Annotated in this window: 58 protein-coding genes (2 of these 58 running past the window's edge); 16 read left to right on the forward strand and 42 right to left on the reverse strand. The window is 63.4% G+C overall.

What is annotated here, in order from left to right:
* The 4 genes in view from nagA to ACVIIW_RS23020 are tightly spaced (each overlapping or abutting the next) and all read right to left on the reverse strand, a layout consistent with a single transcriptional unit that may run on beyond the window.
* Nucleotides 1-358: the beginning of an N-acetylglucosamine-6-phosphate deacetylase gene (gene nagA / locus ACVIIW_RS23005; RefSeq protein ID WP_456702816.1), read on the reverse strand. 782 nt of this gene lie to the left of the window's left edge; 358 of the gene's 1140 nt are visible here — the first part of the coding sequence; it begins with the start codon at nt 356-358; the stop codon falls past the left edge of the window.
* Nucleotides 358-1383, reverse strand: coding sequence for an SIS domain-containing protein (locus ACVIIW_RS23010; RefSeq protein ID WP_456702817.1), 1026 nt, complete (start codon nt 1381-1383; stop codon nt 358-360). The genes nagA and ACVIIW_RS23010 overlap by 1 nt, the downstream gene beginning before the upstream one ends.
* Nucleotides 1380-2135 carry a GntR family transcriptional regulator gene (locus ACVIIW_RS23015; protein WP_456702818.1) on the reverse strand — a complete coding sequence of 252 codons (756 nt, stop codon included), beginning with the start codon at nt 2133-2135 and terminating at the stop codon, nt 1380-1382. The genes ACVIIW_RS23010 and ACVIIW_RS23015 overlap by 4 nt, the downstream gene beginning before the upstream one ends.
* Nucleotides 2126-3010: a BadF/BadG/BcrA/BcrD ATPase family protein gene (locus ACVIIW_RS23020; RefSeq protein WP_456702819.1), complete on the reverse strand. Its 885-nt coding sequence runs from the start codon at nt 3008-3010 to the stop codon at nt 2126-2128. Before ACVIIW_RS23020 ends, ACVIIW_RS23015 begins: the two co-directional genes overlap by 10 nt.
* Before the next feature lie 93 nt (nt 3011-3103).
* Between ACVIIW_RS23020 and ACVIIW_RS23025 the strand changes: the two genes are divergently transcribed.
* The 6 genes from ACVIIW_RS23025 to ACVIIW_RS23050 all read left to right on the forward strand — a co-directional run bounded on the left by ACVIIW_RS23025 (nt 3104) and on the right by ACVIIW_RS23050 (nt 8968).
* Nucleotides 3104-4030, forward strand: coding sequence for an N-acetylmuramic acid 6-phosphate etherase (locus ACVIIW_RS23025; protein ID WP_456702820.1), 927 nt, complete (start codon nt 3104-3106; stop codon nt 4028-4030).
* Nucleotides 4027-5289, forward strand: coding sequence for an extracellular solute-binding protein (locus ACVIIW_RS23030; RefSeq protein WP_456702821.1), 1263 nt, complete (start codon nt 4027-4029; stop codon nt 5287-5289). Before ACVIIW_RS23025 ends, ACVIIW_RS23030 begins: the two co-directional genes overlap by 4 nt.
* Nucleotides 5290-5431: 142 nt before the next feature.
* Nucleotides 5432-6382: a carbohydrate ABC transporter permease gene (locus ACVIIW_RS23035; RefSeq protein ID WP_456702822.1), complete on the forward strand. Its 951-nt coding sequence runs from the start codon at nt 5432-5434 to the stop codon at nt 6380-6382.
* Nucleotides 6383-6392: 10 nt separating this feature from the next.
* Nucleotides 6393-7226, forward strand: a complete 834-nt coding sequence (locus ACVIIW_RS23040) for a carbohydrate ABC transporter permease (protein WP_456702823.1) — start codon at nt 6393-6395, stop codon at nt 7224-7226.
* A 9-nt stretch (nt 7227-7235) separates the two neighbouring features.
* Nucleotides 7236-8327 carry an ABC transporter ATP-binding protein gene (locus ACVIIW_RS23045; protein ID WP_456702824.1) on the forward strand — a complete coding sequence of 364 codons (1092 nt, stop codon included), beginning with the start codon at nt 7236-7238 and terminating at the stop codon, nt 8325-8327.
* A 62-nt stretch (nt 8328-8389) separates the two neighbouring features.
* Entirely contained in the window at nt 8390-8968 is a 579-nt protein-coding gene (locus ACVIIW_RS23050; protein WP_456702825.1) for a histidine phosphatase family protein, read from the forward strand.
* Between the two features lie 74 nt (nt 8969-9042).
* Here the strand turns inward: ACVIIW_RS23050 and ACVIIW_RS23055 are convergent, their stop codons facing one another.
* The 16 genes from ACVIIW_RS23055 to ACVIIW_RS23130 form a co-directional block, all read right to left on the reverse strand.
* On the reverse strand, nt 9043-10326 hold the full coding sequence (locus tag ACVIIW_RS23055) for an NRAMP family divalent metal transporter (RefSeq protein WP_456702826.1): 1284 nt from the start codon (nt 10324-10326) through the stop codon (nt 9043-9045).
* A 24-nt stretch (nt 10327-10350) separates the two neighbouring features.
* Complete coding sequence (locus tag ACVIIW_RS23060; protein ID WP_456702827.1) at nt 10351-11418, reverse strand: UDP-glucuronic acid decarboxylase family protein; 1068 nt, start codon at nt 11416-11418, stop codon at nt 10351-10353.
* Between the two features lie 12 nt (nt 11419-11430).
* The gene (locus tag ACVIIW_RS23065) at nt 11431-12555 is read right to left on the reverse strand and encodes a CgeB family protein (protein WP_456702828.1); all 1125 of its coding nucleotides are present in this window, start codon (nt 12553-12555) and stop codon (nt 11431-11433) included.
* On the reverse strand, nt 12552-13640 hold the full coding sequence (locus ACVIIW_RS23070) for a CgeB family protein (RefSeq protein ID WP_456702829.1): 1089 nt from the start codon (nt 13638-13640) through the stop codon (nt 12552-12554). The genes ACVIIW_RS23065 and ACVIIW_RS23070 overlap by 4 nt, the downstream gene beginning before the upstream one ends.
* Entirely contained in the window at nt 13637-14767 is a 1131-nt protein-coding gene (locus ACVIIW_RS23075) for a CgeB family protein (RefSeq protein WP_456702830.1), read from the reverse strand. Before ACVIIW_RS23075 ends, ACVIIW_RS23070 begins: the two co-directional genes overlap by 4 nt.
* Nucleotides 14764-15876, reverse strand: coding sequence for a glycosyltransferase family 4 protein (locus ACVIIW_RS23080; protein ID WP_456702831.1), 1113 nt, complete (start codon nt 15874-15876; stop codon nt 14764-14766). Before ACVIIW_RS23080 ends, ACVIIW_RS23075 begins: the two co-directional genes overlap by 4 nt.
* A complete protein-coding gene (locus tag ACVIIW_RS23085) occupies nt 15873-17159 on the reverse strand; it encodes a TIGR04295 family B12-binding domain-containing radical SAM protein (RefSeq protein WP_456702832.1) in 1287 nt (428 codons plus the stop codon). The genes ACVIIW_RS23080 and ACVIIW_RS23085 overlap by 4 nt, the downstream gene beginning before the upstream one ends.
* Nucleotides 17156-18223, reverse strand: a complete 1068-nt coding sequence (locus ACVIIW_RS23090; RefSeq protein ID WP_456702833.1) for an NAD-dependent epimerase/dehydratase family protein — start codon at nt 18221-18223, stop codon at nt 17156-17158. The genes ACVIIW_RS23085 and ACVIIW_RS23090 overlap by 4 nt, the downstream gene beginning before the upstream one ends.
* The gene (locus ACVIIW_RS23095) at nt 18220-19332 is read right to left on the reverse strand and encodes an NAD-dependent epimerase/dehydratase family protein (RefSeq protein ID WP_456702834.1); all 1113 of its coding nucleotides are present in this window, start codon (nt 19330-19332) and stop codon (nt 18220-18222) included. Before ACVIIW_RS23095 ends, ACVIIW_RS23090 begins: the two co-directional genes overlap by 4 nt.
* A gap of 209 nt (nt 19333-19541) precedes the next feature.
* Nucleotides 19542-20747 (reverse strand): phosphopentomutase, encoded by a 1206-nt coding sequence (locus ACVIIW_RS23100; RefSeq protein ID WP_456702835.1) that lies wholly within the window; start codon nt 20745-20747, stop codon nt 19542-19544.
* On the reverse strand, nt 20735-21688 hold the full coding sequence (locus tag ACVIIW_RS23105; RefSeq protein ID WP_456702836.1) for a beta-xylosidase: 954 nt from the start codon (nt 21686-21688) through the stop codon (nt 20735-20737). Before ACVIIW_RS23105 ends, ACVIIW_RS23100 begins: the two co-directional genes overlap by 13 nt.
* A complete protein-coding gene (locus ACVIIW_RS23110) occupies nt 21685-22452 on the reverse strand; it encodes a TIGR04290 family methyltransferase (RefSeq protein WP_456702837.1) in 768 nt (255 codons plus the stop codon). Before ACVIIW_RS23110 ends, ACVIIW_RS23105 begins: the two co-directional genes overlap by 4 nt.
* Nucleotides 22449-23258, reverse strand: a complete 810-nt coding sequence (locus tag ACVIIW_RS23115; protein ID WP_456702838.1) for a sugar phosphate nucleotidyltransferase — start codon at nt 23256-23258, stop codon at nt 22449-22451. Before ACVIIW_RS23115 ends, ACVIIW_RS23110 begins: the two co-directional genes overlap by 4 nt.
* Nucleotides 23259-23260: 2 nt before the next feature.
* Complete coding sequence (locus tag ACVIIW_RS23120) at nt 23261-24364, reverse strand: CgeB family protein (protein ID WP_456702839.1); 1104 nt, start codon at nt 24362-24364, stop codon at nt 23261-23263.
* The gene (locus tag ACVIIW_RS23125; RefSeq protein ID WP_456702840.1) at nt 24361-24957 is read right to left on the reverse strand and encodes a histidine phosphatase family protein; all 597 of its coding nucleotides are present in this window, start codon (nt 24955-24957) and stop codon (nt 24361-24363) included. The genes ACVIIW_RS23120 and ACVIIW_RS23125 overlap by 4 nt, the downstream gene beginning before the upstream one ends.
* Complete coding sequence (locus tag ACVIIW_RS23130; RefSeq protein ID WP_456702841.1) at nt 24957-26057, reverse strand: inositol-3-phosphate synthase; 1101 nt, start codon at nt 26055-26057, stop codon at nt 24957-24959. Before ACVIIW_RS23130 ends, ACVIIW_RS23125 begins: the two co-directional genes overlap by 1 nt.
* A 331-nt stretch (nt 26058-26388) precedes the next feature.
* Between ACVIIW_RS23130 and ACVIIW_RS23135 the strand changes: the two genes are divergently transcribed.
* On the forward strand, nt 26389-26673 hold the full coding sequence (locus ACVIIW_RS23135; protein WP_456705237.1) for a hypothetical protein: 285 nt from the start codon (nt 26389-26391) through the stop codon (nt 26671-26673).
* A 36-nt stretch (nt 26674-26709) separates the two neighbouring features.
* Nucleotides 26710-27600 carry a hypothetical protein gene (locus ACVIIW_RS23140; protein WP_456702842.1) on the forward strand — a complete coding sequence of 297 codons (891 nt, stop codon included), beginning with the start codon at nt 26710-26712 and terminating at the stop codon, nt 27598-27600.
* A gap of 5 nt (nt 27601-27605) precedes the next feature.
* Here the strand turns inward: ACVIIW_RS23140 and ACVIIW_RS23145 are convergent, their stop codons facing one another.
* Both ACVIIW_RS23145 and ACVIIW_RS23150 read right to left on the reverse strand, forming a co-directional pair.
* Complete coding sequence (locus tag ACVIIW_RS23145; protein WP_456702843.1) at nt 27606-28598, reverse strand: Crp/Fnr family transcriptional regulator; 993 nt, start codon at nt 28596-28598, stop codon at nt 27606-27608.
* On the reverse strand, nt 28585-30186 hold the full coding sequence (locus tag ACVIIW_RS23150; protein ID WP_456702844.1) for an alpha-amylase family glycosyl hydrolase: 1602 nt from the start codon (nt 30184-30186) through the stop codon (nt 28585-28587). The genes ACVIIW_RS23145 and ACVIIW_RS23150 overlap by 14 nt, the downstream gene beginning before the upstream one ends.
* A 350-nt stretch (nt 30187-30536) precedes the next feature.
* On the opposite strand from ACVIIW_RS23150, the gene ACVIIW_RS23155 reads away from it, so the two are divergent.
* Nucleotides 30537-30743 (forward strand): hypothetical protein, encoded by a 207-nt coding sequence (locus ACVIIW_RS23155; RefSeq protein WP_456702845.1) that lies wholly within the window; start codon nt 30537-30539, stop codon nt 30741-30743.
* Nucleotides 30744-30851: 108 nt separating this feature from the next.
* Nucleotides 30852-31814 (forward strand): cation diffusion facilitator family transporter, encoded by a 963-nt coding sequence (locus ACVIIW_RS23160; RefSeq protein ID WP_456705238.1) that lies wholly within the window; start codon nt 30852-30854, stop codon nt 31812-31814.
* 18 nt (nt 31815-31832) lie between these two features.
* Here ACVIIW_RS23160 and ACVIIW_RS23165 read toward each other — a convergent pair whose 3' ends face one another.
* The 14 genes from ACVIIW_RS23165 to ACVIIW_RS23230 all read right to left on the reverse strand — a co-directional run bounded on the left by ACVIIW_RS23165 (nt 31833) and on the right by ACVIIW_RS23230 (nt 44325).
* Nucleotides 31833-34151, reverse strand: coding sequence for a glucose/quinate/shikimate family membrane-bound PQQ-dependent dehydrogenase (locus ACVIIW_RS23165; RefSeq protein WP_456705239.1), 2319 nt, complete (start codon nt 34149-34151; stop codon nt 31833-31835).
* 82 nt (nt 34152-34233) lie between these two features.
* Nucleotides 34234-34614 carry a c-type cytochrome gene (locus ACVIIW_RS23170; protein WP_456702846.1) on the reverse strand — a complete coding sequence of 127 codons (381 nt, stop codon included), beginning with the start codon at nt 34612-34614 and terminating at the stop codon, nt 34234-34236.
* 12 nt (nt 34615-34626) lie between these two features.
* On the reverse strand, nt 34627-35262 hold the full coding sequence (locus tag ACVIIW_RS23175) for a c-type cytochrome (protein WP_456702847.1): 636 nt from the start codon (nt 35260-35262) through the stop codon (nt 34627-34629).
* A complete protein-coding gene (locus tag ACVIIW_RS23180; RefSeq protein WP_456702848.1) occupies nt 35262-36101 on the reverse strand; it encodes a substrate-binding domain-containing protein in 840 nt (279 codons plus the stop codon). Before ACVIIW_RS23180 ends, ACVIIW_RS23175 begins: the two co-directional genes overlap by 1 nt.
* Entirely contained in the window at nt 36085-37932 is a 1848-nt protein-coding gene (locus ACVIIW_RS23185) for a methanol/ethanol family PQQ-dependent dehydrogenase (protein WP_456702849.1), read from the reverse strand. The genes ACVIIW_RS23180 and ACVIIW_RS23185 overlap by 17 nt, the downstream gene beginning before the upstream one ends.
* Before the next feature lie 111 nt (nt 37933-38043).
* On the reverse strand, nt 38044-38781 hold the full coding sequence (locus tag ACVIIW_RS23190; RefSeq protein ID WP_456705240.1) for a GlcG/HbpS family heme-binding protein: 738 nt from the start codon (nt 38779-38781) through the stop codon (nt 38044-38046).
* A gap of 137 nt (nt 38782-38918) precedes the next feature.
* The gene (locus ACVIIW_RS23195; protein ID WP_456702850.1) at nt 38919-39839 is read right to left on the reverse strand and encodes a cytochrome c oxidase assembly protein; all 921 of its coding nucleotides are present in this window, start codon (nt 39837-39839) and stop codon (nt 38919-38921) included.
* Nucleotides 39827-40180, reverse strand: a complete 354-nt coding sequence (locus ACVIIW_RS23200; protein ID WP_456702851.1) for a hypothetical protein — start codon at nt 40178-40180, stop codon at nt 39827-39829. The genes ACVIIW_RS23195 and ACVIIW_RS23200 overlap by 13 nt, the downstream gene beginning before the upstream one ends.
* A complete protein-coding gene (locus ACVIIW_RS23205) occupies nt 40177-40776 on the reverse strand; it encodes a cytochrome c oxidase subunit 3 (RefSeq protein WP_456702852.1) in 600 nt (199 codons plus the stop codon). Before ACVIIW_RS23205 ends, ACVIIW_RS23200 begins: the two co-directional genes overlap by 4 nt.
* The gene (gene ctaD, locus ACVIIW_RS23210; protein WP_456705241.1) at nt 40773-42680 is read right to left on the reverse strand and encodes a cytochrome c oxidase subunit I; all 1908 of its coding nucleotides are present in this window, start codon (nt 42678-42680) and stop codon (nt 40773-40775) included. The genes ACVIIW_RS23205 and ctaD overlap by 4 nt, the downstream gene beginning before the upstream one ends.
* Before the next feature lie 2 nt (nt 42681-42682).
* Nucleotides 42683-43681, reverse strand: a complete 999-nt coding sequence (gene coxB / locus ACVIIW_RS23215) for a cytochrome c oxidase subunit II (RefSeq protein ID WP_456702853.1) — start codon at nt 43679-43681, stop codon at nt 42683-42685.
* A 67-nt stretch (nt 43682-43748) separates the two neighbouring features.
* On the reverse strand, nt 43749-43946 hold the full coding sequence (locus tag ACVIIW_RS23220; RefSeq protein ID WP_456702854.1) for a hypothetical protein: 198 nt from the start codon (nt 43944-43946) through the stop codon (nt 43749-43751).
* A gap of 16 nt (nt 43947-43962) precedes the next feature.
* Nucleotides 43963-44085, reverse strand: a complete 123-nt coding sequence (locus ACVIIW_RS23225) for a hypothetical protein (protein ID WP_456702855.1) — start codon at nt 44083-44085, stop codon at nt 43963-43965.
* Nucleotides 44086-44115: 30 nt separating this feature from the next.
* On the reverse strand, nt 44116-44325 hold the full coding sequence (locus ACVIIW_RS23230) for a hypothetical protein (RefSeq protein WP_456702856.1): 210 nt from the start codon (nt 44323-44325) through the stop codon (nt 44116-44118).
* Between the two features lie 92 nt (nt 44326-44417).
* On the opposite strand from ACVIIW_RS23230, the gene ACVIIW_RS23235 reads away from it, so the two are divergent.
* From ACVIIW_RS23235 to ACVIIW_RS23245, 3 genes are all read left to right on the forward strand, one after another.
* The gene (locus ACVIIW_RS23235) at nt 44418-44891 is read left to right on the forward strand and encodes a metallophosphoesterase family protein (RefSeq protein WP_456702857.1); all 474 of its coding nucleotides are present in this window, start codon (nt 44418-44420) and stop codon (nt 44889-44891) included.
* A gap of 63 nt (nt 44892-44954) precedes the next feature.
* Nucleotides 44955-45812 (forward strand): SDR family oxidoreductase, encoded by an 858-nt coding sequence (locus ACVIIW_RS23240; protein ID WP_456702858.1) that lies wholly within the window; start codon nt 44955-44957, stop codon nt 45810-45812.
* A 224-nt stretch (nt 45813-46036) separates the two neighbouring features.
* The gene (locus tag ACVIIW_RS23245; protein WP_456702859.1) at nt 46037-46279 is read left to right on the forward strand and encodes a hypothetical protein; all 243 of its coding nucleotides are present in this window, start codon (nt 46037-46039) and stop codon (nt 46277-46279) included.
* 144 nt (nt 46280-46423) lie between these two features.
* Here the strand turns inward: ACVIIW_RS23245 and ACVIIW_RS23250 are convergent, their stop codons facing one another.
* Both ACVIIW_RS23250 and ACVIIW_RS23255 read right to left on the reverse strand, forming a co-directional pair.
* The gene (locus tag ACVIIW_RS23250) at nt 46424-47323 is read right to left on the reverse strand and encodes an MBL fold metallo-hydrolase (protein WP_456702860.1); all 900 of its coding nucleotides are present in this window, start codon (nt 47321-47323) and stop codon (nt 46424-46426) included.
* A 16-nt stretch (nt 47324-47339) separates the two neighbouring features.
* The gene (locus ACVIIW_RS23255; protein WP_456702861.1) at nt 47340-47894 is read right to left on the reverse strand and encodes a NuoB/complex I 20 kDa subunit family protein; all 555 of its coding nucleotides are present in this window, start codon (nt 47892-47894) and stop codon (nt 47340-47342) included.
* A 215-nt stretch (nt 47895-48109) separates the two neighbouring features.
* Here ACVIIW_RS23255 and ACVIIW_RS23260 point away from each other — a divergent pair, with 215 nt between their 5' ends.
* Entirely contained in the window at nt 48110-48607 is a 498-nt protein-coding gene (locus ACVIIW_RS23260; RefSeq protein WP_456702862.1) for a ferritin-like domain-containing protein, read from the forward strand.
* Nucleotides 48608-48714: 107 nt separating this feature from the next.
* Here ACVIIW_RS23260 and ACVIIW_RS23265 read toward each other — a convergent pair whose 3' ends face one another.
* Genes ACVIIW_RS23265 through ACVIIW_RS23275 form a run of 3 tightly spaced genes read right to left on the reverse strand, consistent with a single transcriptional unit; the run spans nt 48715 to nt 51569 of the window.
* Nucleotides 48715-49851: a DUF305 domain-containing protein gene (locus ACVIIW_RS23265; protein ID WP_456702863.1), complete on the reverse strand. Its 1137-nt coding sequence runs from the start codon at nt 49849-49851 to the stop codon at nt 48715-48717.
* Nucleotides 49838-50383: a hypothetical protein gene (locus tag ACVIIW_RS23270; protein WP_456702864.1), complete on the reverse strand. Its 546-nt coding sequence runs from the start codon at nt 50381-50383 to the stop codon at nt 49838-49840. Before ACVIIW_RS23270 ends, ACVIIW_RS23265 begins: the two co-directional genes overlap by 14 nt.
* A gap of 10 nt (nt 50384-50393) precedes the next feature.
* The gene (locus ACVIIW_RS23275) at nt 50394-51569 is read right to left on the reverse strand and encodes a zinc-dependent alcohol dehydrogenase (protein ID WP_456702865.1); all 1176 of its coding nucleotides are present in this window, start codon (nt 51567-51569) and stop codon (nt 50394-50396) included.
* Nucleotides 51570-51730: 161 nt separating this feature from the next.
* Between ACVIIW_RS23275 and ACVIIW_RS23280 the strand changes: the two genes are divergently transcribed.
* Entirely contained in the window at nt 51731-52516 is a 786-nt protein-coding gene (locus ACVIIW_RS23280; protein WP_456702866.1) for an SDR family NAD(P)-dependent oxidoreductase, read from the forward strand.
* A gap of 189 nt (nt 52517-52705) precedes the next feature.
* Here ACVIIW_RS23280 and ACVIIW_RS23285 read toward each other — a convergent pair whose 3' ends face one another.
* Nucleotides 52706-53653: a 2-hydroxyacid dehydrogenase gene (locus ACVIIW_RS23285; RefSeq protein WP_456702867.1), complete on the reverse strand. Its 948-nt coding sequence runs from the start codon at nt 53651-53653 to the stop codon at nt 52706-52708.
* Nucleotides 53654-53753: 100 nt separating this feature from the next.
* On the opposite strand from ACVIIW_RS23285, the gene ACVIIW_RS23290 reads away from it, so the two are divergent.
* Nucleotides 53754-54491, forward strand: the 5' portion of a protein-coding gene (locus tag ACVIIW_RS23290) for an SDR family oxidoreductase (RefSeq protein WP_456702868.1). Its footprint extends 18 nt past the window's final position; the window shows 738 of its 756 coding nt (coding positions 1-738); it begins with the start codon at nt 53754-53756; its stop codon lies off the right edge, out of view.

The following is a 54491-nucleotide window of genomic DNA, read 5'->3' on the forward strand; positions in this document are numbered from 1 at the left end:
TCGCCCGGGTCAGATGCCGTGCCTCGCGCGTTGCGGCAATCGCCGACGCCATCACTTGCGGCGCATCGGTGACCAGCGTCGGCAGCAGCCCGACGGTCCCGAATCTGCGATGTGCGGCGGCGATGCGGGCGATGCCTTCGGGCGTCGGATCCTCGTTGAACAGGACCCCGCCGCCACCATTGACCTGGACGTCGATATAGCCGGGCGCAAGCAGGCCGCCGCCGAGATCGCGCACGGCACCGTCAGGCCTCTCGGAGTAAGGGACGATTGCGGCGATGCGCTCGCCTTCGATGACAACGGCATGGTCATCGAGAAAGCGTTCGCCGTCGAAAATTCGCGCGCCGGACAGAACGATCATCAGACGGTCTCCGTCACCTTGCGCAGATTGCGCGGGCGGTCAGGATCGCGACCGAGGCGAAGCGCAAGCGCCTCGACAAGGCGGTAGAAGCGGTGGATCATGACGATCGGCTCCAGCAGGGTCGCCTCGACCTTTGCCGTGGCGAGGCGATGCGCCTCGTCACCGCCGCCCGCCTCGATTGCAATCACCGTGGCGCCGGCATCGGCGAGAGCCGTGAGCGTCGGCAGCATGCCTTCGCGCGCCGCGTCCGACGGCACGAAGGCGATGACGGGAAAGCCTGAGGCCACAAGTTCAGCCGGGCCATGCAGCACCTCGGCGGCGGAGTAGGCCTCGGCATGAATCGCGCAGGTTTCCTTGAGCTTCAGCGCCGCCTCCGCGGCGATCGCGAGCGTGGCGCCGCGGCCCAGCACGAAAGCGCTGCGCGCATTGGCGAGTTGTTCCAGCATCGCCGCGGGCGGCGGCGCCGCTTGTCCGCGCAGCACATCCGGCAGGCCGGTGAGAGCGTCTGTGAGCAGCCGATCCTCGCGCCAGGCCGCGACGAGGCTCGCGCCCGCGACGAGGCCCGCCACCATCGATTTGGTCGCGGCGACGGAACGTTCCGTGCCGGCGCACAATGGCAGCAGCACTTCGGCCCCTTGCGCCAGCGGTGAGGCCACGTCGTTGACCAGCGCGACGGCCAGCGCACCGCCACTTCGCGCGGCGCGCTGCATTTCGATGATGTCCGGGCTGCGTCCCGATTGCGAGATCGCGACGGAAACGCCGCCTTCGAGCCGCATGGGCGTGCGATAAAGCGTCGCGATCGAGGGGCCGATGGAGGCACAGGGCACCCCCGAAACGATCTCGACGAGGTATTTTAGATAGAGCGCGCAGCAGTCGGACGAGCCGCGGCCAATGGTCGTGACGACAGGCGGATCGAGGGCGCGCAGACGCGTCCCGAGCTCAGCGAGCCGCTCGGCATTCTGGCCCAGCTGGCGCGCGACCGCATCGCCTGCCTCGCCGATCTCCTGAAGCATGTGCGTCGTCATCGGTGCGCCTTTCGGGCCGGCGGCGACAGCGTGAGCTCGGAGACGAAGTCGTAGGCGTCGGCGCGGTACCAGGATTTCGTGAATTCGACGCAGGATCCATCGGCGAGATAGGCGATGCGCTGGATATAGAGCGCGGGGCTGTCCGGTGCGACCCCGAGCAATTCCGCATCCGCTCGATCAACGAGGGTCGCGCGCAAGCGCTGCAGGCCCCGCGCGGGCCTGAAGCCGCGCGCGGAGAGCGCCTCGTAAAGCGAGCCGCCGACGGAGTTCTGTTCGGGAAGAAAGCGTATCGGCACGGCGGCGCGTTCGATCGCCATCGGCGAACCGTCGGCCAGGCGCAGGCGCCCGAGCCGGAATACGCGTTCGTTCGGCCGCACGCCAAGCATCATGGCCTCTTCCGGCGTCGGCAGGAACACCCCGCGTTCGAGCTCGCGCGAACTCGCCTCCAATCCGCGCAGCCGCATGTCTTCCGTGAAGCTCGTCAGGCGCGACGAGGGCTGCTCGACGCGCGGGGTCGCGCGATGGATGAAAGTGCCGGCGCCATGGCGGTGAAACAGCACGCCCTCGGCGATCAGATCGGCAATCGCCTTGCGCAGCGTGGTTCGCGACACGTCGAGCAGATCGCACAATATGCGCTCGGCCGGAAGCAATTGCGTCTCCGCGAAGCGTCCCGTCTCGATCTCGCGCCGAAGCGCGTCGACCACGGCACGATAGAGTTTCTGGCCCGGCGCGGTTTCGACCGTCAGGGACATGCCGCGTCCTCCGGGAGCGTTCCGCCGGCGAGCAGGATCGCGCCGTCGACCGCGTCGCGCCGCGGCGGAGCGAGGCGCTTGGCCACATCAGGCGGCAAAAAGGGACGCAAGGGCTCGCCGAAGCCGCCGGCAAGCGCGATGCGCTCGGCGCCGAGGGCGCTCAGCGCGTTCGCGAGCGCTGCAATCGCGCTGGCTGCTTCGCCGACGATTTCACGCGCGCGCATATCCCCTGACCTGGCGACGTCCAGGATCTGGGGCGCGAAGGCGCCGTAGTCTCTGGGCCTCGCGTCCGCTGCCCAGCGGCTCATCCGCAATGGATCGTCACCGAAATGGCGCCCGAGCGCCTGCGCAAGCCCGCTCATCGGCTCGAGGCCATCGATCGCCCGCAGCGTCGCGCGCAGCGCCGACTCGCCGAGGCGCGCGGCAGATCCGTCGTCGCCGAGCCAGAAACCGCGGCCGCCGATGATGGCCGTTCGAGCTCCGACGCGCGCGATGCCCGCCGAGCCGGTGCCCGCGATGATCAGGCCGCCGTCACCGAGGCCATTGGCGCCGACGCAGGCTGCGACCGCATCATTGACCGCGACGATGCGCGCAAAACCGGGCAGGGCGGCGGAGACGCGCTCTGCTTCCTTGTCATCCGAAAGCCCGGCAAGGCTGAGCCCGACGGCGATCTCGTGCCTTGGCGCGCCGGCAGCAATTGCGGAGTCCATCGTTTCGCGGACGACGCGCATGGCCTCGTCGAAATCGAGATAGATGTTCGAAGCCGGCCCGAGGCCATGCCCGAGCTCGCGGCCCGACGAATCCCGCAGTCTCGCGCGGCAGCGCGTCCCGCCGCCGTCCACACCGAGAAAGAACTGGGCCGTCGCCGTCGCCAAGGAGCCTCCTAAAAAATTTCTTAACGCCTCTAGACAAGAGGTATGTCACGTGGCTAAAACAAATACAAGAGGTATCTACCATTGGTATTCACGATGTCGGTACTGCGGAGCTCGAAGGCGGACGGGGAGGGGCGCGGCGGTACGACCGGCGCCGAGGCGCTGTTCGCTGAGGCGATGCTCGCATCCTACCGTCGGGCGATCGCTTCCGTGACCGCTGCCACCGGCGACATCCGCGCCGCCGCGCTTCGCCTTGCTGCGATCTGGCGAGCAGGCGGGCGTCTGGTCTATGCGGGCGCAGGCTCCTCCGGTCTTGCGGCCGCCGAAGATGCCGCCGAGCTTCCCGGTACCTTCGGCCTCGAGCAGAGCCGTATCGCAATTGTTCTGCCCGGCGGCATCGCCGAGCCGTTCCGCATTGATGGCGCCGCGGAGGACGATGCCGCAGCCGGCGAGCGGGCTATGACCGCGCTCGGCGATCTCTCTCGGGATGCCGTGATTGTCGTATCGGCGAGCGGCTCGACGCCGTTCACCGTCGCAGCCGCCGCCGCGGCGCGTCGCCGCGGCGCTTTCGTGGTCGCGATCGCGCATCGCCTAGGTTCACCCTTGCTCGTCGGTGCCGACGTGTCGATTCTGCTCGAAAGCGGGGAGGAGGCGCTGCGCGGCTCGACCCGGCTTGCGGCCGGCGCAGCGCAAAAGGCCGCGCTCGGCATGCTCTCATCGCTGATGGGATTCGAGTTGGGACACATCCACCAGGGCCTCATGGTCAACCTGAAGGCCGACAATGCCAAATTGCGCGAACGGGCGCGGGGGATCGTCGCAACAATCGCCGGCGTCAGCGATGCCAAGGCGGAAGCGGCGCTGCGGCAGGCCGGCGGCGAGGTCAAGCCGGCAATCCTGATTGCCTGCGGTATCGTCAGCATGAGCGAAGCCGTCGGGCGGCTCGCTGTTGCGGAAGGTCGGATCGACGAAGCGTTGCGTCAATGGAATCACGGGCGAAAACCCGAACAAGGGAGCGTAGCATGAGACGGACATTCAAGGCTGCAATGGGAGCTGAGGTTGCCGCGTTGGCGTTGCTTGCGGGGCTTGCGTCGGCCCAGGCAGGCTCGTTGAAGATCGAGAGCTGGCGCAACGACGATGCCGACATCTGGAACTCGAAGATCATTCCCGCCTTCAATAAGCATTATCCCGACATCAAGATCGAGTTCGCGCCATCGGCGCCCAAGGAATACAACGCCGCCCTCAACGCGCGGCTCGATGGCGGCACCGCCGGCGACCTCATCACATGCCGTCCGTTCGACGCCTCGCTCGCGCTCTATCAGAAGCATCAGCTCGACGCGGTCGACGGCCTCAATGGCATGGACAATTTCTCCGATGTCGCGAAGGCCGCATGGCAAACCGATGACGGCAAAACCACCTTTTGCGTGCCGATCGCGTCCGTCATCGCGGGGTTCATCTACAACAAGGAAGCCTTCGCCAAGGTCGGCGTGTCCGAGCCGAAGACGCTCGAGGAATTCCACGCCGTGCTCGACAAGCTGAAGAAGGACGGGACCTATGTCCCGCTGGTGATGGGCACGGCGGACCAGTGGGAGGCCGCGACCATGGGATTCCAGAACATCGGTCCCGACTATTGGAAGGGCGAGACCGGTCGCGCCAACCTGATTGCGGGCAAGGAGAAGCTGACGGATCCGCAATACATCGCGGCCTTCAAGGAGATCGCAAGCTGGGCGCCCTATCTCGGGTCGGGCTTTCAGGCGCAGACCTATGCTGACAGTCAGAACCTGTTCTCGCTCGGCAAGGGCGCGATCTATGCGGCTGGCTCGTGGGACATCTCGACGTTCCGCGGACAGGCGAAGTTCGCCATGGGTGCATTCCCGCCGCCGCAGCCGGCCGGCACGACGGATTGCTACATTTCCGATCACACCGACATCGCGATGGGCGTCAACGCAGCGTCGAAGAACAAGGACGACGCCAAGAAGTTCCTGGAATGGCTGACCACGCCGGAATTCGCGACGATCTACGCCAATGCGCTTCCAGGCTTCTTCCCCCTCGCCAAGACTCCGGTGAAGGTCGACGACGACGTCGCGGCGACGATGGTCGGATGGCGTCAGACCTGCAAGTCGACGATCCGCAACTCGTATCAGATCCTGTCGCGCGGCACGCCGAATCTGGAAAACGAGCTTTGGAACGTTTCGGCGCAGGTCGTCAACGGCAAGCTGACGCCCGAGGCCGCCGGCAAGCAACTGCAGGATGGCCTCGACAAGTGGTACAAGCCCGCCAAGTGATACCAGTCCCTCTCTCCGCTTTGGCGGGGAGAGGGATTTTTCTCGTTTGGTTCGATAGTTGCTGCACCCGCCGCGAGCCCATGGCGCAAGCCTCAAGCGCGGAGAGGGACGATAGCGCACGGTAGGTTCAATCTTTTCCGTCATGCCCGAATCGGTCTCGAACATCACCGCTCAGATGCCTCGCGCCAAGCTCGCGGGCCTTCTGCTGTTCTTCCTCGGACCGGCGGTCGCGATCTACACCTTGTTCTCGATCTATCCGCTCGTCGCGACCATGGCGTTATCCACCTACACAAGCGATCCGTCCGGCGCCCGGTCTTTCGTCGGGCTTGCCAACTTCAAAACGCTGCTCGGTGACGCGCTGTGGTCGAAGCCGTTCTGGAATGCCCTCGGCAACAATCTGATATTCTTCGCCGTGCATATGTGTGTTCAGAATCCTGTTGGCATCGCACTCGCGGGATTGCTGAGTCTGCCCGGCCTGAGGCTCAGGGGTTTTTATCGCACCGTGATGTTTCTCCCCACGATGCTTTCGGTCGTCATCGTCGGCTTCTCCTGGAATCTGATCCTTTCCCCGCTCTGGGGCGTCGCGGCCGGCGCGTTGAAGGCCGTGGGGCTGGGCTCACTGTTCGCTCCCTGGCTGGGGCTCGAATCGAGCGCACTCGTCACCCTGTCCCTCATCTCTGTCTGGCAATTCGTCGGCATTCCGATGATGTTGATCTACGCCGCGCTGCTCAACGTCCCCGACGAGTTGATCGATGCGGCACGCGTCGACGGACTCGGACAGTTTCGCATCTTCTTCCACATCAAGCTTCCGCTCGTCCTGCCGACGATCAGCCTGGTCTCGGTCTTGACCTTTGTCGCCAACTTCAACGCTTTCGATCTGATCTACTCGGTCAAGGGCGCGCTCGCGGGGCCGAATTTCGCCACCGACATCCTGGGCACGTTTTTCTACCGCACCTTCTTCGGCAATCAGCTCCAGCTCGGCAATCCGACCATGGGCTCAGCGGTCGCGACCGTGATGTTTTTCATCATTCTCCTCGGCCTTTGCCTGTATCTCTTCTTCGTGCAGCGGCGCATTCGCCGTTACGCTTTCTGAGGTAGCTGGCATGACGACGGAGCAGCGTGCAAGAAGCCTCGGCGTCCACGTCGTCCTGATCGCCTATAGCCTCCTTGCGGTCGGTCCAATCCTGCTCGTGGTGATGAATTCGTTCAAGGTGCGCAACGCCATCTTCGGCAGCCCGCTCGCGCCGCCGGAGGCCGCGACCTTCAGCCTCATCGGCTATGAGAAGGTTTTCCGCTCCTCCCATATCCTGACCTACTATTCGAATTCGCTGATCGTGACCCTCGTCAGCATGGCGCTCGTGCTGCTGTTCGGCGCGATGGCAGCCTGGGCGCTGACCGAATACCGCTTTCGCGGTTCGACGGCGCTGGCACTGTTCCTGTCGATCGGCATCATGGTGCCGATCCGGCTTGGCTCCGTCGCGATCCTCAACATGATGCGGTCTGCCGGCCTCAACGACACGCTGACCGCCTTGATCCTCGTCTATGTCGCGCAAGGCCTGCCGATGTCGATCTTCATATTGAGCGAGTTCATTCAGCAAATTCCCAAGGACTTGCGCGACGCCGCGCGCTGCGACGGCGTGCCGGAAACCCGCATCTTCTTCGAGGTGGTCGCCCCTCTGCTGCGCCCGGCGATCGCGACGGTCGCGGTCTTCACCATCGTGCCGATCTGGAACGACCTTTGGTTTCCGTTGATCCTGACCTCGAGTGACTCCACGCATACGGTCACGCTGGGCGTGCAGCAGTTTCTGGGCCAGTACATCACCGACTGGAATTCGGTGCTCGCCGCACTGTCGATGGCGATCCTGCCGGTCGTCATCATCTACGTGATCCTCTCGCGCCAACTCATCGCAGGCCTCACCTCCGGCGCGGTCAAATAGGTTGTCAGAATGGCCAATCTGCGCATCGAGCACCTCCACAAGCGTTATGGCGCGGCCACGGTGCTTAACGACGTCAATTTGAAGATCGAGGATGGCGAGTTCGTCGTTCTCGTGGGGCCGTCAGGCTGCGGCAAGTCGACGCTTCTGCGGATGATTGCCGGGCTCGACGGTGCATCGGGCGGCGACATTCATATCGCCGACAAACTCGTCAACACGCTCGCACCTGCCGATCGCGGCATCGCGATGGTGTTCCAGTCCTATGCGCTCTATCCGCACATGAACGTGCGCAAGAACATGACGTTCGGGTTGAAATTCACCGGGGTGCCGCCTGCCGAACGCGAGCGGCGCGTCACGGAAGCGGCCCGCATGCTGCGGCTCGACGAGTTGCTCGGGCGCTATCCGCGTGATCTCTCCGGCGGCCAGCGTCAGCGCGTTGCCATTGGCCGCGCGATCGTGCGCGAGCCTGCCGTTTTCCTGTTTGATGAGCCGCTCTCGAATCTCGATGCGGCCCTGCGCGTCTCGACGCGCGTCGAGATCGCGAATCTCCATCGAATGCTGAAGTCAACCATCGTCTATGTCACGCACGACCAGGTCGAGGCGATGACTCTCGCCGATCGCATCGTCGTGATGAACAAGGGTTGCATCGAGCAGGTCGGCAGGCCGCTGGATCTCTATTATGCACCCGCCAACCTGTTCGTCGCGGGCTTCATCGGCTCGCCTGCGATGAATTTCTTCGAGGGTAAGGTTGCCAGCGTCGAAGGTGCATGCGCGCGTGTGGACGGAGGCGGCTTTCGCAGCTTCGACCTGCCGGCGACCTCATTGAAGATGGGCGATACGCTGACGGTCGGCGTTCGTCCGGAGCATCTTGGCAGGCGAGAGGACGGTTCCTTCACCGTGGAAGGCGTCGTCGAACTGGTCGAACGTCTCGGCGAATCCTCATTCGCCTATGTGCGTCGCGCCGACGACAGGCTGTTCGTTGCCGAAGTCCGCGGTCGCCAGACGCCGACGCCCGGTGAGCGAATCGTACTCGCTGCGGCGAACCGGGATGTGCACGTCTTCGATGCCTCGGGCCTGCGGATATCAAGTCCGACCAATGCTTAAGCGGCCGACCGGCGTTGGCGCGGGCTGATCGCAAGCGAGCTTCGCAGCGAGAGGGATCAATCGTGACGGATATCGTACGCTATCTCACCCATCCTCAGGTGAATATTGATCCGGCGATCCCCGTACCATCCTGGGGCTTGAGCGCGATCGGCAGACATCGCACCGAGGCGATCACAGCGACGCGTCAGCTCTCGCGTACGACGCGGATCATCGCCAGCGGCGAGCGGAAGGCCATCCAGACCGCGGAGATCATTGCGGCAAAGCTGAAGATCGATGTCGAGGTCCGGAAGGCGATGCACGAGAATGACCGATCGGCAACGGGCTTTCTGATGCAGGACGAGTTTCAAGCGGTCGCCAATCAGTTTTTTGCTCAGCCCCAGATCAGCGTTCGGGGCTGGGAGCGGGCTGTCGACGCCCAACTGCGCATCGTGCGCGAGGTCGAACGGGCCCTGGCTCGGAATGATCAGGGCGACGTGCTCTTTGTCGGGCACGGCGGGGTGGGCACTCTGCTCTATTGCCATTACATGGGTGTTGCGATTGATCGGTCCTGCGACCAGCCTGCCGACGGCGGTTATTTCTTTGCGTTCACCAGAGAGGGCCGTCGCGTGCAACACTCCTGGCGTCGTCTTGAAGACCTGTGATCCGCACCCGCTGCATGTCGGCCGGCTGACGCGGGGAGGGCCGCCTGCGCCTCGGGTGAATTGACCGGTTTCGATCAGGCCACCCAGCTGGCGACCAGGCCTATGGTCGCCGCGAATATTGCGGTGACGGTGATCCAGCCGAGCGCCTTCATGCCCGGGCTGTTGACCTCGTCCCCCATCAATCTGCGGTCGCTGGTCATCAGCAGAATCAGGAGCATCAGCGGCGGCGTCGAGAAGCCCTGCACGATGCCTGAATAGACCAGGGCCTTCATCGGATTGAAGCCGAGGAAATTGAGAAGCACCGCAGCTGCCGTAAAGCCGGCGATGGAGAGATAGAACCGGCCGGCGTCGGCCGGGCGCGCGTTGAGCGAGCTCTTCCAACCGAGCGTCTGGCAGAAATCATAGGCTGCGCCCGTGGTCATCACGGGAACGGCGAGGAAACCGACGGCAATGATCCCGATGCTGAACAGCGCGGCGGCGGCGTTGCCGGCCAGGGGCCGTAGCGCTTCGGCCGCTTCAGCCGTGGTGCTGATATCAGTCTGGCCGGCCTGATGCAGCGTCGCCCCTGTCGAAAGAATGATGAAGTACATGATGACATTTGAGAATGCCATTCCCATCAGAATGTCACGGCGCGACTGCGCGAGCTCGGAACCCATGCCGGCGCGACGCGCCCGTGCGTCGATGCGGCCGGCGGCAATCAGCTCCTCGACCTCGACATTGGACTGCCAAGTATAGAGATAGGCCGACAGTGTGGTGCCGATCACCGCGACGAGGATCGACAGAAACGCGTTGGAGAATTGGATGTGCGGAACGAGCGTGCCCCGCAGCACGGCCGGCGGATCGGGCGATGCGAGGACCGCCGATCCGACATATGCGAAGAGCGAGAGAGCCAACCAGCGGAAGATGTTGCGGATGAAGGTGTAAGATCCCCAAATCTGCAGCACCAGGATCGCGCCAGCAATCCCCAGAACCAGGGCGCCATGGGGGACCGCCACATACAGGTTGATCGCTGCAGCCATCGCACCGATATTCGCTCCGGCCTCGATCACGTTTCCGATCAGCACGCCGATCAGCGCGGGCCACATCAGCCATGGCGAGAAGTGCTCGCGAAGAACGGCAAACAATCCCTTGCCGGTGACGCGTCCGAGCTTGGCAGAGAGGAACACGACGGCGAACATCATCGGGAATGTCACCGGCGCCATCCAGAGCAAGGCGTAGCCGAACCGCGCGCCGGCGCTCGCATAGGTTCCGATCGCCGAGCAATCATCATCCGCAGCGCCGGTCACGAGGCCGAGGCCGAACGCGCGAGTGAGGCCTTTGGTTCTGCTGCCGGAAGCTGAGCCGTTAGTCGCGTCCATAACGGTCCTGCGATCGCCAGACGTTCATCGCGCCGGATCGGCAATCCTCAGCTGGCTGCGTGTCGCGCGTCCTGTGCGCCGTGGTGCAATGGCCGGTACCAAGGTCGGGGCATCCCCGGCTATCCGCAGCGCGAAATAGGCGATCGTTGCCTGAAGCCCGTCTTTCAGTTCGACGCGCGGGCGCCAGCCCAACGTCTGCGCCGCGGTGTCGATCATGGGCTTGCGCCGCTTGGGATCGTCCTTCGGCAACGCCTCAAAGCGGAGCGACGAGGCCGATTCCGTGTAGGTGAGCACCTCACGTGCGATCGCCTCGATGGTGACTTCGTGCGGATTGCCGAGATTGCAGGGGCCGGTCACCGAGGCGGGACTTTGCATCAGAAGCTGGAGCCCTCGCACGAGATCGTCGACGAAGCAGAAGCTCCGTGTCTGGGTACCTGCACCGTAGATGGTGATCGGCTCGCCGCGCAGAGCCTGCACGATGAAATTGGAGACGACGCGGCCGTCATTCTCCAGCATGCGCGGACCATAGGTGTTGAAGATGCGCGCGACCTTGATCTCGGTCCGATACATGCGATGGTAGTCGAACATCAGCGTCTCGGCGGCGCGCTTGCCCTCGTCATAGCAGGCGCGTGGACCAATCGGGTTGACGTTGCCGAGATAGGATTCCGGCTGTGGATGAATCTCCGGATCGCCGTAGACTTCACTGGTCGAGGCCTGAAGCACCCGCGCCCCCTTTCGCCGCGCGAGCTCGAGCATGTTGATCGTGCCGAGCACGCATGTCTTCATCGTCCCGACCGGGTCCGTCTGGTAATGCCGTGGCGAGGCAGGGCAGGCCAGACTGTAGATACTGTCGATATCGTCGTCGATCTCGACTTGGTCGCGCACGTCGTGCTCGACGAAGCGGAAGTTCGGGTGGTTGAGCAGTGGCCGGACATTGTCGATCGTGCCCGTGGACAGATTGTCGAGGCAGATCACCATGTTTCCGCGTTGCAGAAGTGCGTCGCAGAGGTGGGATCCGATGAAGCCGGCGCCGCCTGCGATCAGAACGACCGGAGGGCGTCGGGCTGCATGGATGCGGGTCTGGAGTGTCATGAAGCTGCTCCTTCAGAGTTCGGCGACCTGCGCGGGCTGGCTCGCGGGAAGCCGCGCCGACTTGCGGCGACGCCGCGCGCTCGCTTCACTGTAGTAAGCTTCCAATTGGCGGGCGCGGTGGTTGGAGGTGTGGTCGGCGAGGACGCGGCGCCGCGCATTCTCCGCGATGTCTCGGCGACGCTCCTCAGGCATGTCGCGCAGGATCTCGACGACGTCGCGCGGGGTCGACGCCAGCAGGATCTCCCGCGATGGCTCGAAGATTGTCTCGAGGCCCGGCCACCGGTCGGAAATCACGGGCGTGCCGCAGGCCGCCGCTTCGAACAGGCGAACGCTAGGCGAGAAGCCCAGTGCGCGCATGTCAGCGCGGGTCGCGTTGAGGGCGAACCGCTGCTCCGCGTAAAATGCTGGGTGCCGGTTTGGCGGGAGGTGCTCGATCCGCGTGACGTTGTCCGGCCAGGCGATATGGGCGGGATACTGCGCGCCTGCGACGGCGAACTGCTCCGAGGACAGTGTCCGCGCCGGGAGCAGCATCAATTGATCGAGCACCGGTTGCCGGTCCTCGCTATAGGTCCCGAGATAGCCGAGGGCCCATTTCGTCTGCGCATGCTGCGGTTTGTAGGTATCGGTGTCGGCGCTGCAATAAAGAACCCGGGCCAACGGGCTGCCATAGCGCTCCTCGATCATGTCAGGCACCGGGCCGCCGGCAAAGGACAAATAGAGGTCGAAACGCGGGATCATCGCTGCGGACAGATAGTCGAGACCCTGGTCGATCCTCGCCAGCGTCACCGGCGTGTCGATGTCGTAGAATGCGGTGATCCCCCGCGCCTGGCGCGTGATCCATTCGGAGATCGCGATCCCATCGGGCACATAGGACCCGATGATGACAAGGTCGGCGCTCCGAATGAGCTGGCCGAAGCGGCGAGGGACATCCTTCAGCGATTGATAGATCTCGACAGTCCACGAGTCCGGCTTGGTGAGATCGCGGTGCTCGCGATACCAGGCGACGTCGCGCTCGAGGAACGTCACGTGGTGGCCTCGCCGTGCGAGGGCTTCGATCAGGGCACGATAGGTCGTGGCATGACCATTGCCCCATGACGATGTGACCGAAAGACCGACGACGACGATGCTGAGATTCATTCTGCTGCCTCGATACGCGAGCTGCTTCCGACAAAGAGGTGGTTGAACTGGCGGGCGCGGTGCCGGTAGGTGTGCTGGGTCAAGATGCGTGCGCGGGCGCGGCTCGCGATCGCGGCGGCACGGTCTATGCTGAGGGCGCCGAGATGGCCGGCAACCTCGGCTCCGCTGGCAGCGACCAGCACTTCACGATCCGGCTCGAGGAAATGGTCGATACCGTCCCATTGGTCGGTGATCAGGCAGGCGCCCGCGCCGATCGCCTCAAACACCCGCGTCGGCGGCGAGAAGCCGTAGCGGGCCATGCTATCCCGGTTGACGTTGAGCGTCGCAAGCCCGGAGCCGAAGAACGCGTTGTGCGCGCCGGTGCCGACATGACCGACCTTGCGGATGTTGCCCGCCGTATTCTTGGTCTCCCAACCAGAGCCGCCAAGAACGAAGGACTTGTCCGGCAGCTCATGTGCGACGTCCAGAAAAAAGTGCTCCACACGCTGTTCCCGGTCTGGCAGGCGATTGGCCAGCAGACTGAGATCGCAGTTGAAGTCGGCTCTGGGCGGCGACGGAAAATGCGTTTGGGGGTCCAGGGCGTTGTAGATCGGAACGCAATCTCGCGCGCCCATGGCGCGGTAAGTCGAGACGACCCCATCGCCGCCGCCGTAGGTCAGGACCATATCGTAGGAGGGAATTGCGGCCCGCAGGTGGTGCTCGGGGTCGCTTGCCATAGCTTCGAGCGTGGCGGGCGCATCGACATCCCAATAGATCCGCATGGTTCGGGAGGGCAGGGTCGCGACCGCCGCCTCCAGCTCCCGATCGAAGACCCCGACGCCACTCGCCTTGATCAGCATGTCCGCGGAGCACGCCGCGGCATCGAGTGAGCTCCGCCAACCGTCCGCCGTCGCGGGGTAGACCACGACCCTGGCCCAATCGGGATCGGCGATGTCGCGATGGGCCTGCCGCTCGAAAGCGTCGGGCTCGAAGAAGGTGATGTCGTGGCCGAGCGCGGCGATCTGCTTGAGCATGCCGCGATAATAGGTGGCGGCACCGTTCCAATAGGACGAGACGAGGCTGGATCCGAAGAAGCAGATCTTCATGCGGAGGCTCCGATGTATCGCTGGTGCTGTGACGAGCCGTTCGAGGTGCGAATGGCCTCTACGATGCCCACCAGTTGTTGAGCACGATGACGACAGGTATGGCGCTCCCGGATCGTTCGCAGCCCGGTCTCAACCATGGCGGCTGACATATCGCTATCGTCGAGCACGGCGCGCAACGCGCAACTCATCTCCGCGCGATCGGCGGCCTTGAGATAAGCGCCGTCCGGAAACAGGCCTTCCGCGTCGGACCAGGGCGCCGAGACCAGGGGAATGCCGCAGGCGAGTGCTTCGAACACGCGGATGGTGGGAATGCCGGGAAGCGATCGCACATAAGGGCCGCGGGGAACGTGCACGGTTGCGCGGGCGCCGGCGAACGCGACCGGCGCCCAGTGCGCCGGCAGCCAGCCGCCATAGCGAATCCCTGCAGCCTCGATGGTCCGGAGCGCATCGTGCGAGTAGCGAACGCCGTAGACGCTCGCGCGCAGATTCAATTCGGCGACGGGCTCGACCAGAAATTCGTTGAGTTCGGCGCTGCGTTCGCCGTCGCCCCAATTACCGATCCAGACCAGATCCTCGGTCGGTTCGATTCTCGGCAGCGGATGATACAACGCGACGTCGGCGGCCTCGTGCCAGGTATAGGCCCGGTCAGCCCAGCCAAGCTTGGCATAGATCAGGCGAAGCACCTCTCCGAACGCCAGCACGCCGTCAAAGTCGTCAAGGTCGAACAGTGCAAGTTCGTCCGGCGCGGTGACAGCGCGATGATGAGTATCGTGGAACAGCAATGTGAATGAACCGCCGTGCGCGCGGTTGTACCCGATCTGCTTGATCACATCAGGCGCGTTCCATTCATGCACGACGACAAGATCGGCGCCATCCAGCGCTTCATCGAAATCGAGCGAGGCGTCATAGCGGCGAATGGAGATGCCAGGGAAGAGCTGGGCCGTGTCCTGGAGGGCCTGACTGCCGCTCTCGCGGATGGCATTCAACCGGCTCCAGCCATCGACGGGCTCGAACACGACGACCTCGTGGCCAAGCCCATGCAGCTCGCGGGCATAGCCGCGCAGGAAATGCGCGTTGCCGTTGTTCCAGCAAGAGGTGAATGCGTGGTAGAACAGGACGCATTTCATGCGCGCACCTCGATCTGGCCGGCTTGGGACGACGTGCGGTCGGAGGCGAGCAGCCCTTCGTACAGCTTCAGATAGGCGCTGGTCGTGCGCGCCAGCGAATAGGTCAGGGAATGTTCATAGGCGGCGCGTTGCAGGCGCGTCCTTTCGAGATCGTCGGCGCAGAGATCGGCGAGAGTTCGGTGCAGCGCCTGGCTATCGTCGGGATCGAAGAGCATCGCGGCTCCGCTCCACAGCTCCCGGAACGTCGAGATGTCCGACAGCACCAGCGCGCAGCCCGCGGCGGCCGCCTCCAGCACCGAAAGGCCGAATGGCTCGTAGAGGGCGGGGCTCACAAAGATCGCTGCGTGCTGGAGATGTCCGCGCAAGGCGTTATGCGGCAATTGCCCAAGCCAGGTGACGCCCGTCGCCGGATCCGCACCGGCGGGGCCCGCGACCTGAACCGGCCAATCCAGTCCCGGTGACGCCGCCGCCAGGACTCCGATATTCTTGGCACGATCCCAGAGCCGGCCGGCCGCGAAGATCAGCTCCCGTTTCCGACTTGGAAAGTTCCCGGCAGCAATGCCATTCCAGATCACCGCGCCGGGTGAGCGGGGGCGATAGATCTCGACGATGTCGTCATGGAAGGACTGGCTCGGGCAAATCCAGGCCTGCGTGCTGTTGAGTGCAGCAGCGACGCGTTCTGTATAACGCGTCCATCGCGGCTCGCCGAGCCAGCCCGTATCGCGACAGGCGCGTGCCCAGGAGTTGACGCAGGAATGCGCCACGAGAACCGTCGGAGCGCGCCACGCGAGGGTCGCCTCCCGGAAACTGTTGAGATGGACGATGTCAGGCTGGACTCGCGCTTCCAGCCTGGCGAGGACGCGCTCGGCGTTGGCGAAGTCGTGGCCTTCAGGGTCCTGCCATTCCAGGGTAAGGTCCGTATCCACGAGGCGCACGCCCGCGCCGCGCAGCATCTCACGTTGGTCGGCGCGTGCCGAAGGCCCGATTGTCACCAGAGTGACGTCGGCTCCCGACGCGACGAGGCGTGCGGCAAGACCGCACGAATAAGTCCACACGCCTCCGACCGTATCGACCGTCATCAGGATCCGGATGTGTGACGCGCGGCTCATGACGCTACCGGGTGCTCGAGGGCGTCGAGCGGCATCGGCCGATCGTTCTGCACGTCGCTGAACTGATCGAACATCCCGAGATAATGTCGGTGCGCGCGCTCCCACGCGAAATCGTCGGCCTCGCCCCAGAGCTTCCGGTAATCCGGTGAGCCGGGGTAGGGATAGAGCGGAACAGGATCGTTCGCCCAGATGCCGGCGTCCTGCATCTTGCTCCGCCAGCGCTGCACGACGGGATCGTCGTCCTCGGGCACCTCGATCAGATTGGCCTGCACGAAGGGAACGTGACGGCGGGCTTCGACCAGCCGATCGGCGAGCTGGTCGGTGGTCATCTTGCAGTTCTTGGCGAGCGCGGCGCGGCCCTCGACGGTGAGGCTTTCGATCCCGGCCTCGATCGAGACGCAGCCGGCACGTCCGAGCAGCGCGAGCATTTCCGGCTTCCAGAGGTCGATGCGGGTCTGCACCCCGAACTTGAGGCTGCGCGTGCTCAGCCCTTCCAGGAGTTCGGGGTTCGGAAGGAAGATCTCATCGATGAAGTAGACATATTCGACGCCTTGTCCGCGCAGACGATCGATCTCGTCGAGAATGATGGAGGCCGGCCGTTTGCGATATGCATTGCGGAAATTCTCCTTGGCGCAGAACGTGCAGTTGTAGGGGCATCCCCGCGACGCCTCGATTTCCGCGCCGGGCCCCGCCGGCTCGGCCTCGAAGCGGTGATGGTGGTGATGATGGCGCCGGATCATCTCGCTGGGCCAGTCCAAAGCCGGCTGATCCCTGAAGTCGACGGCCTGCGGGCCTCCGTTGACCCGGACCGAGCGGCGATCCGCGAAACACAGGCCGGGAAAGTCCCGCTCGCCTTCTGCGAGCCGCAGCAGGGACGTTTCGCATTCTCCCATCACGATGATGTCGACGCCGAGCTTCTTGAGTGCTGCCCGCGGCGTCGTCGAGCCGTGCGGACCGACTGCGACCAGCGTTGGCGCAAGATCCCGCACTGCCGCGGCAAGCTCCTGCGGCACGCGCAGTTCCGGCGGTGCGCAGCGCCAGAACAGATAGGTTGGGGCGGTCGTGATCACGATCAGTTCGGGGCCGAACGCGCGCAATTGGGCCTCGATGTCGCGGAAGGACAGGTCGAACATGTGCGCATCGAGCAGCAGCGTGCGGTGCCCGGCCGCCTTCAGATAATGCTCAGAGATCCCGAGCTCGAGCGGAAGGTGAGGGGACCGGCAGCCGAAATAGATGCTGCCGCTGAAATCCCAGTTCGGATTGATCAGGGCGACGCGCGTCATGCGAGGGCCTCGCGGGTGCCGTGAGTTGCTCCAAAGCGACCATCGAGCCAGGCGTGGAGCGAGCGAAGGCCGTCGGCGATGGTTACCTGCGGTGCCCATCCGAGCGCGGTCGACAGCGCTCGGGTATCCGTGACGTACCAGGGCTGATCGCCAGGACGCCAATCAGAGAAGCGGTAGGTGACCTCGCGGCCCGTGAATTGGGTGATGTGGTCGATCAATTCCCGGAGGCTCACCGCGTTGGCTGGCCCGCCGCCGAGATTGAACACGCGTCCACGCGAGAGCGCGATCCTGTCGAGAACGGCAAGCCAAGCGGAGGCTGCGTCGGACACATGCAAGGCGTCGCGAACTTGATAACCGTCGCCATAGATCGTCAAGGGCTGGCCTCGGATGGCGCTCAGCAGGAAATGAGCGATCCAGCCCTGGTCCTCGGTGCCGAATTGCCGCGGCCCGTAGATGCAGCTCATGCGCATCACCACGGTCTGGAGCCCGTAGACCCGCGCATAGTCATGGACGTACTGATCGGCGGTCCCCTTGGAGCAGCCATAGGGGCTGTAGAAATCGAGCGGCGCGTGCTCCGAAACACCGTCCGCCAGCAGGTCGCTGGTGGGACTATAACGGCGGCCCGCGAGCGCGATCTGGCTGTCCTCGACCAGGCGGCCATAGACCTTGTTGGTGGACGCGAACACGACCGGCGCGGTGCAATTGTGCAGCCGGACTGCTTCGAGCACATTCAGCGTGCCGCGCGCGTTGATCTCGAAATCGGCTGCCGGGTCGCTCACGCTGTCAGTGACCGCGACCTGGGCAGCCAGATGCAGCACGGCGCGCGCCTCGCGTACGGCGTCGATCACCGGGATGGGCTCTCGAATGTCGGCCACCGTAATGGTGATGAGGTCGCCGTGCCTGGACTTCAACCATTGTGCGTTCTCACGCACGCCGGCGCGGGCGAGATTGTCCAGCACCAGAACGCGCTCACCGCGCTCCGCCAGCCGGTCGGCCAGATTGCAGCCGATGAAGCCGCAGCCGCCGGTGATCAGAACGGGTCTGTTGTCTCGCTCGCTCATCATGCAACCAATCCTCGTTGCAGCAATTCCCGGGTGGCTCGCTCGGCCTGGTCATCCGCAATCTGGCCTGCGAGATATTCCGCGAGCTCCTCGAGGCCATCCTTGAAGGCCACGTGAGCCTCGAAGCCGAGCAGGTCCCGCGATTTGCCGATATCTGCGAAGCAGTGCCTGATGTCACCGGCGCGGTATTTCCGCGTGATTTCGGGCGCGATATCGTTGCGTCCCATGACCTCGGCGAGATCCTCGGCGACCGACAGAATGCTTCGGCTGTGGCCTGAGCCGATGTTGAAGACGTCTTGCGCATGCTCTGCTTCCAGCGCAATGCGGCAGGCGCGGGCGACGTCATGCACGTGAACGAAATCGCGCCGTTGCTCGCCGTCCTCGAACACCAGCGGCGGACGTCCGTTGAGGAGCCGCGCCGCGAAGATGGCGAGCACGCCGGTGTAGGGATTTGACAGTGCCTGACGCGGCCCGAACACGTTGAAGAAGCGCAACGCCAAGGTCGGGATGCCGTAAGCCTTGCCTGTGATCAGGCACATGCGCTCCTGTGCAAACTTGTTCAGCGCGTAGACCGAGCTGAGCGACGGCGGCTTGTTCTCGGGAGTGGCCACGGGGGCGAGCGGGCGATCCATGGTGTCTCGCAACTCCCATTCCCCTCGGCGCAGCTGTTCGATCGACCGTTCGTCGCAGGCGACGAGAGTTTGATCAGGCCTGCGGTAGAGGCCTTCGCCGTAGATGCTCATGGAGGAGGCAACGACCAGCCGTTCGACGGGGCGCTTCGACAGCGCCTGGAGCAGCACGGCGGTGCCGAGCTCATTCGTACGCACGTAGGGCTCGATGTCGTACATGCTTTGCCCGACGCCGACGGCGGAAGCGAGATGCAGGACCATGTCGGCTCTGCGCAGGGCATGCGCTACGGCAGCGCCGTCCGTGACGTCACCAACGACGAGTTCGGCTTCGTCGGCGAGATAGGATGGACGCTGACGGTTACCGCCGTGCACCTGCGGCGACAGATTGTCGAGAAGACGGACCTCGTAGCCGGCGGCAAGCAGCACATCCGCCGCATGTGAGCCGATGAACCCCGCGCCCCCCGTGATCAATACTCGCGTCATTCACCGCTCCGTACAACCGTAAGACCGATCCGTTCGGGATCGATCGATGATGTGAGGTGATGCGCACTTGCTGGGTGGGTCGGACGACCCGCGCGCCGGTCACGTTGGAGTCAGAAGCGATGCAAGGAATGTTCGTTCCTCGAAAATGTACAAACGAATATTTCTCTAACCTGGATCAATAACCCAGGTGAATCGGCCGCTCTCGCGGGCTAGAAATGCGCGCCGTGCACCGGTTCGGGCAGCCCCAAGTGCTTTGCTGAGGTCGCGCCGATATCGGCAAAGCCGGCGCGACGTCCGATCGGAGAAGATGATTGCGTCGTCCAGGCCAGGATCGGAACCTGCTCGCGGGTGTGATCGGTACCGCTCCAGGTCGGGTCGCAGCCATGATCGGCGGTGATGATCAGCAGATCATCGCTTCGCAGGCAGGGCAATAATTCGGGAAGGCGTCGGTCGAAGGCTTCAAGTGCCGCGGCATAGCCGGCCACGTCGCGGCGATGACCGTAGAGCGTGTCGAAGTCGATGAAATTGGCGAACAGAAACCCGCCATCCGCAAGGCTCGCGAACCCTTCGAGCGTACGATCGAACAGCGCCATGTTGCCATTGCCGCGCATGTTTCGGCCGGTCGCGCGATGGGCGAAGATATCGTCGATCTTGCCGATGGTCACGATGTCGCGGCCGGCACTTGCGGCGAGATCAAGAATGGTGGTTCCGGGCGGCGGCACGGAAAAATCGCGCCGATGCGCGGTCCGCGTGAAATCGCGCGCGCTCGTGCCGACGAATGGCCGGGCGATGACGCGGCCGATATTGAGGGGATCGATAAGACGCCTCGCGATCGCGCAGACATCGTAGAGACGCCCGAGCCCGAACGTATGCTCATGCGCGGCAATCTGAAACACGCTGTCGGCAGACGTGTAGCAGATTGGCATTCCCGTTCGCATGTGGGGCTCGCCGAGTCTGGCGATGATGTCGGTGCCGGAGGCGTGACAGTCTCCGAGGATGCCAGGCAATCCGGCTTGTTCGCAGAGAGCCCTGGTCAGATCTGTGGGAAAGCACGGGGTCGTTCGGGAGAAATAACCCCAGTCGAACGGGACAGGTACCCCGGCAATTTCCCAATGTCCCGAAGGCGTATCCTTGCCCTTTGATATTTCGCTGGCGCATCCGAATTGCCCTTGCTCGACTTGGCCACCCAATCCGGGTGGCACGCGTCCGCTGGCGAGCCGGCAGGCCTGGCCGAGGCCCAACGCGACGAGATTGGGAAGCCGGAGAGGGCCCTCCCGTGCAGCGCTGTCGCCGTCTCCGGCCGCGCAAGCGTCCGCGATGTGACCCACCGTGTCGGCGCCTTCGTCGCCGTAGCCGCCGGCATCCGGTGCGCCGCCGACGCCGACGGAGTCCATCACCAGGATCAGGGCACGCATGTAGGCTCTCTGATTGGAGGATCCGCCGTTACTGCGTCGGGCGAAAGACCGGTTCTCGTGCAGTAGCGGTCGACCATCGAGGCGCAGAAATCGGCGAATTCATTGGCATCCAGCGGCGGGCTGGTGTGATGCGGCTCGAGGCCCCGATGCTCCGGCGTGAAGCAGAAGGTCACAGTGACCTGAAATTCCGCCAAAGCCTCCATTTGGCGGTCGAACCAGCTGAGGGCATCGGGACGGAAGCTGTCGGCCCATGACAGGCCCGTCCTGAGGCGGGTCACACCGAGACGGCGCATCCAGCGGACGGCGTCGTCGAGGCGATGATCCTCAAAATGGAACCACTGGCACAGACCCATGGCAGGCGCATACGTGCCGAACCGTTCAGCGGCCGCCTTTGGTGTGCCGTCCTCGCGCAGCAGGCCCATGTGGAAATGCCGGTAATAGGATGAGCCTTCAGCTTCCTTGTGCCGCGTCGTTGCCTCCCAGGCGGAGGGAAGATCATAGAGGCTGTACCAGTGGACGCGGGGCGCGCGGCCGATCAGAAGTTCGGCGGTGCGCGACAGGCCCCAGGCCTGCACCTCCTCTGCGCCGAACGAGGAGACCCCAACCTCGGTCACCCAGACGGGGAGGGTGGTGACTGCCTTGATTTCCTCGATCTTGTCCGGCCATTCGCCGATCTGCCACAGGTTCCAGTCGAGCGGAAAGCCGTGCACGGCGACCGCATCGAAATGGCCGAGGACGCCGCGGGCCTGCATGTTGCGCATAAAGGAGGGATCGATCGGCGAGATGCCGCCGAGGACGATCGGCAATGCGGGGTGTGTGCTGCGGATCGCCTTTCCCGCGGCAATCGCCAGGTTTGCGAACATGGCCCAATCCGGATCGATCAGGAGGTCCCAATGCGACTTGTTGTTGGGTTCGTTCCAGATCTTGGCCGCTTCGATCATCGGCTTGTGCTCCGGGATGGATAGACAGGACCGTCGGCTTGCGGGCGCTCCGTTCGCTTGCAGAGGTAAACTTCGTCTTCCGGATGGGCGGTGATCGCAAAGCCGGCGCTGCGCAACATGGCCTCGACGCAGGCCCGGTTCGGCACCCACCAATTGGTGGGGTCATCGGCGTATTTGTGCTCGATGAAGTGCAGCCTGGGATAGCCGGTAGAATCGAACTGGTCGGTGGTCCAGAAATCGTAATTCCTGGCGATCGCGTCGACGCGACTGTCGCCGCGCTGCATCGACTGGAACAGCAGGAGGTCGTCGGCGACATGCTCGTGGATGAGATCCAGCGCCAGAAGTGGGTGGCGCAGGTGATAGAGCACGCCCATGAAGATCACGAGATCGAACTTTTCGCGGAGTTGTCCAACATCATAGGCCGACATCTTGCGAAATTCGATCCTGAGACCGTTCACTTCGGCGGCGAAGCGGGCCTGTGCCAGGTACTCCTCGTCGGTGTCGAGGCCAAGCACGCGCTCGGCCCCGCGCCGCTTCATCTCCATGGCGTAGAAGCCGGCGTTACAGCCGATATCGAGCACGGTCTTGCCTTCGAGGCGATCCGCAATGATTCCCGCGAAGCGTCGCCATTTCACGTTGGGATAGTCGCCAAGGAAGTGGGTGGGGGCAGTCGGCACACCATTGAGGTCGAGATTGTGAAACCACGGTCCGAGCGCGTCGATGCGCCTGCGGATCTCCTCACGCGTGAGCAGCGCTTCGGTCATGCAGTCGCTCCATTGTCCATTGCAAGGACCGGTCGAGCTCCGTCGGACGAGGTGCCGGGCTGCAATCTCGACCGGCCGTCGGCGCGGGTACTCTCCGCAAGAAGAGCCATCGCTGTGCGATAGCCGTCGATGGTCCCGACATCGACATAGGACTCGCCGGCCTTGACCCCGATGCCGAGGCCTCCCGCCTCGAGATAGGCATTGACCAGAGTGCCGAAGTACTCGTCTCGACGATCTCGCGCGTTCCATAGCGTGTGCAGTTCGCGGAAGCCGTAGGCCGACATCCTGAAGGCCCCCCAGATCCAGCGCGATGCCGGGTTCGGCTGCTTCACCTGGATCTCCTGCACGCTGTCGCCTTCGAGTATCACGGCGTCGAAGAATTCCGGGCGCTCGACGGGGAACAGCAGGAATGACAGCTTGGCATCGGGCAGGGCCTGCAACGCGGCCTTGGGAAACCATACCGTGTCGGGCAGACCGACGACGACGTCCTCGTCGTGGCCGACAACGGTGCCGGCCCTGAAGACGGCATCGCACAGGCCCGACGCGTCGGGCTGGACGACGTAGGCGAGTTGGGCGCTGCCATAATGATCGCCGAAATACTCCAGGATGTCGGATTTTCCCGGCGAGATCACAATGCAGATCTTGTCCGCGCCGCCGAGAATGAGCCGCTCCAGCAGATATTCGGAAACAGCACAGGGGCGCTCAGTACCGTCGTCACGCCGGCTGCCGACGGGCAGAAGCTCCTTGGAGAAGGCCAGCGGCTGGATCCGGCTGCCGCGGCCCGCGGCCGGTACGATGCCCCACATGGTCAGGCCTCCTCGGCTTGCTGGCGATGTGCGCCGCTGGAAGCCGCCTGCTCAAGCAGGGACACCAACTCGCGCGCACGTTTGTCGGATGTGTGCTGATCCATTGTCCGCTCATACGCGCATCTGGCGATGGACTGGAGATCGGCGCTGGACATCGCCAATGCTGTCAATGCGTCCTGGGTGTCGCGGGCGATCAGGATCTCTCTGCCGGGGGTGAAGAACTCCTGTATGCCCGGCCAATCGTCGCTGATGAGCGGAACGCCGCAGGCGGCCGCCTCAAACAGACGGCCGGAGGGGCACCAGCCCATCGCCGCCATGGCTTTGCGCGTGACGTTGAGGGTCAATCGCGACGATGCAAAGAACGGCGCATGCTCCGGCGGCGGCAGGTGCCGCACGAAGTAGATGTTGGGTGACCATGGAAAATCGTCAGGGTATTGCGCGCCGCCGATCAGGAAGCGCAGGTCCTGCCGCGCCCGTGCCGGTTCGACGAACAGCGCTTCGAGTCCGTGCTGGCGGTCCTCGGAATAGGTGCCGAGATAGGACAGATCCGCGCGATAATGCGGCTGGGGCGGCACGGGGCGATGAATATCGCTATCGACGTGGCCGTACAGGGGGCGGATGTCGCGGGCACCGAGCCTGTTGCGGAATTCATGAGCGAGACAGGGGCCGCCGGTGAAGCTGAGGACGAGCGCAAAATCCTGCAAGCCGCGCTGGCCGATATAGGGAACAGATTCTCCCGCCTTCATCCGCGCCAGAGTGATCGGGGTGTCCAGATCATAGAAGACGGGAACGGCTCGTCCTTCGGACATGATCAGATCGGTCGCCGCGATCGCGTCAGGACAATATGACGTCACGATCGCGACATCGGCATCCCTCACATCGCTTCGGGCAGGAAATCGGGTTTCCTCCCAGCTCGAAAACAGCTGCAGCTGTCCGTCCGGCAGCTCAGTGAAGTCCCGGGCGCCGGCGTAATAAGGCACATCGCGCTCATAGAAGACCACGGTGTGGCCAAGACGCGTCAGATGCTTGCAGAGCCCGCGCCAGAGCGTTGCGTGCCCGTTGCCCCAGGAAGAGGAAATGGTCAGACCAAAAATGACGATCTTCACGCCGCCACCCGCTGATTGATCCCGGTGATCCTGAACCCACGTCCGTCCGCGCTGAGTGTACTGATGCTGGATGGATCGATCTCGATCGAGAGAAAGTCGTTGAGATCCCGGCGTGCGTAATGCAGCACAGCCGCACGGATCGGTTCTGCATGACTGACAGCGACGACGGTGCCCGCAGAATGATCGTTGCGAAGCTGTTCCAGATGACTGACAATGCGAGACTGGAGCGATCGCATTGTCTCACCGCCCGGTGGGCGGGTGCTGGCGCGGCGGCTGTTCCAGCGAATCCATCGCGAATCCCGACCGAGTTCCTCGAAAGTCCGGCCGGTCCATTCGCCATAGTCGAGCTCGTCGAGAGCGGGGACGATCTCGATCGGCAATCGGAAATGTGCGGCCAGAATGCAGGCCGATTGCAAGCAGCGCCGCCGCGGGCTCGACTGGATCACGGCCGGCCGAGGGCTGATCGTGATTGCACAGCGTGCCATCTCATCGCAGCCGAGGTCGTCGAGCGCAACGCCGTTCATCCGGCCGCATAGTGTGCGGCCGAGCAAGGCGTGGTGCCCGTGGCGGACAAGGTGGATGATCCTGGTCATCAGGTGTACGCCTTGTCGTCGATGAAGGCGCGGGTTCGCCGTCCGGCCTCCTCGTCGGTGAACTGCTGCGGCGGCGATTTCATGAAATAGCTCGATGGACCGGTCAGGGCGCCGCCCTGGCCGCGGTCCATGGCGAGTTTTGCGCAACGGACCGCGTCGATCACGACGCCTGCCGAATTCGGTGAGTCCCACACCTCGAGCTTGACCTCCGCGCTCAAGGGAACGCCGCCGAACGTCGTGCCCTCCAGCCGGATGAAGGCGAGCTTGCGGTCGGTCAGCCAAGGGACGTGGTCGCTCGGTCCGACATGGATGTTATCGGGGTCGATCGGGACGTCGAATTGGCTGGTGACTGCCTGGGTCTTCGAGATTTTTTTCGACGACAGCCGCTCGCGTTCGAGCATGTTCTTGAAATCGGTGTTGCCGCCGACGTTGAGCTGATAGGTCCGGTCGAGCCGCACGCCGCGATCGCGGAACAGATTGGCGAGCACGCGGTGCAGGATGGTGGCGCCGACCTGGCTCTTGATATCGTCGCCGACGATCGGAAGACCTGCATCTTCGAACCTCTTTCGCCAGTCCGGATTGGATGCGATGAAGACGGGAATACAATTGACGTACCCGCAGCCGGCTTCGATGGCGCGGGCGGCGTACCACTCGCTAGCGCGTTGTGAGCCGACGGGTAGGTAGGACACCAGCACGTCGGTTCGCGACATCGCCAAAACCTCAGAAACGTCGGCCTCCGGGAGGTCGGCGACGGGAATGTCATCTTTGAGGTAATGTCCGATGCCGTCCATGATCGGGCCGCGCTGGACGATCACGCCGGTCTGCTCGACGTCGCTGAAGCGATGCGTGTTGTTTGGCCTGGCAAAGATGGCATCGGCGACATCGCGCCCGACCTTGTTGGCATTGACGTCGAAGGCCGATGCGATCTGGATATCGCTGATGTGATACCCGCCGAGATCGACATTCATCAGGCCCGGCACTGGCTCGTTGGATTTGGCGTTCCGGTAATATGTGAGCCCCTGAACGAAGGAGCTTGCGCAATTGCCGACGCCGACGATGCCGACGCGCACGCGGCGCCTGTCCTGAAGACGGGAATGCATGGACCAAACCTCCGGGAAGACGCACGGCATCAGTGTAAGTAGGTCGGCGAACGTGCCGGAAGGTATGTTCGTTCCTGCGCTGAAGCCGCCGCGCCCGGGCGCGGATCGATTCCGGGCAAAAAAATGCGGCTGCCTTAACCTGGGATAGAATCTGCGGTCGCATGGAGGGAACAAGATCATCCTCGATGAAGATGAAGAAGATGATGCAGCCACCCCTGGTGAGACAGTTCGTGCTGCGAAGAACAAATCAGCCCGGTCAGCGTTTCACCGCGAATGATCCTCTGCGATGACCGCAGCATTGCAGGGCGTGCAACAAGCGAGGTACCGCACGATGTCCAAAACCGAAAACAGCGATGCACGGCAGACCACGGATCACGCGGCGATCCGCAAGTGGGTGGACGAGCGCGGCGGAAAGCCGGCGACGGTCAAAGCGACAGAGCAGGACGGGCATGCCGGAATCCTGAGGATCGACTTCGATCCACCGGATGAAGGGCTCGATCGCATCGGCTGGAATGAGTTCTTCGAGAAGTTCGACGAGGCAGGCATTGCCTTCCTGCACCAGGACCGGACCAAGGACGGCAAGCTGAGCCGCTTCCACAAGTTCGTCCGGCGCTAGTTGGATCCCGAGGTGGCGAACGGGTGGGTGGACGCAATGCGCGCGGGCGACTTCGCGCGCGCCTGGGCCATCAGCGACCGCGATCTCACGGTGTCGCCGCATCCGCCCAAGCATGATGGTCCGCGTCATCTTCAGCGAGTCTGGCGTGGAGAGGCGATTGCCGGCAAGCATGTCCTCGTTCGCTGCTATCACGGGCTTGGCGATACGATCCAGTTCCTGCGTTTCATGCGGCTTCTTCGGAGTGTGGCGCGCAGGGTCACGGTCTGGTGTCAGGCCGAATTGTTGCGACTGGTGGAGCGCACGGCGGGGGTCGATCGCGCGCTTGTAATCCATGACGGGACACCAGACGTCGAGTTTGACGTCGATATCGAGATCATGGAGGTTCCGCATGCGCTCAAAGTCGGACGCGAGCAGATCGAGATGCGGGCGCCTTATTTGAGGCTGCCGCCGAGGACCACATCTGTTTCAATCGGCAACGAAGGTTTGGCCGTCGGCCTGGTTTGGGAGGTCGGTCAATGGGACAAGCGGCGGGCCATTCCCCCTGCATTGTTGCGAGGTCTCGCTGTCCCCGGCGTGGCGCTTCACGCGTTGCAGAAGGACGCTGGGACTGAAGATCTGATGCACATCGGCGCACGTGACATCAGTACGTCCGACATCGCGACGCTTGGTCATCTGCTCACTCAGCTCGACCTCGTCGTTTGCGTCGACACCATGGTTGCGCATCTTGCGGGTGCGCTCGGCTGCGAGGCCTGGGTGCTGCTACACGCTGATTGCGACTGGCGATGGCCTTCATCCGTATGCCACTCGCTCTGGTATCCGAGCTTGCGGCTGTTTCATCAGAGGACAGCCGGAGACTGGGGCGCCGTCATCGCGGAGACGAGCAATGCACTGCGCCGGCGCGTGAAGTTTCGGCAGAGCGCCCAATGACGTGATCAGGCCGGTACAACGTCGGCTCTGGCCGATTCCGATTGTGCTTGCTGCGGGGTTTGGTCGCGTCGCCGCAGACCGAGATAGGCGGGATCGAAGCCGGCCAGCCGGACCAGTCCGGGCCAGTCGGAGATCGTCAAGGTCTTGCCGTGCCAGTGCAGCAGGTTGCAGCGACGCAATTCCTGGATGGTGCGGTTGGCGTGGACCGGTGAGATGCTGCAGGCGGCGGCGAGGTCGGATTGGGTAAACGGCGAGGACAACCTGAAGTCCCGCGCGAGCCCGACGTTTTGCAGGCGGGCCGTGATCTCGCAGAGCAGGTGCGCCGCCCGCGTCAAGGCGTCACGACTGCCGAGGTTTATCGTCCAGTTGCGCTGTATGGCATGATCGCCGATCAGCATCAGCAGCAAGGCGCGGGACATTGCAGGCGAGCGCATCGACAGCTCGCGAAGGCAGCGATGCGGAACGAAAGCGACGACGGCTGGGCCGAGCGCAATGAGGTTGCCGTCGATACAGGGCCTGTAAAGCGTCCGGAGATCAGCAATGTCGCCGGGGACGGAGATTGAGGTGATCTGCCCTTCCGATCCATAGGCATCCTGCCACGACAGGTAGCCTTGGAGCAGCAGGCAGCATTGATTGCTGGCGTCGCCGTGACGCAAGATCGCCTGACGTGAACCGAAATGCGCAATCGTGCTCGGCATTTTGGTCAGCAGATCGAGGTCGTCCTCCGTCAATTCAGCGAGGCTTGCCAAATGATCGGCGAGCTTGGAGAAAGCAAATCCGGTCTGCATTTGTGGTCCGATCGTGCGCTGCCCGGTGTCACTCTGGCGGAGTGAAAAAAGGCAGGCAATAACCTTTGATAATCCACGGCGATACGAGGTTGTGCACCATCGCCGATGTCCGAAGTTGCCGCTGGCGCGGTTCCTGCGGGGAACGCCGGGCCGCGGTTTCGTAAAAAAACTTCCGGCACAGGGCACACGCGTCCGGTTATCGGGGCTCAAGTGCGATGATCACCCCTTCATTGCCGCGAAGAAGGATGGAGGCATCCGGCGCCGACCTCGACGTTCGGTCAAGATGGGTCGATAGCAGCAGATGACCGCGACCCTGCCAGTGCCACTTGCGTGGCTCGGCAGCGATGTTCAGGGCGACCAAAATCTCCTCGCCGTTTTGTGCACGCTTGAACGCAAAGACGCTGTTCTGGGATCGCAGCGGCTCGTAGCGGCCTTGACGAAGGCATGCATGTTCGCGCCGTAGGGTCATCAACGCGCGAAACAGTGCCAGGATCGATCGCTCCTCGCTCTGCTGCGCGCTGACATTGGCTGAGCCCTCTGGATCGAGCGGCAGCCATGGGCAGCCCTTCGTGAACCCGCCATTGACGCTGCCATCCCATCGCATTGGCGCTCGCTCGGGATCACGGCAGAGGCCGTAGCCCGGCACGAGCTTTTCGAAGGAATCACGGACGAGATCGGGCGGGATCGAGACACGCTTGCGGCCGATCTCGTCGCCCATATAGAGGAATGGCGTTCCCTTCAAAGTCATCAGAAGCATCGCCAGGACACGTATCTGGGCCTGGCCGATCTTGCTCGCGATCCGCTGCTTGTCGTGACCGCCGATCACCCACACCGGCCAAGCGTCCTTGGGCAGAGCATTGAAATACGCATCGATCGCCGCCTGTAGCGAGAACGCATTCCAGGGTGTGTCCAGCAACGCAAAGTTGAGGGGCAGGTGCAGCCGCGGTCGCTCCGTGCCGTAGAAGTGACCGATGCGGTCGGTTTTGCCCTGAACTTCACCGCACAGCAGCCGCCCGGGATATTCGTCGATCACGCCGCGGATGAACTCGATGCACTGCATCGTCTCGGGCCGGTCGTCGGTAAACACCGGGGTCTGGCGCTGCGGTGGCGGCTTGCCCCCGGCCTCCGGATTGGGTGGGTTGTCGCGCAGGTGCGCGTCCTTGATCAAGACCGCGCTGGCATCGACGCGAAAACCGTCGACGCCCCGATCGAGCCAAAAGCGCATGACGTCCGCCATGGCAGCGCGCACGTCCGGATTGCGCCAGTTGAGGTCGGGCTGCTCGACCAGAAATGAATGGTAGTAGTATTGCCGCCGCGCCTCGCACCATTCCCATGCGCTGCCGCCGAAGCGACTCAGCCAGTTGTTGGGCGGTCCACCGTTCTCGGCAGCGTCGGCCCAGATGTACCAGTCGGCCTTTGCGCTGTTGCGCGAACTGCGGCTCTCGACGAACCACTCATGGTCGTCGGCGGTGTGGTTGGGGACGAGATCGAGAATGAGCCGGATGCCGGCCTGATGCAGGGCGGCGAGGAGTTCGTCGAACTCGTCCAGGCTGCCGAAGGCTGGATCAACCGAGCAATAATCGGAGATGTCGTAACCGAAATCGCGGAACGGGCTCTTGTAGATCGGCGTGAGCCAGACGGCGTCGACGCCGAGCCATTTCAGGTAATCGATTCGCGACAAGAGGCCGCCGAGATCGCCCTTGCCGTCACCGTCGGAATCCTGAAACGAGATCGGCGCGATTTCGTAAATGACCGCAGATCGCCACCACAGGCTCTCGTCAGGCAACATCGCAGTCATCGTCTCTTTTGACCTTGCATTGCCTTGAACGATCTCGCTCTCAGGACTTCAGGGATGCGGGATGTGCTGCGATCCGCTGAGGTTTGTCTCGCACCACGAGAGATGTAAGTTCAGGACGGCGCAAAGGTTGCTATTGCTGCCGCCGATCTCTGAAGCCCGCGACGCAACGCGTGGTGTCGGATCGGGCCGCAAAATCGGATTTATTAACCTATTGAAGTGCTGGAACCTGATTTCGGTCGCAATCTACAAACGATGCCGGCTTGGGCCGCCCCAACCGACACGAGATTGGCCCCGGTGCCATCCTCCCGCCGGGGCCATTTTCCCTCCGAACCACCAACCCCGAAATGAAGATGACCGCCAAACGTAACCGTAGGAAACAGACGCAACCGCTTCAGCAACGCTTGATGACATTTGCCGAAACCGCCCGCGACCGCGCCCACCGCTTGCCTCCCGGCAAGGAGCGCGAGATGTTATTGCGGCGCGCCAAGCAGAACGAGGTGACCTCGGCCTTGACCGACTGGTTGAGTGCTCCCGGCTACCGAAGACGCGGAGAATGACGATGTGCGCTATCAGGGATCGTCGCGCTTCGTTCATCTATCCCGATAGTCGTATCTTCGTGGGTATCAATCCGGTTTCGCACCGGATGGCGGCTGGCCATTAGGGCTATCGGGGACAAGGCCTGGTCTTCCACAAGGATAGCCGTCTACGCGGCACTGATCGGCAACATCCTGGTCGCCATCACCAAGATCGGCGCAGCGCTATGGACGGGGAGCTCGTCGATGACGAGCGAGGCCGTCCATTCGGTCGTCGATACCTCCAACGAGGCGCTGCTGCTGTATGGATATCACCGGGCAACCCGGCCCCCGAACGAGGCGCATCCGCTCGGTCATGGCCGCGAATTGTACTTTTGGAGCTTCATCGTTGCCCTGCTGATCTTCGCACTCGGTGCCGGCGTTTCATTCTATCAGGGCGTCATTCACGTACTGCGGCCGCAGCCGATTGAAGATCCTGTCGTCAGCTACGTTGTGCTCGGATTATCCTTCCTGTTCGAAGGAGCCTCCTGGCTGATCGCTTTGCGGCGTCTGGAGGCGGACGGTAGACGTTACGGCTACTATCAGGCGTTCGTTCGCAGCAAGGACCCGCCTGCCTTCGTGGTGCTGCTTGAAGACACCGCAGCACTCACCGGGATTATCGTCGCGGCGGCCGCAACGGCAGCTGCTGTCTTGCTGAAGCAGCCTGTCTGGGACGGTATCGGGTCCATTCTGATCGGAGTTCTGCTCGGGATCACCTCCATTGCGCTCGCGCGCGAGAGCAAGAGTCTCCTCATTGGCGAGCCGGCTGATCCCGAGCTCGCGCGGTCTATTCTTGCTTTAGCGCGGCGGTTCCCTGGCGTGCTTCGCGCCAACGGTCTGCTGACCGTGCAGTTGTCTCCGACCGAGGTCGTGGCGGCCCTCAGTATCGAGTTCGCGGATGAGAAGCGCGCGGACGAAATCGAGGAGCTGGTCGTTGCGATCGAATGCGAGATCCGGAAGCATCATCCCGAGGTGGTGGCCATATTCATCAAGCCGCAGACGCAGGCCCGATATCGACGCGCGCGAGCGGATCGGTTCGAGGACGGGAAGACGTAGCGCGCCTCGTAACCGGCCTCATGGCAGCGAGTAGGCCCGCACGTAGTCGCCGAGTTTGGTGCCGAACGAGCCGTGGCCGCCGTCGACCGTTACGACATATTGCTTGCCGCCGCTCTCATACGTCATGGGCGTCGACTGGCCACCGGCAGGAAGCCGGTCCTCCCAGAGTTTCTTCCCGTCATTGACATCGAACGCCCTGATGTAGTCGTCCATCGTTCCCGAGATGAAGAAGACGCCGCCTGCCGTCACCATCGGACCGCCCAGCATGGGAACGCCGAGCTTGAACGGCAGCGGAACAGGAGCCTGATCACGGATCGTGCCGATCCGGTGCTGCCAGACAACCTTGTTCGTCTTGAGGTCGATGGCTGCGACGTTCCCCCAGGGCGGCGCGAGGCAGGGGATACCCAACGGCGAAAGGAAGATGCCGAGGTCGACGCCGTAAGGGGCTCCATACATCGGCTGCACTCCCAGCTCGGTGCCGGGCGGATGCGCCGCATTCGGCGCGGCCGGATTGTCCTTTCCGCGGGGCACAAGGCGGGAAATGAAGGGGATGGATTGCGGGTTGGCGATCGCGATCTGCCGCCGCGGATCGACGGCGATACCGCCCCACTCGAACATGCCGAAGTCGCCCGGGAAGACCAGCGTGCCTTGCTCCGACGGCGGCGTGAACGGTCCTTCGTAGCGCAGGCGCTTGAATTTGATGCGGCAGGCGAGCTGGTCGAACATCGTGCTGCCCCACATCTGCGCGCCGGTCAGCATGCGGCGCGGGCGGAAGCTCAACTCCGAAAATGGCTGTGTCGGCGACAGCCGGTCGCCCGGCGCGGGGCCCTGCGGTACCGGCTTTTCCACCACGGGCACCAGCTGATGCCCGTCGCGGCGGTCGAGCACGAAGATGTCGCCGGTCTTGGCTGGAATGTAAATCGCGGGAGTTGTCTCATTTCCGGAGTGAATATCCACCAGACTCGGTTGTGACGGCATGTCCATGTCCCAGAGATCATGATGGACGTTCTGGAATGACCAGCGCAGCTTGCCAGTCGCGATGTCGAGGGCGACCATCGCCGAATCGTAGCGCTCCTCGTCCGCCGAGCGATTGCCGGCCCAGATATCGGGAGAACTCGAGCCGAGCGGGACGTAAACAAGGCCCAGATTCTCGTCGACCGCGGAGATGCTCCACGAATTGGGCGAACCGGCCGTGAAATGATGCGAGGCCGACGGCATCTCGTTCGGATCGGAATTGCCGGCATCGAACGCCCAGATCAGCCGTCCCGAATAGATGTCGAAGCCGCGGATCACTCCGGACGGCACGCGGTCGGAATAATTGTCGATGACCGCGCCGCCTACGATCAGGACCTTGTCGGTCACCACCGGTGGCGAGGTGCCCTCGTAGAAGCCGAGCGTGGTGACTTCGCTGCCTTCCTTGAGATCAATCTGCCCGTGGTTGCCGAAGTTTTCGCAAGGTTTGCCGCTCTGCGCGTCCAGCGCGAACATGCGACCGTCGTCCGTCGGCAGGAAAATTCGCTCGGGGCACTCGCTCGGAGCCGCTGTGCCATCCGCGGTCTGCGCGCCTGATCTGGTCGCGTGATAGGCGACACCGCGGCAGGTCATGTGCTGAAAGGCCTTGTTGTGCCGGACCTGCGGGTCGAACTTCCACCGCAGCTTGCCCGTCGCCGCTTCCAGCGCGAACACGATCTGATGCTGCGAGCAGGTGTAGAGGAGGTCTCCGACCTTGAGCGGCGTGGCCTGATTGGTGATCTCGTCGGGATCGTCGGGTCCCTTGTGGTCGCCGGTCCTGAATTCCCAGGCAAGCTTGAGGTCCTTCACATTGTCCTTGGTGATCTGGTCCAGCGAGGAATAGCGCGTGCCGAAGCCGGTGCTGCCATAGGCTGTCCAGTCCTTACCCGCTGCGGGCTCGGACGATGCGGACGAAGCAGCGCCCGATGCGTTGTTCTCGGGCAGCGTTCCGGCAATCGCACGACGATCCCTGCTAAGGGAGACGCCGAGCACGACAATCGCGATGATCAACACGAGTCCAAGCGCCGATCGCGCGGCCCGCAGGCGCGGCATCAGGCGTGACGATACGAACGGCAGCAGCAGCCACACGCCGATCGGTGCCAGAACATCACCGCGGGGGGCCAGCGACCAGAAATCCAGCCCGACCTCCCACACCGCCCATCCCATCGTGCCGAGCAGCAGTGCGGCATAAACCCAGAGCGCTGCGGCGCTGCGGTTCGCAAGCAGCCAGCAAGTGAACAGGAGAACGATCCCGGCAATCACATAGTAAGGGGAGCCGCCGAGGGTTGCGAGCCAGACGCCGCCAAGGAGCAGATACAGGCCCATGATGGCGAGAACCACGATGGTTATGGCAAGCCAAGGCGTTTCGCGGAATGAGGTTTTGATGGAGATCATCGGGGCTGCTCGGCTATTTCAGCGTATAGAGAAACGCCGCGATATCGCGTGCGTCCTTCGGCGGGATGCCCATTCTGGGCATGGCGTTACCCGGTAACGCCTTCTGCGGATCTTCGATCCAGGCCGCCATGTTGTCGGGCGAGTTCTGGATGTAGCCGGCGATATAGGTGCGCGTGCCGACGCGATGCAGCGGCGGGCCGACATTGCCGTCCGCGCCGGCAATGCCGGGAATGTCGTGACAGCCGCCGCAATGATAGTTCTTGACGAGGTCGGCGCCCCTGCGCGCGTCCCCATTGAAATTGTCAGGGCTCGCAGCTTTGGTCTCGCCGCAGCCGATCGCCGCCATGCCCAGGAGCGAGGCGATCAGCAATCGTGCGGCAGGAATGTCGGCCATTCGTCACTCCGATCACGGCTTCTGGCCGAAGCTGAATGACTTGGTCGCCGACCAGGGATCTGTCGTGGAGACCTGCTCGCTGGGCACCTGCTCGACTTCAGGTGAGAGCGGGTTTGCCGAGAAGGTGCGGCCCCATTGATGGCTCGGTTCGTTGCTGATCCTGCCGATGTACGTCACGAGGTCCCAGATCACGCTGTCAGGCAGGACCCCGCCCCAGGCCGGCATTCCGTTCGGTCGCCCCTGGTAGATCGAGAGGTAGATGTTTTCGGGCTGCGAGCCGTAGGTGAACGTGCTGTTGCTCAGCGCCGGACCCATGCCGCCGCCGCCGTTGGACGCATGGCAGCCGATGCAGTTGAAATTGACGAAGTAGGTCATCCCGCGTTGCTCCGCATTCGGATCGCCCTGCGCGGGGTTCTTGATTTGTGGTGGATCCGGCTGCGCGCCCGGGTGGAGATGACTGATCGGAACCTGCATGAACACGCCGGGCCGACCATTGCCGACACTAGCGCCGAAGTTCGGCCGCGGCGCCAACGTCGGCATCTGTGCCTCCTGCGATTGCGGCAGGGCCTGCTGGGCAAGCACGACACCTTGCGGCGTGGCCGCCAGCAGCAGTGACAACGCGCTCGCGCGCAATGCTTGGGCCGGCATCACTCATGACCTCCCGATGCTGTGATCGGCGTCTCGACCAGCGGCACGCCGAAACTTCGCAGCAGCGACGCAATCTCGGATCGATGCGCGTCGATGAATGCGTTGAGCCGGTCGCGCAGAGCGTGATCGCCCTTGCGTACGCCCATCGCGATCGCGAACTGGAATTGCTGGGGTGCAAAGCGTTCGCCATCCTGCACGGGCGTGACCGTGAGGGGCACGGTGGAACGCTGGGCGAAGTAGCCGCCCAGCGGTCCCCAGGCAGCAGCGATGTCGATGTCGCCATGCTCGACCGCCTCGATCAGGCGCGCTGGCGGGTCGGCTTGGCGATAATCGCCGTAGATCGAATAGCCGCGAACGTTATCGACGATGCCCTGCTCGCCGAGAGCCTCCGCGGGGGGCGGATTATTGCCGTCGTCGCCGATGAGATGTACCCCGATCATCAAATGGTGAAGGCGCGGGTCGAGCAGGGAGGACAGATCGAGGTGCTGATCGCGTCGGGTGACGAACACATAGGTGGAGCGATAATACGGCTTGGTGGTCTCGACCAGGTCGTAGCCGGCAGGCACACCCATCACCACGTCGCACAGTTCGGCCTTCAAGGTGTTGCGGATGAAGCCGCGGCGCTGCGCCCACCAGGTGTAGGCGACCTGTTGCCCGAGAGCCTGCGCGACCATCGTCGCGAGCTTGTTTTCGAAGCCGGCCCCCGCATTGTTGGAAAACGGAAGATTGTTCGGGTCGGCGCAGACGCGGAGTTCACCATCTGGCGCGGCGACTGCCGGCGAGGCAAGCCCGATCAAGGCGCCAAGAGCGATGGCGGCGGAGTCACTGCGCAGGCGCATGGCTGCCGTCCTGGCCATTGGGGCTGCCGAGCTTGAACACCAGCAACTCGCTGCCGCCGGCGGTGTAGAAGGGCAGATCTTGTGTCGCGCCGGTGAATCCGAGCGCACCATTGCGAACGCGCGGATCCACTTCCGCGTTGGCCACGACACCGGGCCAGCCGCCCACACCCGACAGGATTGCGATGTACTGCTGGCCGTCCGAGCCGCGATAAGAGACCGGCTGGCCAATGAAGCCGGAGCCGGCGCGGAATTGCCAGAGCACGTGCCCGTTCTTGGCGTCCACCGCCTTGAACAGCCGGTCCATGGTTCCGTAGAACGCGACGTCACCCGCGGTCACGAGCGCGCCGCTCCAGACCGGCAGCTTCTCGTGGATTTCCCAGACTTTCTTGCGTGCGATCGGGTCCCACGCCATGAACTCGCCGCGATAGCCGCCGGGACCGGCATACATGTCGACATCAGCCCCCACATAGGGCGTGCCGGCGATGTAGCCGACCTGCGATGCCTTGAAGTTCATGCAGAGGTGCTGATGCGGTACGTAGAGCAGCTTGGTATGCGGCGACCACGCCGTTGGCTGCCAATCCTTCGCGCCAGGAGCGCTCGGGCAGATATTTTCGCTGGTCTTGCCGAGAAGCGGGGTCTTCTCGTCGTTAGGGATGATTTTACCGGTCTTCAGATCGACGCCTTTGTAGCTGTTCACGTACTCATAGGCGTCCGCCGAGATCACTTCGCCGGTGGCGCGATCGATGACATACATGTAGCCGTTGCGGCCGGGATGGATCAGTACTTTGCGTGTCTGTCCGTTGAGCTCGATATCGACCAGCACGTTTTCGTTGATCTCGTCATGGTCGAAAAGATCGTGCGGATTGACTTGATAGGCCCATTTCGCGTGGCCCGTGTCGGGATCACGCGCGAAGATCGTCGTGCTCCAGAGATTGTCGCCGGACCGCTGGTTTGCATTCCAGGGACTTGGATTGGCGGTGCCGTAATAGATCAAGTTGAGATCCGGATCGTAGGAAATCCATCCCCACATGGTGCCACCGCCGACCTGCCATCGATCCGCTGGCCAGCTCTTGACGCCTAGATCCTTGCCCTTGAGGTTGTCGTAGAACGGCTTGAAATCCTCGCCGATCAGCACGTCCTTGTCGGGGCCTGTTGCGTAGGCACGCCAGGATATCGCGCCCGTGTTTTCGTCGAGCGCGGTGACCCAGCCGCGCACGCCGAGCTCGCCGCCGCTGTTGCCGATCAGGACCTTGCCCTTCACCACGACGGGTGCCATCGTGATTGTCTCGCCCTTGTTGATCTCGCCGAGTTTCGTGTGCCAGAGCTCCTTGCCCGTCTTGGCGTCGATCGCGACCGAGTGATTATCGAGCGTGTTGAGAAACACCTTGCCATTGTCGAAGGCGAGACCGCGATTGACGACGTCGCAGCAGGCGACGCCCGCGGCGGCGGGCTCCGGTTTCGGTGCATACGACCATTTCAATTCGCCAGTGGTGGCATCCAGCGCAAAGACGCGGTTGGGGTAGGGGCCCGCATAGGGGCCAACCACGTACATGGTGCCGTCGACCACCAGCGGCGCCGCCTCCTGGCCGCGGTCGGCACCGATCGAGAATGTCCAGGCGAGCTGTAAGCGCGATGCGTTGCCCGCGTTGATCTGGTCAAGGTCGCTGAAACGCGTGTTGGCGTAGTCGCGGGCGGCCATCGGCCATTGACCCGGGTCTTTCATGCGGTCGGCCAGATCGCTTTGGGCAACGGCAGGCGACAGCAACGCGCCGCAGGTGCAAAGCCCACCGATCGCTCGGCGCAATAACCGCCCGACGCGAGGCATTAACATAGGTGAATTCTCCACGGCAGTGACCGGGCCATGCCGCGTTGCAGGCCGCTTTGCCAACGTACAAACGTTGCGCAGACGCTTGGTTCCTAATACTGCCTCGAAGCGACGGTGCTACCGGACGACGTTGCCCGAGACCCCTGCGCCCAGATCGACCGCGATCTGATCCTCTTTGCCGTTGCACTTGGGGTGGCCAAACCCGGACGGGCTTTTGCCGTCGGGCCCGATGTCGTAGATGATCGCATCCTTCATGTTCGGGCTGACTCCGGCTGGCACGCGATCGAGACTGAGCTGGTGACGCACGCGCCAGGCGACATTGTGATCCGCGCAGGAGCTATCGCCGCTGACTCCAACCGCGCCGGCGATGCCCTTGTCGTCGTAGAGCGCAAGCCCGCCACCGAAGACGATGACCCCGCCAACCGGCTTGCCGACCATGGGATCGTGGTCGGTCCCAAACTGGTCCGGCGTGCCGCCGTAGATGACATCAGGGGCAGGCGGGTTGCTCAACGCCGCGCCGAACAGGAATCCGCCGGGCTGGGCGCCTGCATAGAGATTGGCGGTCGCCATCGCCTTGTCCTTCAGGCTGAATGCGTTCGCCGTGTTGGCCTTCTCAGCCGCGATCGCGCGGCTGCCGAGCCATTGGTCATCGACCTTGCTGCCGCTATAGGCGACGGCACAAACGATGCCCTGCCGGTTCACGACGGCCGCCCACTCGTTGTTGTCCAGTCCGCCGTTGCCGGGCCCGCCGCCGGGCTTGACGCTTTTCTTGAGGATATCGGCGAGTTGATCATGGTCAACCGGGCAGGACATGGCAGGGCGCGGCTGGTCCTGCGCGGTCGAGCCGCCCGGCATCGAGAAGGCTGCCGCGAGCAGGGCTGCGATTGTGAAGGCAGGGTGTCTGGCCATGTGTCCTCCACGGCGGCTGTCAAACTCAACAGCGAACGTCGCTTGGAACGAGCGGTTCCTATGACGATCCCCTGCTTGTGTCGTCAGCCCGAACGGACGGAAGATAGGCGGGAATGCGCGTCCATTGCAGTCAGCCAGCGATGGGCGAAGAAAAGCGCGGCGCCGGTATAGAGGACGCCCATGGGCACCCACATCAGCATCCCCGCAAGTTGCTGGTCTTCGAGCGGCGTCAGGCCGAATTCACCGGCGAAGGTGCCCTGAGCCGGAATCCATAGCCGTGTCGATAGCGTCAGCAGCGCACCAAGCACTCCGGAATGCAGCACCGTGACAAACAGGCAGACGATCGCGATGCCGTCACGGAGACGTACGCTGCGACCCGCTCCGCGGCCATGCAGCAGCACCCACCAGAACAAAAGTGCAGTTGCAAAGAAGCTGACGTGCTGGACGCGGTGAACCGCCGTGTTTTGCAGTGCCCAGGCATAGAGTGGCGGCGCATGCCAGATCCACAGCGCCAGGCCATGCAGGGCCGTCGCGCTGACGGGATGGCTGATCAAGGCCCACGGCTGGGCCACGATCGGCCAATTCAGGCAACGCCCCGCCGCGGGACGAAGCGCAGCCGGCAAGCTCCACATCATCGGCCCGTTGATCCTGGCAAACGCCATCAAGGGAGCACCGAGGACCATGAGCAGCTCGTGCTCGATCATGTGGGCGGTGAACAGGCGCTCACCCAGCCAATGCAGCGGCGAGGTCAGGGCGAGCGCCACGACCAGCCATCCCGTCCAGAATGCGGCGACCTGGGCGAAGCTGACGCCGCGTCCAGCGCCGGCATGGTGCCAGAGTCGTTGCGTTCCCACATAGAAGGTGATGCCGACGACGTAAAGCGGGCTCAAAAGCCAGGGATCAAAGCTCCAGAGCGATCCCGGAGCAACCTGCGAGATGCCATGGGCCATCGCCGGCCGGACAAGCAGGCCGAGAAGGAACGCGAGTAGGCTCAGCGCAGGCATGGACTGATCATCAGCGAAGCCGCAAGCTGGTTGGCGATCACGAGCGCAAAGAGGACGCCGCTGCCGACACCGAGCCATGCCATGAACGACCGTGGACCGCCGCCTTGCGCATCGGCCCATTCGGCTCCGGCGGCGCGGCGAACCGCGCGCGCGGATATCGCGGTACCGATGAGGGCGACGATCGCCAGCACCGCGCTCATGATTGTGCCGCTTACCCGCGTCGTCTCGCAGGAGAAATGAGCGAATGCATAGACGCCTTGCAGGTTGATCCCCCAGGCGAGCGGACCGAGGGCGACGCCGGCCCAATAGAGCAGTCGTGCACGAGTATCGTTGACGGTCATAGGCGCGGTACCCAGTCGAGAAGGACGTAGAGCGGCAGCCAAGCCAGCACGACAAAATTCCAGTAGAACGCGTTGTCGGTGACATCGCTGAACCGGCGCGGCCTGGCGTGGCGGGTGAACATCAGCACCGTCAGCACCACCGTGTCGCCAAGATCGGTGGCGAGATGGGTCGTGTGCAGCCCGAGGATCAGCCAGACGATCGAGCCGTAGGCAGAATTGTCCCAGCGCGTGTTGAGATGAGCGAATTCGAGGCCGCGGAGAATCAGCAGCACGATGCCGATCAGCGACATCACGATGAGGCCTATGCGAACCTTCGCGAGGTCCTGCCGCAGTGCGACGCGATTGGTCATCTCGTTCGGGATGATGCTCAGCAGGTAAATCGCCACCTCGACCGTGCCCGGCCAGAGATCCGGCGGCGCGGCGCCGATCGGCCAACTTGTGTTGACGGCATAGAGATAAAGATAGGTGCCGATCGCGATGGCAAATCCCATGCCTTCAAGCGCCATGAAGCCCATGGCGCCCCACCACGGGCCGCTCCGCGGGCCATAGCCGTAGGTCGGCAAGTCGGCGACGTTGCGGACGATGGTTTGTCTCACTCCTCGTCCTCCTTGCTGCCAGCCGGCCAGAACCAGCCGATCAGCGCGACGGCCATCGGCGGCGTGCCCCAGAGCACCGCCCAAGGTGTGAAGATCGAGCCGATGAAAAAAATGGTCGTCGCGATCGCCGTGATCAGCGGCCAGAGACTGGGCTCGGGCGAAGCTTCACGGGTCTGCGGCTCTGCTTCTGCAAGCGATGTCAACAGAACCTCGCGTCGCTCCACGCTGAGCCCCGCGACGACGGGCAGGCTGTCGCTGTCGAACCATAGGGGATCGCGATGCTTGACGACCGGAATACGATCGAAATTCTGCGGCGGCGGCGGAGACGAGGTCGCCCATTCCAGCGTCGAGGCGTCCCAGGGATTGTCGCCCGCAAGAGCGCCGCTGCGAAGGCTGAAGATCACGTTGACCAGCAGCAGCGCGAAACTGATTGCGAAAATCGCCGCGCCGCCGCTGGAGAGAAGGTTCAGATGGCCCCAGTCCATATCGGCGGTATAGGTATAGACCCGCCGCGGCATTCCGATCAGCCCGAGGAGGTGCATCGGAAAGAACGCGACATTGAAGCCGACAAAGGCAAACCAGAAATTCCATCGGCCGAGCCGCTCGCTGAGCATGCGGCCGGTGATTTTGGGGAACCAGTAATAGACGGCTCCGATGAGAGGGAAGACCGCGCCCCCGATCAGAACGTAGTGGAAATGCGCGACCACGAAATAGGTGTCGTGCACCTGGGTATCGATCGGCACAGACGCGACCATGACGCCGGAGAGGCCGCCAATCACGAAAATCACGATAAAGCCGAGCACGAACAACAGTGGTGTTCGGTAGACCGGACGGCCATCCCAGAGCGTCGCCAGCCAGCAGAAAATCTGCAGCCCGCTCGGTACCGCGATCAGCATGCTCGAGGCCGTGAAGAGCCCGGCGCCGAGCTGCGGCAGGCCGGTCACGAACATATGGTGGACCCAGAGGCCGAACGACAGGAAGCCCGTCGCAATCAGGGAAAGGATGACGACGGGATAGCCGATCACGGGGCGGCGGGCGAATGTCCCCAGGATCGCGGAGACCATGCCGGTGCCGGGAATGAAGATGATGTACACCTCGGGATGGCCGAAGAACCAGAACAGATGCTGCCAGAGAAGGGGATGTCCGCCCGAGGAGGGATCATAGAAGCGGGTGTTGACGAGGCGATCGAGGATCAGCGACGTCGATGCGACCATGATCGAGGGCATCGCGAACATCACGAGGAAGCTCGTGACCAGCATCCCCCAGACAAACAGCGGAATGCGGTCGAGCGTCATGCCGGGCGCGCGCAGCTTGAAGACGGTGACGACGATCTCCACGGACACCGCGAGCGCCGCGACCTCGGTGAAGGTGATCATCTGCGCCCACACGTCGGTCCGCTTGGTCGGCGTGTATTGCAGGGACGAGAGCGGGACATAGGCAAACCAGCCGACGTCAGGTCCGGTATTGAGCAGGAACGAGATCCACAGGAAGCAGCCGCCGAAGAGATACATCCAGTAGCTGAAGGCGTTCAGGCGCGGAAAGGCGATGTTGCGCGTGCCGACCATCAGCGGCACGAGGTAGACCGCGAATGCCTCCATGACCGGCACGGCGAACAGGAACATCATCGTCGAGCCGTGCATCGTGAAGATCTGGTTGTACTTGTCCGGGGACAGGAACGTTTGCTCCGGGCCGGCCAGCTGAATTCGCATCAGAACAGCAAGGATGCCGCCGAGGACGAGAAACGCGAAAGCGGTGACGATGTAGCGCCGGCCGACGACCTTGTGGTCGACCGACATGAGCGCGCCGAAAAATCCGGATGGTGTACGCCAGATGCTCTCGAGCCGTGTCGAAAGCTGCAGACTGCTCAGCGCGTCGTCCCGCAACTCACGTTCGTCAGCCGCCATGCTCACTTGAGCTGCTCCAGATAATGAAGGATCGCGATGAGTTCGTCCGATTGCAGTGGCATCTTCGGCATGTAATTGCCGGGCTTGACGTGCTGGGGATCGGCGATCCAGGCGCCGAGCGTTGCCGGGGTCATCGGCAGCGTTCCGGCCGCGACGGTCGTGCGGCTGCCGACATGGGTCAGATCGGGACCGAGCTGGCCGCCGGCGAGTGTGCCGCGGATATTGTGGCAGAGCGCGCAGCCTCTTGCGCGGAAGAGCTGCTCGCCCTGCTTGCCAAGCTCATCTGTGGGGCTGTTCGCGTTCTCGTTTTCATGGTCGCGCCAGCGGCCGAACTCGTCCGGCGACAAGGCCAGCACAGTGAAGGCCATATGGGCGTGCTGAAGTCCGCAGAACTCGGCGCACTGACCGCGGTAGACGCCGACATTCTTGGCGGTGAACTGAAGCTCGTTGGTCTGCCCGGTGATGAGGTCCATCTTGCCGGTCAGGCTCGGAACCCAGAAGCTGTGGATGACGTCGGCGGATTCCAACTCGACCTTTACCGGCTGGCCGGTCGGAATGCGGATCTCGTTGGCGGTTGTGAAGCTCTGGTGCGGGCTGTCGCCGTCATATTGCACCTCCCACCACCATTGATGGCCGATGATCTTGAGCGTGAGCGCATTGTCGTCCTTGGCGAACACGGTACGCTGGCCCGCATAGCTCACGATCGAGAGCCCGAGCACGATCACGAGGGTCGCGAGCCCCAAGCCCAGCACGACGCGACCACTTGCTTGCTCGAACGGCAGGTGCAGCGCCAGCGGCCGATCGGAAGCCCGCTTTCGGCGCAACATTGCGATGCCGAGCACGATCACGACGGCGATCCAGACGATTGCCGCTATGATCAGGAAGATGAAGAGAGTGTGAAGGATTCGATCGGACTGCAGCCCGTGCGGGTCAAGTGCGGACTGCCGCCCCGCGCACGCAGCCAGCGGCAGCATCACAAATGGCACCAAGGCCGTTCGCATTCTGACAGGCATCGATGTCCGCCGCGCTCCCCTGTGGAGGCGGAACCGGTCAATCGTATGAAGGTTCCTATTCGTCGCCCGAGAGGACGCTGTTGGCAAAAATTGAGCCGAGCGCGACTCTGACGATCAGGTCGAACGCGTACCATTTGGCGAGCGTTCGAGGACCGGCGATGCGGCGCAGAACGACCAGCGCCACGTAGTGAGCGTCGTGCCGCTGGCGTGCGCAGGAGAGGCGCCCAGCCCTGGAAGGAGATCTGTCGGACATGGTCCATCCGACCGGACTAGAAGGGCCAGCCCTTGGTGGCGACCACGATGGCCGCATCGGCGAGAGCCATCAGCAGCAGGACGATGATGACAGCGATGATTGCGCCCGGCTGGACGATCGCGCGAAGATCTTCAAGCATCCGGCGAACCCTCCATCGCGTTCGGCTCCATCACCTCACGACGGGCTTTTGCGGATCATCGCGGTGCTGGGCAGCCTCCGTATTCCGATCCAGCTGGACCCGCTCACCGCGCCGCAAATGTCCCGATCGCCTGACGCCGTACCAGATCGCTATGCCGAGGATGACAACGCCCAGGAACAGCAAATACCACGCTTTCACGGAACTATCTCCCAAAAGCATTCCAACGCCAGTGTTGCCCATTCGTGTGCTCCTGCTAGATAAGCGGGCAATGCGGGCCTCCTGTTGTCGTTCCTAAACGAGCCGGACAGGCGCGGGACTGGTCGAGGAGTGACATGCTCAAGATTGGAGTCATTTCTGATACACACGGACTGCTTCGGCCAGAGGCGGAAAAATGCCTCGCCGGGGTCGCGCATATCATCCACGCCGGCGACATCGGCGCTGCCGACATCATCGATCGGCTTCGCCGGGTCGCGGCCGTCACGGCCATCCGCGGCAATGTCGATGTCGGCGATTGGGCAAGCGCCTATCCGGAGACGCTATCAGTGCGGATCGGCCGGCACTCCTTTTATGTCCTGCACGATGTGGCAGAGCTTCAGGACAGACCCGCCCCCGGCAAGGTCGATGTCGTGATCTACGGCCATTCGCACCAGGCGAGCGTCAAGACGGTTGATGGCGTCCTTTATCTCAATCCCGGGAGCGCCGGCCCGCGGCGGTTCAAGCTGCCGGTGACACTCGCGACGCTGGATCTCGATGTGAGCGGCTCCCTGCAGCCTGTCGTCCACGATTTGAGCGGGCCGGCGCAGTGACGGATTGGCTAGGAACACTTCCGGCAGGGCTCCGTTAGCGCAGCAAAACTCCGGAGCTGCTCGATGACCGAATACCCCAAGCCGCCGTTTCCCAGCCAGCAGCAGCCGATGCCGGGGTCGACCCGAGCGATGAATCCCCGACCGGACCACGGCGAAGAGAGTTACAAGGGTTCAGGCCGCCTGGCCGGCAAGAAGGCGATCATCACCGGTGGCGATAGTGGTATCGGTCGCGCCGTTGCAATTGCTTACGCGCGGGAGGGGGCGGATATCGTCATCGCTTATTTGGACGAGGACGATGACGCCGCCGAGGTCAAGACGCTGATTGAGCGGGAAGGCCGTAAGGCCGTTCTGATTCCCGGCGATATCAGCCGGCCCGATCATTGTCGTACCGTCGTGCAACGTGCCGTCGCCGAACTCGGCGGGATCGACATTTTGGTCAACAATGCGGCTCACCAGGCGACGTTCAAGGACATTGCCGACATCAGCGACGAGGAGTGGCAGCGGACTTTCGCGGTGAACATTCATGCGATGTTCTACCTGACCAAGGCAGCCGTGCCGCACATGCGGCCCGGATCCGCAATCGTGAATACGGCCTCGGTCAACTCCGATATGCCGAATCCGAGCTTGCTCGCCTATGCCACGACCAAGGGAGCCATCCAGAATTTTACGGGTGGGCTCGCGCAGATGCTGGCCGGCAAGGGGATACGCGTCAACGCGGTGGCGCCCGGTCCGATCTGGACGCCGCTCATTCCGTCGACGATGCCGGAGGAGTCCGTCAAGAATTTCGGCAAGCAAGTGCCGATGCAACGCGCAGGCCAACCGGCCGAGCTTGCGACGGCCTATGTCATGCTCGCGGATCCGCTTTCGAGCTACACGTCGGGCGCGACCTTGGCAGTCACGGGAGGCAAGCCGTTCATCTGACTGGGACCGCCTCGCGCGACCGCGCTCGCGGATGATCCGTATCCCGGGCTCGCCGTGCCGTTACAGCGTGATCACGTAAACCGCGAACGCGAGAACGATCGCGATGCTGACGACCACAATGCTGATCAGGAGCTTTCCCATGCGACACCGGTAGCTGGGACAATGGCGCGCACGCGGTGGAGTTCCACGCGGGTTTGTACGTACGACGCTAGGAGGACCGAGCAATGGATATGGCAGAGCTTTCAGCAATGACCGAAGCATCCGGCCTTGAGAACGACCCGGCGGGCAACGATACCTCGTCAACGGCACGTGGCGCTCCAAGAAGCGGCGGACCGCGGTCTGAACCGCAATCGGCCGCCGCCGACCTGTCCGACGAATTGCGTCGCATCACCGCGGCCGCACCGCTGCGGTCGCTTTTCCTGGCATTCCTGCTCGGGATGCTCGTAGCCCGGCGACGGCGGGGATAGCGAAGAGGACCCTCGCAACACCGACCGCCTGGACGCGTTATTCCAATCTCTCGCAACGGACGCGGCCCCGGCGCAAGGAGAGGGGTTCGCCGGGGCCGCTCAAGCGCGCGCTTCTGCAAGGCACGAGCCTGCGCGCGGTGGACGTCATCGGTCTAGTGTACGGGCGGCATTGACATCCGTCGTGCCGCCGTCCGAAGCTGAAACAGCGCCGCCCGGAACGGCGACGTCATCGAACCGCTCTGCGAGAGCATCCAGCGCAGTGCGCATGTCTGACCCCTGCATCGCCGCGCCGTGGCCGGTGATGGCGATCTCCGGTGTGAGGGCGGCGAGCTTCCGCACCGAGGTCTTCGCACTTCCCCAGTCTGGTGTGAAATACATCGGTGGTCCGTGCATCTCGGGAGACTGGGTGACTGCGGAATAGACGGATTCCTGGCGCGTGGTGATGAATGCATCGCCTGCGATCAACAGACGATCGCGCTTGCGCCAGAGCGAAATGTGCCCCGGCGTATGGCCGGGGGTGTGAACCCAGCTCCAATCCTGCATGAACGGTATGCTGTGATCGGAAGGAAGGTCATAGAGCCGCGCTGCAACGTCGACCGGAGCAGTCGGAAACAGCGGCGAGATCAACGCCAGCAGGCCGCCGCCCACGCTCGGATTGGCGGGATGATACGAGCGGCTGCCATCGAGATATGGGTGCTCGGCCGGATGCGCGTAGACCGGTACGTCCCATTCGCTCGCCAAGGTCTCGAGCGCGCCGGCGTGATCGAAATGAGCATGCGTCATGATGATGGCAGCTGGCCGGCCGTGGCCGCCAAAACGTGCCCTCGCTGCAGAGCGGATCGCCCGAGCGGATCCGGCAATGCCAGCGTCCACCAGAACCCAGTTGCCGTCACCGGCATTTTCAAAGCCAACGAAGATGACGTTCACAATGGCGAGCTGACGATAGGCAACGTCGGGGACGATCTGGCGTGTGCTGTCGTTCCGATCGAGGTCCGACTGCGGATGTTCGGCTTCGGCCGACGAAGGAAGCGGAATTTGCGTCATGTGGAATCCTGCCCTGCTATCGCTCGATCGTCCCCGTTCGCCGAATCTTCTTTTGAAGCAGCATCACGCCGTAAAGCAGCGCCTCGGCTGTCGGAGGGCAGCCCGGAACATAGATATCGACCGGAACCACGCGGTCGCAACCGCGCACTACGGAATAGGAATAGTGATAATAGCCGCCGCCATTCGCGCAGGAGCCCATCGAGATCACATATCGGGGCTCAGGCATTTGGTCGTAGATTTTTCGGAATGCAGGAGCCATCTTGTTGGTCAGCGTACCGGCCACGATGATCACGTCTGACTGGCGGGGCGAGGCACGGGGTGCGAAGCCGAAGCGTTCTGCATCATACCGAGGCATCGACATCTGCATCATCTCGATGGCGCAGCAGGCGAGTCCGAACGTCATCCACATCAGAGACCCGGTCCGAGCCCAGGTGATCAGCTCTTCTGCCGTCGCGGTAAAGAAGCCCTTGTCGGCGAGATCGTCGCGGATCTGCATGAAGTACGGATCGGAAGCGTTTGCGGGTCGCTGCACGGACCGGCGGAAAGTTTCTGGAGAAGAAATGTCGACCATTGGCTTACCATCCGCCGCACCCTGGGTGACGTTGCGAAAACCTCGGGGCGACGGTGACGTTCCTGAGCAAGGAAAGGTGTTTGGCACGTTGCTATCACAGGTTAGCCCGGGGTCCTTGATAGGAACAGGCGCCGAGCTTACCGCGCGCTTAGGAACGATGTCGCTGAGCTGCGGTTGCGGAGAACGAACGAAGCCAGTCAAATGGAGGACAGAAAATGGCGAACGCAGCCCGTGATGTTTTCGTGGTCGGATTACGCAATGCGCATGCGATGGAAGTGCAGGCGAGAGAGTTGATGGAGCGTCAGTCGGAGAGGCTCGACGAGTATCCCGATGTCAAGGCGAAAGTGAGCGCTCATCTTCAGGAAACCAATGAGCAGCTGAAGCGGCTGGAACGGTGCCTGGAGTCCTGTGGCGAAAGTACGTCGAGCCTGAAGGACACGACGCAGTCCGTGATGGCCAACATGCAGGCGATGGCGCACTCGACGGCAAACGACGAGATCCTCAAGAATACCTTCGCCAATAATGCATTCGAGAACTTCGAGATCGCGGCCTACAAATCGCTTATCGCGCTCTGCGGGGCAGCTGGTGTTGCCGAGGCCAAGGAGCCGCTCGAAGCGTCCTTGAAGGAAGAGCAGCGCATGGCCGCCTGGATCGATTCCAACGTCGAGAAGGTGACGATGGAGTTTCTGGCGCACCAGCGGCAGGCCGCATAGCTTTCAAGCGCGGCAATGCGACGATCAGATCCGGTGCGGCGGGGAACGGTGAGGCCGGGCCCCGCGACCCTTCAGCAGCTCGCACCAACTGACGTCGCGGTTTTGGATCAATTGACATTGTTGGCCAGCATGTTCCGGGTAGCGCTCACGACTGCGGCAATGCCGCTTTCGCCGTGCATCAAGGCGATCTCGCCCTGCTGCTCATGACGGATGGCGTGAGCCATGGCCCGCAGGCGCGGATCGCCGTGGCTGTGCCACATCTGGTCGGCCATCTTGACCGCCCCTCTGTGATGTCGACTCATCATTTCGACGAAGACCGCGTCGAATTGCTCGGGCGCTGCAAGCTTGACCAATCGTAGCTCGGCCGGTGTGAGAAAGCCCGGCATGGCCGCACGCTCCTCGGAGCTGCAATCAGGCATCGAGGTGCCGAACCAGCTCAGCCACCAGTTCTCAAAGATTTTGTTCTCGCCGGTCTGGCTCGCGACCATCAGCATGGCGAGTTTCTGGAGATGTGGATTTTGCGCGCTCCGGGCGGCACTGCGCGCCAGCTCGATGCCCTGTGCGTGATGCGTCGCCATGTGGCGCATGTAAGTCTGGTCTGCATCCCTGTCGGCTCCGATCCACGGCGGTTCACGGCCCCGGCTGCCGAACAAGGCGATCATTCCAAGCGAAGCCAAGAGGACCAGCGCACCCGCAAGCCACGCGTCGGTAAACCGCACGTCTCGCTCCGTTGCGGCGCCGCCTGCCCAGCGCAGCCGCGCGAACAAGGGATACATCAGGGCTGATGAGGCGTGGACCAGAAGCCCGATCCAGTACGGCTGCTGGAGCGTGAAAAGCGGCTGCCAGAACGGGAATAGCGGCACCAGCACGAACCATTCCATGCCGGACGAGAAGATCGCCCAAGGAAGCGCCAGAAGCAGGATCACTGCAGGCCGCAGTTCGGCAGTCCAGCGTCCGAGCACGCCAAAGAAAACGACAGCCCAGGAAAAGTCCGCCCATTGATGGAAGGCGATGCCGGTGAGGATAGCGCTCCATGACGGTGGCGAGCTGAGCGCCCAGTCGCGAGCCGGAATGGTCGCGACCGTCATCCAGTCCACGGCCGCGTCGCGGCCAATCCGCCCGGCGACCAACTGGCTGACAATGGTGGAGAAAGTGCTGCTGATCAGCCCGAGCTCGACGGCGGCAATCCAGCGCGGGCGTCGACGTCGCCCGTTTGCAATCCCAGCCTGGTCAGGAGGCGACACCGGCCGACGCGTGCTGGATCATCTCCTTCGCTCGAGCTTGCGCGGCCGGGAGTCCCTTGGGGAAGCCGCTGCGATTGGGATACAGCTTGCGTCGGGCATTCGGCGGCGGCCGCTGCGGCTTGGTCTCCTGAGCGGCGCGGTAGTCGAGCACCGCAATGCCGCCGACCATCAGGAGCGCCAGCGCGATGTTGCCCTTCTTGGGATTGTCGGACGTCAGTCCTGATAGGAGCGCGGCGGCATCGAGGCCATCGCCGCCGACGCGGGCCCACAGGCCCGCGTTCTTGTCGACCGAGAGTGACATGACGCCGGCGAGGATTTCCCGCAAGCCGAAAGCGCGGACCATCGTCTCGCGCCCTTCCATGCCGAGCGTTTCCGTGACGCGTCGAGGCGCGAAAAATTCCACGACGCCGAGACCGATGCTGAACCAGCCGAGCGCGCGTGCGAGCTGGTCTGCCGGTTGCTTCAGGCTCGGTCCGCCTTCGACGATCTTGGGATCGCCTTTGGCGCGCACGATATTGGAGAAGTGAAACATGTTTGCTCCTTCAGGGCTTCAACACGACCTTGACGCAGGAATCGCGTTTATCGCGAAACATCTGGTACATTTCGGGACCTTGCTTGAGCGGCACGGTGTGGGTGATGACGAATGACGGGTCGATCTCGCCTTGCTCGATGCGGCGAAGCAGATCGTCGGTCCAGCGGTTGACGTGGGTCTGGCCCGTGCGCATCGTCAGGCCCTTGTTCATGAATGCGCCCATCGGAAGCTTGTCGGAGAAGCCGCTGTAAACGCCGGGGACCGAAATGATGCCGCCGGGCCGGCAGACATAGATCATTTCGCGCAGCACATGGGGCCTGTCGCTCTCCAGCATCACCATCTGCTTGGCGCGGTCGAGCAGGGTGTCGGGCCATGACGCCATCACATGCGATTCCATCCCGACGCAATCGATGCATTTTTCGGGACCCTTGCCGTCGGTCAGTTCCTTGAGCCGCTCGAGAACGCTCTCGTTTTCGAAATTGATCGTGGTGGCTCCGGCAGCTTCCGCCATGCTGAGGCGCTCGGGCAGGCAGTCGATCGCGATGACCTGATTGGCGCCGAGCAGGATGGCGCTGCGGATTGCCATCTGTCCGACCGGACCACAGCCCCAGATCGCGACCGTATCGGTCGGTACGATGTCGCATTGCACGGCAGCTTGCCAGCCGGTGGGGAAGATGTCGCTGAGAAACAGCAGCTGCTCGTCGGGGATCCCGGCGGGAACCTTGATGTGCGTGGCATCGGCAAAGGGAACGCGCAGGTATTCGGCCTGGCCGCCGGGATAGCCACCGGTCAAATGCGTGTAGCCGAACAGACCGGCGGTCGAATGCCCGAATACCTTGTCAGCCAGATGCTTCTTGCGATTGGTTGTCTCGCACACGGAGAAATTGCCGCGTTTGCACTGATCGCATTCACCGCAAATGATCGTGAAAGGGACGACGACGCGGTCGCCCTTCTTCAGCTTGCCGTCGACACCGGAGCCGACCTCGACCACTTCGCCCATGGTCTCGTGGCCCATGATGTCGCCGGGCATCATGCCGGGAATGAAATTGTGAAAGAGGTGAAGGTCGGATCCGCAGATCGCGCAGCTCGTGACCTTGATGATCGCGTCGCGCGGGTCCTGGATTTCCGGATCGGTGACGGTGTCGCACCTGATGTCTTCCTTGCCGTGCCAAACCAGCGCCTTCATGTCCGTCCTCCGCTGAATTACGAGGCATCTAAGTCCAGGAGGGAACGATGGTTGCTATCGCCCGCGCAAATCTTCGCATCGCGGTCACCCGCACCTCAAATAGGAACGAGCCGGAGACGGGGCGATTGGACGTCATAAATCCCAGCCGCGAGGACGCGCCCATGCCAGCCAACAAACTCGCCGTCGTGACCGGAGCCTCGACCGGAATCGGTCTGGAACTCGCGAGGTGCTGCGCCGAGGACGGTTTCGATCTCGTCATTGCCGCGAACGAACCCGCGATCGAGGCCGCGGCCGTCGAATTACACAAGCTCGGCGGCAGCGTGGTGGCGGTACAGGCGGATCTCGCGACCACTGAGGGTGTCGACGAGCTCTGTGCGGCCGTGGGCGATCGTCCCATCGACGCGCTGCTTGCCAATGCCGGGGTCGGCCTCGGTAATGCCTTCCTCGGCCAGGATTTCGGCCGGATCAGGCGCGTGGTCGACACCAACATCACGGGAACGCTTTACCTGATCCATCGGGCCGGCAACGAGATGCTGCGGCGGAATGCAGGGCGCATTCTGATCACCGGCTCGATCGCCGGCTTCACGCCGGGAAGTTTCCAGGCCGTCTACAACGGCACAAAGGCGTTTCTCGATTCCTTCTCGTTCGCGCTGCGCGAGGAACTGCGCGATAGCGGTGTGACCGTCACCTGCTTGATGCCGGGTGCGACAGAGACCGAATTCTTCCGGCGCGCCGACATGATGGACACCAAGGTTGGAACCAGCAAGAAGGACGACGCACATGAGGTGGCGAAGGCCGGATTCGACGCGATGCTGCGGGGCGGTTCGGACATCGTGACGGGAGTGAAGAACAAGCTCCAGACGACGGTGGCGAACGTCACGCCGAACGAGGTGCTGGCCAAGCAGCATCGCAAGATGGCCGAGCCGGGCACTGCGAAATCCCGGTGAATCGCCGGGTTGTCGAGTGACTACCGTTCGACTCGCTGGTCCGGCTGTCTCCGTTTGCTGCGTGCGGGTTCGTCGCAACCCTTGCGACGGCTGTAGAACATCAGTGCTGTCAGACCGCAGCCGATCACAAGCATCCGTCAGGAGGTCGAGGCGCTGCTCGAAGGTAGATGTTGGCGCGGAGACAAGCGGTCAGAGGACCGGCGTTGGCGGCGGGAGGCCGGCGAAATGCGCGGCCAGATTGTCTCGCATCAACTGGCCCATGGCCTTGCGGGTCTCGGTCGTGCCGGAGGCGTGGTGAGGCTGCAGCAGCACGTTCGGGAGCTCGAGAAATCGCGGGTCCAGTCGCGGCTCGCCCTCGAAGACGTCGAGCGCCGCTGCGCCGAGCTTGCCGCCGGTCAGTGCCGCGATCAGCGCGTCCTCGTCGATGTTGGAGGCACGCGAGACGTTGACGAGAAGCCCGTCCGGACCGAGCGCTTGGAGAACATTGCGTCCCACGATGTGCCGGGTCGCTGCCGAGGCCGCGAGGGTGACGAACAGAACGTCGGATCGCTCTGCGAGCGCAACGGGATCCGCGATGAAGGTCCAGTCCTTGCCATGAGGCTTCGCCTCGACATCGGAATAAGCGATGTGCATGTCGAAACCGGCCAGCCGGCGTGCGACCTCAAACCCGATCCGGCCGAGGCCGAGCACGCCTGCGCGTTTGCCCCAGGCTCGAGTCTTCAAGGGATAGAGCCCCTTGGCGGCCCATGATCCGTCGCGCACCCAGCGCTCGGCGCCGTTCACGCCGCGCCATTGCGCGAGCATCATCGCGATAGCAAGATCCGCCACGTCCTTCGTCAGCACGTCTGGCGTGTTGGTCACATGGATGCCGCGCTTCCGGCAGCTGTCCAGATGCACCGCGTCGAAACCGACGCCGTAGATCGAAATGATCTCCAGGTTCGGGCAGGCCGCGATGAGTTCGGCATTCGCACCGAGCTCGCCGCGCGTGGCAATGGCGCGAACGCGTGAACCGACCTCGGCGAGGAGGGCCGGCCGGTCGCTCGCCTCGAAATAGCGGTGCACGGTGTAAGCTGCATCGAGCGGGATCTGATCCCACTCCGGGTAGGGGCCCATCTGAAGAATTTCAGGCTTCGACATGCGGGTGAGCGCTCCTCTTGGGCACGAACTTGACATTGTATGTTATCGATAACATAGTCCGGCGGAACATGGATGTCGAGACGCAAGAGGAGGAGGCAGGGTGGCGATCAACTTGTTCGATCTGAAGGGGCTCCGCGCTCTCATTACGGGATCGTCCCAGGGCATTGGCCTTGCGCTCGCGCGCGGTTTGTCCGAGGCCGGCGCGGAAGTGGTGCTCAACGGCCGGGATGAAGCCAAGCTCGCCGTGGCCGCCAGCTCCGTTGCGGGCGCGCGAACGCTCGCTTTCGATGTCACCGACCACGGTGCGGCGCGAGTGGCCGTCGATCGCTTCGAGACGGACATCGGGCGCATTGACATTCTCGTCAACAATGCGGGCATGCAGCACCGCGCGCCACTCGAGGAGTTCCCTGAAGACGCATTTCAGCGCCTGCTGCAAACCAACATCGCGTCGGTCTTCAACGTCGGTCAGGCCTGTGCGCGCCACATGATCGGACGTCGTGCAGGCAAGATCATCAACATCGCTTCAGTGCAGACCGCACTCGCGCGCCCGTCGATCGCGCCCTATACGGCCACGAAGGGAGCGGTCGGAAACCTGACCAAGGGCATGGCGACGGACTGGGCGCAACACGGCCTTCAGGTCAACGCCATCGCGCCCGGATATTTCGACACGCCGCTCAATGCCGCACTGGTCGCGGACCCCGCATTCTCGGCCTGGCTCGAAAAGCGCACGCCGGCAGGGCGCTGGGGCAAGGTCGAGGAACTCGTCGGCGCCTGCATCTTTCTCGCCTCGCCAGCGTCCTCGTTCGTCAACGGACACGTGCTCTATGTCGACGGCGGC

The sequence above is a fragment of the Bradyrhizobium sp. USDA 4449 genome (assembly GCF_054056275.1).

Coding starts and splice junctions, on each gene's coding strand:
- ACVIIW_RS23010 (WP_456702817.1), bottom strand. CDS start 1,383: ATGACGACGCACATGCTTCAGGAGATCGGCGAGGCAGGCGATGCGGTC.
- ACVIIW_RS23015 (WP_456702818.1), bottom strand. CDS start 2,135: ATGTCCCTGACGGTCGAAACCGCGCCGGGCCAGAAACTCTATCGTGCC.
- ACVIIW_RS23025 (WP_456702820.1), top strand. CDS start 3,104: ATGTCGGTACTGCGGAGCTCGAAGGCGGACGGGGAGGGGCGCGGCGGT.
- ACVIIW_RS23030 (WP_456702821.1), top strand. CDS start 4,027: ATGAGACGGACATTCAAGGCTGCAATGGGAGCTGAGGTTGCCGCGTTG.
- ACVIIW_RS23035 (WP_456702822.1), top strand. CDS start 5,432: ATGCCCGAATCGGTCTCGAACATCACCGCTCAGATGCCTCGCGCCAAG.
- ACVIIW_RS23040 (WP_456702823.1), top strand. CDS start 6,393: ATGACGACGGAGCAGCGTGCAAGAAGCCTCGGCGTCCACGTCGTCCTG.
- ACVIIW_RS23045 (WP_456702824.1), top strand. CDS start 7,236: ATGGCCAATCTGCGCATCGAGCACCTCCACAAGCGTTATGGCGCGGCC.
- ACVIIW_RS23055 (WP_456702826.1), bottom strand. CDS start 10,326: ATGGACGCGACTAACGGCTCAGCTTCCGGCAGCAGAACCAAAGGCCTC.
- ACVIIW_RS23060 (WP_456702827.1), bottom strand. CDS start 11,418: ATGACACTCCAGACCCGCATCCATGCAGCCCGACGCCCTCCGGTCGTT.
- ACVIIW_RS23065 (WP_456702828.1), bottom strand. CDS start 12,555: ATGAATCTCAGCATCGTCGTCGTCGGTCTTTCGGTCACATCGTCATGG.
- ACVIIW_RS23070 (WP_456702829.1), bottom strand. CDS start 13,640: ATGAAGATCTGCTTCTTCGGATCCAGCCTCGTCTCGTCCTATTGGAAC.
- ACVIIW_RS23075 (WP_456702830.1), bottom strand. CDS start 14,767: ATGAAATGCGTCCTGTTCTACCACGCATTCACCTCTTGCTGGAACAAC.
- ACVIIW_RS23080 (WP_456702831.1), bottom strand. CDS start 15,876: ATGAGCCGCGCGTCACACATCCGGATCCTGATGACGGTCGATACGGTC.
- ACVIIW_RS23085 (WP_456702832.1), bottom strand. CDS start 17,159: ATGACGCGCGTCGCCCTGATCAATCCGAACTGGGATTTCAGCGGCAGC.
- ACVIIW_RS23090 (WP_456702833.1), bottom strand. CDS start 18,223: ATGATGAGCGAGCGAGACAACAGACCCGTTCTGATCACCGGCGGCTGC.
- ACVIIW_RS23095 (WP_456702834.1), bottom strand. CDS start 19,332: ATGACGCGAGTATTGATCACGGGGGGCGCGGGGTTCATCGGCTCACAT.
- ACVIIW_RS23100 (WP_456702835.1), bottom strand. CDS start 20,747: ATGCGTGCCCTGATCCTGGTGATGGACTCCGTCGGCGTCGGCGGCGCA.
- ACVIIW_RS23105 (WP_456702836.1), bottom strand. CDS start 21,688: ATGATCGAAGCGGCCAAGATCTGGAACGAACCCAACAACAAGTCGCAT.
- ACVIIW_RS23110 (WP_456702837.1), bottom strand. CDS start 22,452: ATGACCGAAGCGCTGCTCACGCGTGAGGAGATCCGCAGGCGCATCGAC.
- ACVIIW_RS23115 (WP_456702838.1), bottom strand. CDS start 23,258: ATGTGGGGCATCGTACCGGCCGCGGGCCGCGGCAGCCGGATCCAGCCG.
- ACVIIW_RS23125 (WP_456702840.1), bottom strand. CDS start 24,957: ATGACCAGGATCATCCACCTTGTCCGCCACGGGCACCACGCCTTGCTC.
- ACVIIW_RS23130 (WP_456702841.1), bottom strand. CDS start 26,057: ATGCATTCCCGTCTTCAGGACAGGCGCCGCGTGCGCGTCGGCATCGTC.
- ACVIIW_RS23135 (WP_456705237.1), top strand. CDS start 26,389: ATGTCCAAAACCGAAAACAGCGATGCACGGCAGACCACGGATCACGCG.
- ACVIIW_RS23140 (WP_456702842.1), top strand. CDS start 26,710: ATGCGCGCGGGCGACTTCGCGCGCGCCTGGGCCATCAGCGACCGCGAT.
- ACVIIW_RS23150 (WP_456702844.1), bottom strand. CDS start 30,186: ATGACTGCGATGTTGCCTGACGAGAGCCTGTGGTGGCGATCTGCGGTC.
- ACVIIW_RS23155 (WP_456702845.1), top strand. CDS start 30,537: ATGACCGCCAAACGTAACCGTAGGAAACAGACGCAACCGCTTCAGCAA.
- ACVIIW_RS23165 (WP_456705239.1), bottom strand. CDS start 34,151: ATGGGCCTGTATCTGCTCCTTGGCGGCGTCTGGCTCGCAACCCTCGGC.
- ACVIIW_RS23170 (WP_456702846.1), bottom strand. CDS start 34,614: ATGGCCGACATTCCTGCCGCACGATTGCTGATCGCCTCGCTCCTGGGC.
- ACVIIW_RS23175 (WP_456702847.1), bottom strand. CDS start 35,262: ATGCCGGCCCAAGCATTGCGCGCGAGCGCGTTGTCACTGCTGCTGGCG.
- ACVIIW_RS23180 (WP_456702848.1), bottom strand. CDS start 36,101: ATGCGCCTGCGCAGTGACTCCGCCGCCATCGCTCTTGGCGCCTTGATC.
- ACVIIW_RS23185 (WP_456702849.1), bottom strand. CDS start 37,932: ATGTTAATGCCTCGCGTCGGGCGGTTATTGCGCCGAGCGATCGGTGGG.
- ACVIIW_RS23190 (WP_456705240.1), bottom strand. CDS start 38,781: ATGCCGGGCGGCTCGACCGCGCAGGACCAGCCGCGCCCTGCCATGTCC.
- ACVIIW_RS23195 (WP_456702850.1), bottom strand. CDS start 39,839: ATGCCTGCGCTGAGCCTACTCGCGTTCCTTCTCGGCCTGCTTGTCCGG.
- ACVIIW_RS23200 (WP_456702851.1), bottom strand. CDS start 40,180: ATGACCGTCAACGATACTCGTGCACGACTGCTCTATTGGGCCGGCGTC.
- ctaD (WP_456705241.1), bottom strand. CDS start 42,680: ATGGCGGCTGACGAACGTGAGTTGCGGGACGACGCGCTGAGCAGTCTG.
- coxB (WP_456702853.1), bottom strand. CDS start 43,681: ATGCGAACGGCCTTGGTGCCATTTGTGATGCTGCCGCTGGCTGCGTGC.
- ACVIIW_RS23220 (WP_456702854.1), bottom strand. CDS start 43,946: ATGTCCGACAGATCTCCTTCCAGGGCTGGGCGCCTCTCCTGCGCACGC.
- ACVIIW_RS23225 (WP_456702855.1), bottom strand. CDS start 44,085: ATGCTTGAAGATCTTCGCGCGATCGTCCAGCCGGGCGCAATCATCGCT.
- ACVIIW_RS23230 (WP_456702856.1), bottom strand. CDS start 44,325: ATGGGCAACACTGGCGTTGGAATGCTTTTGGGAGATAGTTCCGTGAAA.
- ACVIIW_RS23235 (WP_456702857.1), top strand. CDS start 44,418: ATGCTCAAGATTGGAGTCATTTCTGATACACACGGACTGCTTCGGCCA.
- ACVIIW_RS23240 (WP_456702858.1), top strand. CDS start 44,955: ATGACCGAATACCCCAAGCCGCCGTTTCCCAGCCAGCAGCAGCCGATG.
- ACVIIW_RS23245 (WP_456702859.1), top strand. CDS start 46,037: ATGGATATGGCAGAGCTTTCAGCAATGACCGAAGCATCCGGCCTTGAG.
- ACVIIW_RS23250 (WP_456702860.1), bottom strand. CDS start 47,323: ATGACGCAAATTCCGCTTCCTTCGTCGGCCGAAGCCGAACATCCGCAG.
- ACVIIW_RS23255 (WP_456702861.1), bottom strand. CDS start 47,894: ATGGTCGACATTTCTTCTCCAGAAACTTTCCGCCGGTCCGTGCAGCGA.
- ACVIIW_RS23260 (WP_456702862.1), top strand. CDS start 48,110: ATGGCGAACGCAGCCCGTGATGTTTTCGTGGTCGGATTACGCAATGCG.
- ACVIIW_RS23270 (WP_456702864.1), bottom strand. CDS start 50,383: ATGTTTCACTTCTCCAATATCGTGCGCGCCAAAGGCGATCCCAAGATC.
- ACVIIW_RS23275 (WP_456702865.1), bottom strand. CDS start 51,569: ATGAAGGCGCTGGTTTGGCACGGCAAGGAAGACATCAGGTGCGACACC.
- ACVIIW_RS23280 (WP_456702866.1), top strand. CDS start 51,731: ATGCCAGCCAACAAACTCGCCGTCGTGACCGGAGCCTCGACCGGAATC.
- ACVIIW_RS23285 (WP_456702867.1), bottom strand. CDS start 53,653: ATGTCGAAGCCTGAAATTCTTCAGATGGGCCCCTACCCGGAGTGGGAT.